The following is a 56,000-nucleotide window of genomic DNA, read 5'->3' as shown; positions in this document are numbered from 1 at the left end:
CTCGGTTCTGACCTAGCGCCGTGTGCTGGCGGGTGTTGGCCGGCGTCCGACTTCGACCGTGAGCTCGAGTTGCTCGCCGTTCCTTTTCACCGTGAAGCCGGACTTTCTGCCGGGAGGGAGGGCGGCGACCATGTCCAGCATCGCCCTCGGGTCGCGAACGCTGCGCCCGTCGACCGCGATCAGGATGTCTCCCGGGCGGACGCCGCCGCGATCCGCGGGGCTGCCGCGCAGCACGCCCGCGATCAGCGCGCCGTTGGCGTCCGGGTGGCCGAACGAGGCCGCCAGTTCGGCGGTCAGGTCCTGTATCTCCACGCCGACCCAGCCGCGCACCACCTCGCCGCTGGCGACGATCTGCTGCAGCACGTCGCGCACGATCGATACCGGGATCGCGAAACCAATGCCAAGCGAACCGCCAGAGCGAGAGTAGATCGCGGTGTTGATGCCTACCAGATCGCCGCGGCTGTCGACGAGGGCGCCACCCGAGTTGCCGGGGTTGATGGCGGCGTCGGTCTGGATGTAGTTCTCGAAGGTGTTGATGCCGAGCTGGCTGCGCCCAAGCGCAGACACGATGCCCATGGTCACGGTCTGGCCCACCCCGAAAGGGTTGCCGATGGCGAGCACGACGTCGCCCACCGTCAGGCTGTCGGTACCGGAGAAAGTGATCACCGGCAGCGGTTCATCCGTCTCGATGCGAAGGATGGCCAGGTCGGTTTCCGGGTCGCGGCCGATCAGGCGGGCGGAGAACTTGCGTCCGTCGTTCAGTGCAACCTCGATCGCATCGGCGGTTTCGATGACGTGGTTGTTGGTGAGGACATAGCCCTCAGGGCTGACGATGACGCCCGAGCCCAGGCCGGCTTCGCGCTGGCCTCGCTCCTGTTGTGGGCGGTCGCCAAAGAAATGACGGAACAGCGGATCGTCGAACAGCGGGTGGCGCTGGCCACGGCCGGCGCTGGTGGTGAAGATGTGCACCACCGCCGGCATCGAGCGTTGCGCGGCGTCGGCGTAGGAGCTTGTCGCCTGGGCGCGCGCTTCGCCGTTGTCCGGCGCTTCGAGAATCGCGACAACCGATGCCGGGGTGGCTGTGCGCAGCCACTCCGGCTTAAGCGTGTTGAGCACGAACAGCACGGCCACGCTGACGGTGACGGCCTGCGCGAAGATGAGCCACAAGCGGCGCATAATGTGGGCCTGATGGTGTCGGGTGGGGCGCAGAGGAAGCGCAAGCCCGTCCATGGAATGGAGAGGATCGAATGCAACTTGCCGAGCTTGGGGCGCAACTGGACGCGCTCCTGGATACCCCGCGGCTCAAGGATTATTGCCCAAACGGTCTGCAAGTGGAAGGTCGTGCCGAGGTTGCACGTGTGCTGTGTGGTGTCACCGCCAGCCAGGCCTTGATCGACCACGCCGTTGGCGGCGACTACGATGCGGTGTTCGTCCACCACGGCCTGTTCTGGCGTGGCGACGATGGACGGGTGACCGGCTACCGGCGTCGTCGCCTGCGTGCCCTGCTTGCCAACGACATCAGCCTGTTCGCTTACCATCTGCCGCTCGACATGCACCCGGAACTCGGCAACAACGCGCAGCTCGGGGCGCTGATGGGCTGGCAGGTCGAAGGTCGCTTCGCCGATCAGGACCTGGGCTGGATCGGTCGTCCCGCCCGGGCGGACATGACGGCAGGCGACCTTGCTGTCACGATCGGCGCGAGCCTGCGGCGCGATCCGATGCTGGTGGGCGACGCCGGGCGTGTGGTGCGAAGGGTGGCCTGGTGCACCGGTGCCGCGCAGGGGTATTTCGAGCAGGCGATCCTCGCCGGCGCGGATCTGTATGTGTCAGGCGAGATCTCGGAACAGACGGTGCACCTCGCGCGCGAGTCCGGAGTGCCTTACCTTGCTGCGGGTCACCACGCGACCGAACGCTACGGCGCTCGCGCCGTGGCAGAGCATCTCGCGCGGCAATTCGGATTGCAGGCCGACTTTGTCGATCTCGACAACCCGGTGTAGCCCCTAGCGCTGCAAGGTGGAGGCCGGCGGAGCGACCTGCTCCATCACGGACTTGTACGGTCCGAGCTGGTCGTCGAGGATTGCCGCCAGGGTAAGGATTTCGTCCACCACGGGGAACGGGAAGCCTGCGCGGGTGCCGTCCCGGTTGTCGCGCAACAGGTGCTGCAAGTAGCGTTGGCAAACGGTGGTGCCCCAACTGTGCTGCAGGTTCTCGGAAACGTGCGAGAGGTCTTCGAGGCTTGCCGAAATGTTGCGCAGGGTGTCGTAATTGTCCCAAGTGACGGTGTTGACGTTGAAGGTCTTGTTGAGCTCGCGTGCGACGGCATCGAATTCCTCGCGCAGGCCGCCCGCGCGATAGGCCTCCAGCAGCTTCAACCACGGCGTGACGGCTTCGCGCGGGTTGCTGCGGATGAACTCGGCGAGCGTGTCCGCAGCGCCGCGCACGCGGCCGAAACTCATCATGATCTCGGCGAGCTCGACCGCGGACTTGTGCTCCTCCATGGATTCGGTGTCGACCACTTCCGGCGGCGGCGCAAGGGAGAAGGCCTCGGCCCGGGCTTCTGCCGGCGTGGGGGGGCGGGTGACTGTGGACGTGGAAACCGTGGTTGGGCTTGCGAACAGGGTATCCTCCGCACGCGCGACGCCACGTCGCACGTTCTCGCGTGCGTCCTCATCCGTCGGCCGTTTCGCTACGGGGGGCGGTTCGTTGCGCCGGCCGCGCAGCCACAGCGCCAGCAGCAGGGCGACAGCCCCCAAGCCGGCGAACAGGTAAACGTCGTTCTGTATCGTATCGGTCGCAGTCGGCGCTTGCGCTGCGGGCGCTGCAGCGACGGGCGCGCTTGCTGCAGGGATGGACGGAATGGCAGGCGCTGCTGCCGGCGCGCTCGCGACTGCCGCTCGCAGCCGAGCCTCCAGTCGGGCCTGGATCTCTTCCAATTCCTTGATGCGCGCGAGTAGTTCCATCTCGGCAATGATGCTGCGGTCGATGGCGGCCGCGAGTTCGCGCTCGCGGGTCAGCAGATCGGCCGAGGGCTCTGCGGGCGTGCGTTCGCCCCGTGTGTTCGCACCGACCGGGGGCTCCGCCTTGTCGACGACGAGGCGATCGCTGGACGATTCTCCTCCTGCGGGACGGCCTTTGGATGCAGTGCGCGCGGGAGGCTCACCTTTGGCGGGGGCGGTTGCTGGTTTCTTCGGCGTCGTGGCCGGAGGCGCTCCCGCGCCTGGGCGCGATGCAGGACGGGGGCGCGCTTGCGGCCTGGGCTGCGGAGCTGCGGTATCGGCCGCCGAGGTGAAAGGGAGCAGGAGGGTGAACTCCTTGTGCAGGCGCGATTCGCAGATGTTTTCGACCGCGATGCGGACGATGGGGTCGTGTACGCGGGCGCTGCTACGGATCACAAGTCGGGCCTGTGTGCCACGCCCCTCAATAGTGATCTGCCCGCTGCCGATGGCAGGAATCCCGTCTTCTTCGGCCCGAACGCTGGCCACCCGGAAGCAACCGACTTCAGTGCCGGCGCCGATGAGTGCAATCTCTGCGCGGAAGGCCTCTCCCAGCGCCGAGGTTCCCTGGATTTCGCCCAGCGAAGCCGCGTGCACCGCCGGCGTCTGCGTCAGCAGGGCGGCTGCAATGGCAAGGGAAAGCGGTATGAGTTTGGTGTTCATCGTCCGCGCGTCCGGCGCTGGGTTGTTCGAGTGGGACTTTTTTTATCAGGCCTGCAAGGTCCGCTCCAGGAACTCTGTCGCATGATCGTGCATGAAATTGTACTCGCTTCGACGGTGTGCGCACCGCATCACGCCTTGTTTGCGACGCTTTCGGGCGCTTGGTTGGTCGTGCTGCTCCATGACGGCGGCGAGAGGGGTGGGCCCGGAATTGTGCTCCCGTCCAGCCTGTATCGCGCAATTGCAGTGCACCAGTGCGCCGTCCAAAGCGGGTTATAATTATGGAGTCTTGCACCGGGGCATTTGTGCGCCCGGCTTGCGGGTCGGGTCGGGGGGGTCCCGATTCAATACGACGGGCGGCGGCCGAGGGAGACGACGCCCGTGGCGGAGCGCGTGCTCCGAGTCGTGCCATCAACCTGTTCGTGACGGTCAGTGCCGTCACGGCTTCGATCGAAGGGCAACCATGAAGATTCATGAGTATCAGGCAAAAGAACTGTTGAGAAAATACGGCGTCGTTACGCCGCGCGGCTTCCACTGCGTGTCGGTCGACGGAGCGGTCAAGGCGGCCGAGGAACTCGGCGGCAAGATCTGGGTGGTCAAGGCCCAGATCCACGCGGGTGGCCGCGGCAAGGGCGGCGGCGTAAAGCTCGCCCGTTCGCTCGACGAAGTGCGCCAGCACGCCAATGACATCCTCGGCATGCAGCTCGTGACCCACCAGACCGGCCCCGAGGGCCAGAAGGTGCGCAACCTGCTGATCGAGGAAGGCGCCGACATCAAGCACGAATACTACGTCGCCGCGCTGACCGACCGTGCCACGCAGAAGGTTGCGATGATGGCCTCCTCGGAAGGCGGCATGGACATCGAGGAAGTCGCCCACAGTACCCCCGAGAAGATCCTCAAGGAGTTCGTCGATCCGCTCGTCGGTCTGACCGACGCTCAGGCCGAGAACCTGGCCCGCGGCATCGGGGTGCCCGACGCTTCCGTGGCCAAGGCGGTCGACACGCTCAAGCGCCTTTACACCTGCTACATGGAAACCGATGCCTCGCTCGCGGAAATCAACCCGCTGATCCTCGAGGGCAACGGCAACATCAAGGCGCTCGACGCGAAGTTCAACTTCGACTCCAACGCCCTCTACCGTCACCCGGAAATCGTCGATTTCCGTGACTTCGACGAAGAGGACGCTGACGAGCTCGAAGCATCCAAATTCGACCTTGCCTACATCAGCCTCGACGGCAACATCGGTTGCCTGGTGAATGGCGCCGGTCTGGCCATGGCTACCATGGATACGATCAAGCTGTTCGGCGCCGAGCCGGCCAACTTCCTCGACGTCGGCGGCGGCGCGACCACCGAGAAGGTCACCGAAGCCTTCAAGATCATGCTCAAGAACCCCAAGGTCAAGGGCATTCTGGTCAACATCTTCGGCGGCATCATGCGGTGCGACACCATCGCCACCGGCGTGGTCGCTGCAGCCAAGGAAGTTCACCTCTCCGTCCCGCTCGTGGTGCGCATGAAGGGCACCAACGAAGACCTCGGCAAGAAGATCCTCGCCGAGTCGGGTTTGCCGATCATCACCGCCGACACCATGGCGGATGCCGCGACCAAGATCGTCGCTGCGGTCAAGTAAGGAGAGCTTCGAATGTCCATCCTGATCAACAAAGACACCAAGGTCATCACCCAGGGCATCACCGGCAAGACCGGTCAGTTCCACACCGAGAAGTGCCAGGAATACGCCAACGGCAAGAACTGCTTCGTCGCCGGCGTGAACCCGAAGAAGGCGGGCGAGAAGATCTTCGACATCCCCATCTACGCCTCGGTCAAGGAAGCCGCTGCCGAGACCGGCGCCACCGTGTCGGTCATCTACGTGCCGCCCGCGGGTGCTGCCGATGCCATCTGGGAAGCCTGCGAGGCCGACCTCGACCTGGCGATCTGCATCACCGAAGGCATCCCGGTCCGTGACATGCTGATGGTGCGCAACAAGATGAAGCAGAAGGTTGCCGCTGGCGGCAAGGAAACCCTGCTGCTCGGCCCCAACTGCCCCGGCCTGATCACGCCCGACGAGATCAAGATCGGCATCATGCCCGGCCACATCCACCGCAAGGGCCGCATCGGCGTCGTGTCGCGCTCCGGCACGCTGACCTATGAAGCCGTGGCTCAGCTCACCGAGATCGGTCTCGGCCAGTCCTCGGCGGTCGGTATCGGCGGCGACCCGATCAACGGCCTCAAGCACATCGACGTGATGCGCATGTTCAACGACGATCCGGACACCGACGCGGTGATCATGATCGGCGAGATCGGCGGTCCGGACGAAGCCGAAGCCGCGATGTGGTGCAAGGCCAACATGAAGAAGCCGATCGTCGGCTTCATCGCCGGCGTTACCGCCCCGGCCGGCAAGCGCATGGGCCACGCTGGCGCGCTGATCTCCGGCGGTGCCGACACCGCCGACGCCAAGCTCGCCATCATGGAAGAGTGCGGCTTCAAGGTCACGCGTGACCCCTCCGAAATGGGCAAGCTGCTCAAGGCGATGCTCTGATCGTTCTTGCATGACGCAGACAAGAGGCGCCGGCGAGTCCGGCGCCTTTTTTGTTAACGCGTTGCGGTCGCGCTGTAGAATGCGCTCGTGCGTTGTTTCCGCTGCGACTTGCGGTGCGCGCAGGGACTGCAACAGGAACTCTTCGACGGGTAGGGTCATGCCGAAACTGGTTCTCAGCATGGACGGTCTGGTGCTCAAGGAGCTGCCGATCGTCAAGGAGCGCACCACCATCGGGCGCAAGCCGGACAACGACATCCAGATCGACAACCTGGCGATCAGCGGGCACCACGCGGTGATCACCTGCATCACCAACGATGCCTTTCTCGAAGACCAGAACAGTACCAACGGCACCTATCTGAACGGCCAGCAGGTCAAGAAGAATGTCCTGCGCAACAACGACGTGATCGAGCTGGGCAAGTACCGCATCAAGTACATCGTCGACGACGCCAAGCCCGGACTGGCGGCATCCGAGATGATCGACTCGGTTGCCCTCAAGCCGTTCCAGATGCCCGGTACCATGGTCGATGCCGAGGTTGCAACCGATGTCGGGCTGTCCGGTACCCAGGCTGCACCGGCGGCGGGCGCTGTCACTGGCGTGATCCAGGTCCTCAGCGGCGGCAATGCAGGGCGTGAACTGGAACTCACCAAGTCGCTGACGACGCTCGGGAAGCCCGGGCGTCAGGTTGCGGTCATCACGCGGCGACCGCACGGCTTCTTCATCACCCATGTCGAAGGCGCGAGCTTTCCGCTCGTCAACGGCAAGGCAATCGATGCCCAGGCGCGCCCGTTGCGCGACCACGACATCATCGAGCTGGCTGGCGTGAAGATGGAGTTCTTCCTGCGCGCCTGAGCGCGCGACGAGCCGTGATTTTGTGCCGCGGCAGCCGGAGCCCGAAGTGTTAACTTTGATCGCATCATGAGGATTCTGCGCTGACCTCAGGTCGGGCGCGCGATGGGTGGTCGGAGAGATGAGGCTCGAGGTTCTGGGGTGCAGTGGTGGAATCGGTGGCTCGCAGTCGCGCACCACCTCCTTCCTTGTTGACGACGACATCCTGATCGACTGCGGCACGGGTGTGGGTGACCTGCCGCTGGAGGTGCTTCGCCGCATCGATCACGTTTTCCTCACCCATGTCCACCTCGATCACATAGCAGCCCTGCCTCTGCTGGTGGATACGGTGGGCGAGCTGAGGGCCTCGCCGCTCGTGGTGCATGCGCTCGGCGAGTCCATCGCAGCCCTGCAGGCGCACATCTTCAACTGGCAGATCTGGCCGGATTTCACCGCGATTCCCGACCGTGAGCGGCCCTTCATGCGCTTCAGCCCCCTGCAGGTGGGGGACTCCGTCGAGCTCGATGGAAGGTGCATTACCGCGCTGCCTGCGCGGCACACCATCCCCTCGGTGGCGTATGGGCTTGACAGCGGGCATGGGCAACTGGTCTTCTCTGGCGACACTGCGTACTGTGAAGAACTGATCGATGCGATCAATGCCTGCCCGCAACTGCGCCACCTCATCCTCGAGACCGCCTTCGCCGAAGACCAGCAAGCGCTGGCGAGCGCGTCCCGGCATCTGTGCCCGAGCTCCGCACATGCCATGCTCGACCGCATCGGAGGAGCGCCCCGGGTGCACGTCAGTCACCTCAAGCCAGGCGCGAGCCTGCGCATCATGGAAGAACTGCACGAGGGAGGGCGGATCCTGCGTCGGCTCGGCCAGGGCGACGTGCTCGAATTCTGAGCGAGCGGGTGCGGGGGCGCCGCAGCGACGGGCAGGTAGCGCCTGCCTGATCCAGAACGAAGAGCAAGCGAGGAGAGAATGACCGAGAATGCGCCCCCCGTCAGCGCCGTGACGCGCCGCCTGGCCTTTTTCAAGGGATTGCAGACGCTCACGAACCGGATCCACGCGAGCCGGAATGTCGACGAGCTCCTCCTTGAGCTTGCGCCCGAGTTCTGTGCCCTGTTCGAGGCCGAGCGCTTCAGCATCTACACTGTGGACGAGAGCGGGCACTCCATCATCACCCGGGTGAAGACCGGGCTGAGCGGCGTGCAGAGCATTCGCCTGCCGATCGCCGAGAACAGCATCGCAGGCTTCGTCGCGCTCAGTGGGCAACTCGTTAACATCCGGGACGCCTACGACGACTCCGAACTGCAGCAGATCTCGCCTGGGCTCAAGCTCAGGCGCGAGGTCGATGCCAGTACCGGCTTCCACTCCCGCCAGATGCTCGTCGCCCCGATCCGCGATCCGGAGAGCGGCAAGCTACTTGGTGTGTTGCAGCTGATCAACACGCTGAGCGGGGCGCCTTTTTCCCAGATTGCGGAGGAGGGCGTGCAGGGGCTTGCGCAGACGCTGGCCGTCGCTTTTCTGCGCCATGCGAGCCAGCCCGCAAGGCTGCGCTCCCGCTTTGACGCCTTGGTCATGGACGGGCGGATCACGGCCGAGGAGTTCGCCGATGCCACGCGCGATGCACGCGAGAATGGCAACGGCACCGAATCCGTTCTGATCGACCAGTTCGGCCTGGGGACTGCAGAGCTGGGCGAAGCGGCGGCACGCTTCTTCGGCGTGCCGTACCAGCCCTTCGTGGCCAACCACGTCAAACCGCTGGACCTGCTGCGCAACATCAAGCGCGAGTATGTCGAGCAGAGCCTCTGGCTACCCTATGAGGAAACCACCGAAGGCGTGGTGATCCTGTGCATCGATCCCGAGCAGGTGAGGAGTTCGGGTGTCGCGCAGAACGTGTTTCTGAAGAAGCGCCTCAGCTACCGCGTCACGACCGAGCGTGATTTCGAGCAGACCATCGAACAGTTCTTCGGCGTCGACCTGGGCGATGCCTCGGTCAACGACCTGCTCTCCGGGCTCGACGAGCACGAGGAGGAAAGCGTTGCGCGTAAGGACGATGTCACCGCTGCAGCGGACAACGAACTGGTCAAGCTGGTCAACAAGGTCATCATCGACGCCTACAAGCAGGGTGCCTCCGACATCCACATCGAGCCGCGCCCCGGGCGGGAGAAGACCCTGATCCGGTTCCGCAAGGACGGCTCCCTCGTACCTTACATCGAGGTGCCGGCGAGCTACCGCAATCCGCTCGTGACCCGCATCAAGATCATGTGTGATCTCGACATCGCCGAGCGCCGCAAGCCGCAGGACGGCAAGATCCGCTTCCGCAAGTTCGCGCCCATCGATCTCGAGCTGCGCGTGGCCACCCTGCCCACCCAAGGGGGTATGGAGGATGTGGTCATGCGCCTGCTCGCGAGCAGCGAGCCGATCCAGATCGACAAGCTCGGGCTGCTGCCCTTCAATCTCGAACGGCTCAAGGGGGCGATCGCCAAGCCCTACGGCATCTTCTTCGTGTGCGGTCCCACCGGCTCGGGCAAGACCACCACGCTGCACTCCATCCTCAACTACATCAACACGCCCGACACCAAGATCTGGACGGTCGAGGACCCCGTGGAGATCACCCAGAAGGGTTTGCGCCAGGTTCAGGTCAACCGCAAGGCCGGCATCGACTTTGCCACCATGATGCGTGCCTTCCTGCGTGCCGATCCGGACGTGATCATGGTGGGCGAGATGCGTGACCACGAGACCGTTACCGTGGGTATCGAGGCCTCGCTCACCGGCCACCTTGTGTTCTCGACCCTGCACACGAACAGCGCGCCCGAGTCGGTGGTTCGCCTGCTCGACATGGGTATGGACCCGTTCAACTTCGCCGACGCCCTGCTCGGCGTACTCGCCCAGCGCCTCGCCAAGCGCCTGTGTCTGAAGTGCCGGGCGGCCTATCACCCGGACGAGGACGAGATGCATCGCATGCTGGAGGAGTACTGCGAGGACATGCACCTCGTAGACGAGTTCCGGGCCGACCCGGAAGGCGCGCGGGGAAGGGTGCTTGCGCGCTGGAAGGAGGCATTCGCCGACAAGGCGGGGCGCTTCACGCTCTATGCCCCGGTGGGGTGCGAGCATTGCAACCACGGCTACAAGGGGCGGGTGGGCCTGCATGAGCTCATGCAGGGTTCGGAAGCGATCAAGCGTCTGATCCAGGAGCGTGGCCGCGTAGACCAGGTACTTGGCCAGGCGCTGCACGAGGGCATGCGCACCCTGCGCCAGGACGGCATGGAGAAGGTGTTGGCGGGCATCACCGACATGAAACAGGTGCGCAAGGTCTGCGTGCGCTGAGCGCACAGTTGCTGCGTTTGTGGCTGCTGGCGGCCACAAGCGCGTGTCTGCTGCGGTTAGAATCCGGACTGACCCCCTGCCTCCGGAGACCGCCATGTACCGCATCGCCCCCAGCCTGCTGTCCGCCGACTTCGCCCGCCTCGGCGAGGAAGTGCGCAACGTGATCGCCTCCGGCGCCGACTGGATCCACTTCGACGTGATGGACAACCATTACGTCCCCAACCTCACCATCGGCCCGCTGGTGTGCGAGGCGATCCGTCCCCACACCACCGCGCCGATCGATGTGCACCTGATGGTGAAGCCGGTTGACCGCATCATTCCCGATTTCGCCAAGGCCGGTGCCAGCATCATCACCTTCCACCCCGAGGCCTCCGAGCACATCGACCGCTCGCTCGGCCTGATCCGCGACTCGGGCTGCCAGGCCGGGCTGGTGTTCAATCCCGCCACGCCGCTGGCCTGGATGGACCACGTCATGGACAAGATCGACGTGGTGCTGCTGATGAGCGTCAACCCCGGTTTTGGCGGCCAGAAGTTCATTCCCGAGACCCTGGTCAAGCTGCAAGCGGCGCGAGCGAGGCTCGATGCCTACGAGGCACGTACCGGGCGCCGCATCCTGCTCGAGATCGACGGCGGGGTGAAGACCGAGAACATCGCCGACATCGCGCGTGCGGGCGCCGACACCTTCGTCGCCGGCTCCGCGGTATTCGGCGCGGGCAAGGAGGGCGACCCCCACCGCTACGACTCGATCATCGGTGCCTTGCGCAGCGAGCTTGCCCGGGTGGCTGCATGAGCGCACGCTTTGCCCCGCAGGCCGTGCTGTTCGACCTCGATGGCACCCTGCTCGACACTATCGCCGATCTCACCGATGCCGCCAACCGGATGCTGGTTGAGCTCGGTCGCCCGGTCCGTAGTCAGGACGAAATCCACAGCTTCGTCGGCAAGGGTATTCCCAACCTCGTGCATCGCTGCATGACGGAGGGCAGTCATGCGCGCGAGGAGGAGATCGCGACTGCAGTGACGGTGTTCCGCCGCCATTACGCCCTCGTCAATGGTGCTCGCACCCGTATCTACCCGGGCGTCGTCGAGTTGCTGGGCGCCTTGCGCACACGAGGCCTGCCGCTGGCGGTGGTGACCAACAAGGCGGAGGCTTTCACGCTGCCGCTGCTCGCACGCATGGAGATCGCGCATTTCTTCGATACCGTGGTGAGCGGTGACACGCTTGCGGTGAAGAAGCCCGATCCGGCTGTACTGCATCTGGCCTGCGAGCGGATGCGGGTGGAGGCACCGCGCGCACTGATGATCGGCGACTCGGCCAATGACGCATTCGCCGCCCGCAGCGCGGGCATGCCGGTGCTGCTGGTGCGCTACGGATACAGCGAGGGCATGCCGGTGGACACCATAGAATGCGATGGGCTACTATCGAACGCACTCGAAGTGTTGGATCATATCGCCTGTGCATAGCGAACCAACGCTCTGCAGTCGTCGGCCGGACTCTCGCGCGGATCTTTCGCGCGGTTTTCCAACGCAGTTCTCTCGCGCAATCGTTCATATCCACTCAAGATCGACATCGTGATGCTCGCAACCCGGGATCGCTTCATCGCCGCCTCGCCCTCCGTCCAGCCGGTCTGGAACGGTGGCTGGCGTTGGCCTCTGGGCCACTGAACGCGACCTCCCACCGCGGGGTCTGCGGCGCATCCGCCGCATCCCTGCCCCGCCTGCTGCAAGCCCTTCCGATTCAAACGATCCACGTGGAGCCCCCATGCTCGAACACGAGTTCAACGCCCTCGCCGCCGAGGGCTACAACCGCATTCCGCTCACCCTCGAGACCTTCGCCGATCTCGATACCCCGCTCTCCATCTACCTGAAGCTCGCCAACGAGCCCTACACCTACCTGCTCGAGTCGGTGCAGGGAGGGGAGCGTTTCGGCCGTTACTCCTTCATCGGGCTCTCGTCGCCCACGCGCATCGAGGTCTATGGCCGCTCGGCGCTGCTGCTCACCGGCAACCGCCTGGTCGAGCGCCGCGACTACGGCGATCCGCTCAACTTCGTCGCCGAGTTCATGAACCGCATCAAGGTGCCGCCACGCGAGCATTTGCCGCGCTTCGCCGGCGGGCTCGTGGGCTGCTTCGGCTACGACACGGTGCGCTACATCGAGCCCAAGCTGGCGAAGACCGAGAAGACCGATACGCTGGGCACTCCCGACATCCTGCTGCTGCTGTCCGAGGAGGTCGCCATCGTCGACAACCTCAGCGGCAAGCTCACGCTCGTCGTGTACGCAGAGCCGGAGGTGCCCGGTGCGTACAAGCGCGCCCAGAAGCGTCTGCGCGAGTTGCTCGCCCGGTTGCGGGCGCCGGTGCAGATTCCCGAGGAGATCCGAGCCGAGTCCGCGCCCGCGGTGTCGAGCTTCGGCGAAGAAGGCTTCAAGGACGCGGTGCGCCGCGCCAAGCAGTACATCGTCGACGGCGACGTGATGCAGGTCGTGTTGTCGCAGCGCATGAGCAAGCCCTACGCCGCCAGTCCGATGGCGCTGTACCGCGCCATCCGCTCGCTCAATCCTTCGCCCTACATGTTCTATTTCAACTTCGAGGACTTCCACGTCGTCGGCGCCTCGCCCGAGATCCTGACCCGGCTTGAGGACGACGTCGTCACCGTGCGCCCGATCGCCGGCACGCGCAAGCGCGGCGCCACGGTGGCCGAGGATCTCGCGCTGGAAAAGGAGTTGCTCGCCGACCAGAAGGAAATTGCCGAGCACGTGCAGTTGCTCGACCTTGGCCGCAACGACGCCGGGCGCGTATCCGAGATCGGCTCGGTCAAGGTCACCGAGCGCTTCACCATCGAGCGCTACTCGCACGTGATGCACATCGTCTCCAATGTCGAGGGCAAGCTCAAGGAGGGGCTCGATGCGCTCGCCGTGCTGCGCGCTACCTTCCCCGCCGGGACCGTGTCGGGCGCGCCGAAGGTGCGGGCGATGGAGATCATCGATGAACTGGAGCCGGTCAAGCGCGGCATCTATGCGGGTTCGGTTGGCTATCTCGGCTTTCATGGCGACATGGACATCGCGATCGCGATCCGTACCGCGGTCGTCAAGGACGGGCAGATCCACGTCCAGGCCGGCGCGGGCATCGTCGCCGACTCCGACCCCGAAGCCGAATGGCAGGAAACGCAGAGCAAGGCGCGTGCAATGCTGCGCGCCGCCGAGATGGCCGAAGGCGGGCTGGACACCCGGGCCTGAGTGCTCTGGCGCGCCCCGCGCCTGTGTAACCTGAATGCTTACGAAGCCGGCCCACTCCGCCGGCCTTCGCGAAGGGAAGACCATGCTGCTGATGATCGACAACTACGACAGCTTCACCTACAACCTCGTGCAGTATTTCGGCGAACTGGGCGCCAGGGTGAAGGTGTTCCGCAACGACGAGATCACCCTTGAACAGATCGAGCGCCTCGCGCCGGATCACCTCGTCATTTCGCCCGGGCCATGCTCGCCGGCCGAGGCCGGCATCTCGGTTCCGGCCATCAAGGCCTTCGCCGGCAAGCTCCCCATCCTTGGCGTGTGCCTTGGCCACCAGAGCATCGGTGCCGCCTTCGGCGGGCGCATCGTGCACGCGCAGAAGCTGATGCACGGCAAGACCTCACCCGTGCATCACAAGGATGCCGGCGTGTTCCGCGGTCTGCCCAATCCGCTGACCTGCACGCGCTATCACTCCCTTGCGATTGAACGCTCGACGCTGCCCGACTGTCTGGAAGTGACCGCCTGGACCGACGACGATGAGATCATGGGTGTGCGCCACAGGACACTCGACATCGAGGGTGTGCAGTTCCACCCCGAATCCATCCTCACCGAGTGCGGACACGCGCTGCTGAAGAACTTCCTCGACCGCGGCGCACGCCTGCCGGCCGCCGCCTGAGACCTCGCTGCGAGACCATCATGACCACGATTACTGCCCAGCAAGCCCTGCAACGCACGATCGAGCACCGCGAGATTTTCTACGACGAGATGCTGTCGCTGATGCGACAGATCATGGCCGGCGAGATCTCGCCGCTGATGACCGCGGCCATCCTCACCGGGCTGCGGGTCAAGAAGGAAACCATCGGCGAGATCACCGCCGCAGCCACCGTGATGCGCGAGCTGTCGACCAAGGTCGTCGTGCAGCCGCCGCACGATCACTTCCTGGACGTGGTCGGGACGGGGGGGGATGGCGCACACACCTTCAACATCTCCACGGCCACCATCTTCGTTGCTGCCGCGGCCGGTGCGCGTGTGGCCAAACACGGCGGGCGCAGCGTTTCGTCCAAATCGGGCGCGGCCGACGTGCTCGAGGCGCTCGGCGTCAACCTGGACCTCACGCCGCAGCAGATCGCCGAGTGCATCGAGGCGACCGGCATCGGCTTCATGTATGCCCCGGCGCATCACGCGGCGATGAAGAACGTCGCTCCGGTGCGGCGCGAGATGGGCGTGCGCACGATCTTCAACATCCTGGGCCCGCTAACCAATCCGGCCAGTGCCCCCAATACCTTGATGGGTGTGTTCCACCCCGACCTCGTCGGCATCCAGGCGCGCGTCATGCAGCGCCTTGGCGCCAACCACGTATTGGTGGTGCATGGCCTGGACGGCATGGACGAGGTCAGCCTCGGCGGTACCACGCTGGTCGGCGAGCTCAAGGACAACAAGGTCACCGAGTACGAGATTCACCCCGAGGATTTCGGCCTCGCCATGGCGGGCAGCCGCAACCTGCGCGTCGAGGACGCCGCAGAGTCGCGCGCGGTGCTGCTGGGCGTGCTCGACAACCAGACCGGGCCTGCACGCGAGATCGTCGTCTTCAACGCCGGCGTGGCGCTGTACACCGCCAACCTGGTGGATACCATCGGCGCCGGCATCCTGCGTGCTCGCGAGACCATCGAGAGCGGCGCCGCGCGGGCCAGGCTCGACGCGTTCGTGCGCTTCACCCAGCAGTTCCGGAGCGGCAAATGAGCGACATCCTGCAGAAGATCTGTGCCGTCAAGGAGCAGGAGGTCGCCGCCGCGCGCGCCGAGCTGCCCCAGCCCGCGCTGCGTGCGCAGGCGGAGGCGGCGGCGTCGGCGCGCGATTTCGTCGCCGCCATCCGCGCGAAGCATGCGGCCGGCCGCCCTGCGGTCATCGCCGAGATCAAGAAGGCCAGTCCGTCCAAGGGTGTCATCCGCGCCGACTTCCACCCCGCCGAGATCGCCGCCGCGTACGAGCGCGCTGGCGCCGCCTGCCTGTCGGTGCTTACCGACCGCCAGTTCTTCCAGGGTGACCCCGCCTACTTGCAGCAAGCCCGCGCTGCGTGCAGGCTGCCCGTGCTGCGCAAGGACTTCATGATCGATCCCTACCAGGTGTTCGAGGCCCGGGCGATGGGTGCCGACGCCATCCTGCTCATCGCGGCCTGCCTCGATCTCGCGCAGATGCGCGACATGGAGCAGCTCGCGATCGCGCTCGGCATGGCGGTGCTGGTCGAGGTGCATGATGGCGCCGAGCTCGACCAGGCCCTGCAGCTGCAGACGCCGCTGATCGGTATCAACAACCGCAACCTGCGCAGCTTCGAGGTCTCGCTGCAGGCCACGCTCGACCTGCTGCCGCGCATCGCCAGCGGCCCAGGCGGGCGCGTCGTGGTCACCGAGTCGGGCATCCTGCAGCCGCAGGACGTCGCGTTGATGCGCAGCCACGACGTGCATACATTCCTCGTCGGCGAAGCCTTCATGCGCGCGCCCGACCCGGGTCTGGAGTTGCAGGCCTTGTTCGGCGGCTGACGGACGCCCATGGGCGACGACGCAGCGAATCCCGCACAGCCCGCGACCAGCCCGAGCCCGGTGCGGTCGCGTGGCCGTGGCGTGCTGAAGGCGCTGGGCTGGGCTGTGGCGCTGCCGGTCGCGCTCGTGATCGGTGCTGCGGCGTGGCTGCTGGGTACGCAGTCGGGCCTGGACGCAGCGATCGCGCTGGCGCAGCGCGTCACCGCTGGCGCGCTGCAGGTGCAGGGCGCGCGCGGCCGTGTGCTCGGCCGCCTGGACATCGAGCGGCTCGACTATCGCTCGCCGGCGCTTGAGCTCGGGCTGAGGGACTTTACGCTCGCCTGGCAGCCCTCGGCGCTGTTGTCGCGCCGGCTGCAGGTCGACGTGCTGAGCGTCGCGCGCGTTGATCTGGGCCAGGTCGTCGCCGAAGATGAGCCTGCGTCTCCGCCGCCGCCGCAGCCGCCGGGCTCGCTCGAGATCCCGCTCGCGGTCGAGATCGCGCGCCTCGCCATCGGCGCGTTCGCGATGCACGAGTTGCCCGCGCCCGGCGCGCCTGAGGGTGTGCTCGAGCAGGCCGCCGAAACCCTGGAACGCGCCGCCGACGCGGCCTCCGACCCCGCCCAGGCTGCGGAGGCGACCACCGAGGTGGCGGCCGAGCAGGGGCTGATCTTCACCGGGCTCGAGGCTGCGCTCGACAGCGATGGCAGGCTGCACCACCTGCGCGAGCTCGTCGTCGATGTGCCGCAGGGCAGGGCGAGGCTGGCGCTGGCATTGGCCGGCGCCTCGCCTTTCAAGCTGGAAGGCGAGGGTGGCTTCGAGGGCGTCATCGAGTCGCGACCGCTGTCGGTGTCGGTCACGCTCGGCAACTCCTTGCTCGAGCCGCAACTGCGCGCCGAAGCGAGCTCCGACGGCCTGCAGGTGCGACTCGAGGCTGCGGCCGAGAGCTTCGCGCCGAATCCCCTGCGCCGCCTGCACCTCGAAGCGGGCGAACTCGACCCGGCCGCCTTCGTCGACGGTGCCCCCACGGCTGCCTTGAGGCTCGTGGCCGAGCTCGCGGCGCCCGCCGACGGCGAAGGCCTGCTTACCGGCCCGCTTCGCCTCGACAACCGCCTCCCGGCGGCGGCCGACGCGGGGGGCATTCCGCTGCAGCACTTCGAAGGTGTGCTCGACTGGCGCGTCGGTCGGATCGCGCTCGACGCGCTCGCCATCCGCCTGCCCGGCGAGGGGCGTATCGACGGCAGCCTCGCCTGGGCGCCGCCGAGCGATGGGGATGATCCGAACGGTTTTGGCCGGGTGGTCGCGGCGCTGGCCCTGGCCGGCATCGACACGCAGGCGCTTGATACCCGGCTGCCGCGCCAGATCGTCGCCGGCCGCGTCGATGCCGAGGCCGATGCTGACCGCCAGAGCGCGCGGATCGGACTCGACGTGGGCGCCGCGCGCATCGACGCCGAGGCCGCGCTCGAGGCGCTCGCGGCAAGCGGGCCGTCAGCCGGGCAGACGAACGACGAGGCCGCGGAGACTGGCCAGACGCCGGGCCAGGCGGCGACGCTCCCGGCGCTGCGCGTCGCCCGGGTGGACGCCCGTATCCGTGGCTTTGATCCGCGCGCCGTTCTACCCGAGGCGCCCAGGGCGCGCCTCGATCTCGATCTCGTGGCCGAGGCCGAGCTGCCCGCCGAAGGCCTGCCGAAGGTCGCCGCGCTCGATTTCACGATCCCGGACAGCGTGCTCGAGGGCTTGCCGCTGAGCGGCGAGGGCCGGGTGCGGCTGCAGGGCGAGCGCTTGCCCGAACTGCGCGTGCGTCTCGACGCGGCGGGCAACACGCTGGCCGCCCAAGGGGCACTCGGGGGGGCGGCGGACACGCTCTCGCTGCGCCTCGATGCGCCGGCGCTGTCCCGGCTCGGCAAGGCGCTCGGCCTCGAGCTCGCCGGCAGGCTGGGAGCCGAAGGGCAGGTGGGCGGGACGGTCGAGGCGCCCAACGGCCAGCTGCAGTTCTTCGGCGAGAAGCTGGTGTTGCCCGGCGACGTGGCGCTGGACGGCGTCAACGGCAGCGTCCGCCTCGAGCGCGGCATCGACGGACCCTTCGCGCTCGCGCTGGGCCTGTCCGGGTTCGGCCCCGCGAGCCCCGGCGCGAACGGCAAGGCGCAGCCCGACTGGCTGGCGGGCGCGCAAGTCGCGGCCGAGGGCTCGCGTGCGCAGCACAGGTTCGAACTCAGCGCGCAGACCCCGGAGCAGGACGAGGTCGCCGACACCCTGCGCCTCGTGCTCCAGGGAGGCGTGCTCGAGGGCGATGCGCCGCGCTGGCGCGGAGAGCTGGCCGCGCTCGAGACCGCCGGGCGCTTTGCGGCCAGGCTGCTCGCCCCGGCACCGTTGTCCCTGGCTGCCGACCGCGTCAGCCTCGGTGCAGCGAATATCGACGCGGGGCAGAAGGGCCGCATCCGCCTTCAGGAAACCACCTGGTCGCCCACGCGCAGCGTGCTGCGTGGCGAGCTGGCCGGGCTGGCGCTCGACCTGCGCCCGCCGCGCGCGGACGGCCGCCCGCGCCGCAACGCCGACCCGCTCACGCTCGGCGCGAAGTGGGATCTGGCGGTCGGGAAGACGCTCGAAGGCGAGGCGCGCGTGTTCCGCGAGTCCGGCGATCTCAGCGTCGAAGGCGAGATCCGCACCCGGCTCGGGCTGGAGGGGCTCGAGGCCGTGTTGCGTGCGCAAGGCGACCGGCTGCGCGTGACGCTCGATGCACGGGGGCGCGAGTTCGGCAGCGTGCAGGCCGAGGCCGGTTTGCGTGCACGACGCGACGCCGACGGCATGTGGAGCGTGCCGCCCGCGACCGCGCTGAGCGGTGCTGCCCGGCTGGATATGCCCTCGATCACCTGGCTCGGCCGCCTGGCGCGTGAGAATGTCGAGACCGCCGGCCGCATCGCCGGTGAGTTCACCCTTGGGGGCACGCTCGAGGCGCCGAGCGCGAGCGGGCGCGTCGAGGGCCGCGAGCTCGCCTTCACCCTCATCGATCAGGGCCTGATCCTCGCCGGCGGCGAGCTCGATCTCGACTTCGACGACGAGCGCGTGCGCCTGGAGCGGCTCGAGTTCGTCTCCGACAACCGTGTGCGCCCGCCGGAGAACCGCATTCCCTTCGAGCGGCTCACCGCCACGCCGGGACGCTTCACCGCGCGCGGTGAGGTGGCGCTTGCCAGTGGCGCAGGCAACTTCCGCTTCGATGCCGACCGTCTGCCGCTGCTGCAGCGCGATGATCGCTGGATGCTGGTCTCGGGTGAGGGCAGCGCGCGCAGCACCTGGACCTCGCTGGTGCTCGACGCGGGCTTCCGTGCGGACGCCGGCTACATCGAGTTCGCCGAATCGCTGCCGCCCAGCCTGTCGGATGACGTGATCGTGCTCAAGGGCGAAGCCCCGGCCGAGGGCGGCGGTGCCTTCACGGTGGATGCCGACGTGCGCGTGGGGTTGGGCGATGCGCTCTACCTGTCGGCAATGGGACTGGAGACCCGGCTTGCGGGTGACCTGCGCATCCGCCTGCAACCGGGGCGGCCGCTGTCGGCGGTGGGCACGATCTCTACGGTAGGCGGCGGCTTTCGAGGTTACGGGCAGAACCTTACCATCGAGCGCGGCCTGATCAACTTTCAGGGACCGCTGGATGCGCCGGGTCTCAACATCGTTGCGCTGCGCAAGGGCCTGGAGGTGGAGGCGGGCGTGTCTGTCACCGGCAGCGCAAAGCGCCCGCAGATCCGCCTCGTGTCCGAGCCCAACGTGCCCGACCCCGCCAAGCTGTCGTGGATCGTGCTCGGGCGCGCACCGGACGCCGGCTCGGGCGCCGATCTCGGCCTGCTGCTGCCGGCGGCGGCCGGCTTACTCGGCGGTCCGGGCGGTGGCATGACCGAGGAACTGTCGCGCAGCCTCGGCTTCGATTCCTTTTCCTTCGGCCAGGGCGAGCTCAACAGCACCAGCCGTGCTGCCTCGAGCCGGGTGGTCGGGAGCGGGTCGACGGTGGCCAGCGGCCCCTCGGTGGCGGGGCAGGTGCTCAGCCTGGGCAAGCGCCTCGGCCCGGACCTGTTCCTGTCCTTCGAGCAGAGCCTGGGCGGTGCGGCGACCCTGGTGAAGCTCACCTACCAGCTTTCGCGCCGCATGTCGGTGATCGCGCGCGGTGGCACTGACACGGCCCTCGACCTGCAGTACGGCTTCTCGTTCCGCTGAAGGCCCGTCGGCTCGCTCCGCATGGAGCCGCGCGAGGTGCAGTCGGGCGGGAACATTCGTGCGTTGGCCGGCTCCCAAGGGGCAACACGATCAAGGAGAACCCGATGAGCCTGCAAACATCACACGCAGCAACGGAATCCGCCATCCTTGGCGGTGGCTGCTTCTGGTGCCTCGAAGCCGTCTTCGACCTCGTCGATGGCGTGGAGGAAGTGGTGCCCGGCTACTGTGGCGGCCACGTCGATGATCCCGGCTATCGCCAGGTGTGCACCGGCACCACCGGCCACGCCGAAGTGGTGAAGATCGACTTCGATCCGTCGGTGGTGAGCTACAGGCGCCTGCTCGAGATCTTCTTCACCATCCACGACCCCACCACGCCCGACCGCCAGGGCAATGACGTCGGTCCGCAGTACCGCTCGGTGATCTTCACCACCCGCGATGCGCAGCGCGACAGCGCGCTTGCCCTGATCGATGAGCTGACCCGCGAGCGCGCGTTTCCCGCGCCCATCGTCACGCAGGTGCTGCCCGCGCCGATGTTCTGGGCGGCGGAGCCCGAGCATCACGACTACTACGCCAACAACAGTCATCAGCCCTACTGCCAGTATGTCGTCGCGCCCAAGGTTGCCAAGTACCGCATGCGCTTCGCCGGCTGATCGCCGCCGCTGCGGCTGTGGTACAGCGGGTAGAATGCGCGCTTCCACCCAAGACAGGAGAACGGTATGACCCAGCAGACGGCCCCCAGCGGCCTCGTCATCGAAGAACTTGAAGTCGGCACCGGCGACACTGCCGTTGCGGGCCGCATGGTCTCGGTGCATTACACCGGCTGGCTCACGGATGGGCGCAAGTTCGACTCGAGCAAGGACCGCAACGACCCGTTCGCCTTTCCGCTCGGTGCCGGCCATGTGATCCGCGGCTGGGACGAGGGCGTGCAGGGCATGCAGGAAGGCGGCAAGCGCAAGCTCACCATCCCGCCCGAGCTCGGCTATGGCGCGCGCGGCGCCGGCGGCGTCATCCCGCCCAACGCCACCCTGGTGTTCGAGGTCGAACTGCTCAAGGTGCTCTGAGCCCGCCATGAAACTTGACCCGGCGCAGCGCCACATCCTGACCTTGCTGCAGAAGGATTCCACGCTGAGCACCCAGGCGCTGGCCGACAAGGTCGGCATGTCTCCCACCCCGTGCTGGCGGCGGGTGCGCGACATGGAGGAGGCGGGTGTGATCCGCGGCTACGTCGCGCTCGTCGACCGGCAGAAGGTGGGCTTGGGCACTTGCGTCTGGGTCAGGGTCAAGCTGAAGCAGCACAGTGCCGACGTGCTCGAACGCTTCGAGAAGGTGGTGAAGGCCTGCGAAGAGGTGGTCGAGTGCTACGAACTGCTCGGCGAGACCGACTGCCTGCTCAAGCTCTACCTGCCGAATCTGGAGGCGCTTTCGGTCTTCATGCACGACTTCCTGCTCAAGATCCCCGAGATCGACGTCACCCACTCGGCGGTGGCGCTGCGCGAGATCAAGAACGAAACGGCCCTGCCGCTGTGAGGCGGGCAGGGCCGTTTCCTTCGATCGCGCCGTGAGGCGCGAGGTCTTACAGGTTGTTCCAGAACACGTAGAGCACGCCCAGCGGCGCTACGTAGCGCGCCAGCACCGTCCACAACGCGAAACCTGTGTCACCGAGGCGCAGTTCGCGCTTCACGCTCGCCTGCTCGAGTTTCCACGCCGCGAACACGATCGCGCCCAGGCCCGCCAGCGGCAGCATGAACTTGCTGGTGACGTAGTCGAGCAGGTCGAAGATGTTGAGCCCGAACAGCTTGACGTCACCCCAGATGTTGAACGACAGCAGCGCGGCGATGCCCAGCGCCCAGATCGTCACGCCGGCCACTACGGTGGCGGTGACGCGATTCATTGGCGTGCGCTCTTCGAGCAGTTCGACCACCGGCTCCAGTAGCGAGATCGACGAGGTCAGCGCGGCGAAGGTCAGCAGCAGGAAGAACAGGCTGCCCAGCACCAGGCCACCGCCCATGTTGCCGAAGGCCAGCGGCAGTGTGACGAACACCAGGCCGGGGCCGGCCGCGGGGTCCAGGCCATTGGCGAACACGATCGGGAAGATCGCCAGGCCGGCGCAGAGCGCGAACACGGTGTCCATGATCACCACGGTGCGCGCGGTACGCAGCAGATTCACGTCCTCGCCTAGGTAGGAGCCGTAGGCCATCATGATCCCCATGCCCAGCGAAAGGGTGAAGAAGGCGTGTCCGAGCGCGGCGAGCAGCACCGAGCCGTCAAGCCTGCTCCAGTCGGGGTTGAACAGATAGGCGACGGCCTGGCCGAACGCGCCAGTCGTCATGCCGTAACCGACCATAACAACCAGGATCAGCGCCAGCGCCGGCATCAGGATCTTGCTGCCCCGCTCCAGGCCGGACGACACGCCCATCGCCACGATGATCACGGTGAGCAGCATGAACACGGTGTGCCAGCTCAGCAGCTCGGCGGGGCTGGCCAGGAAGCCTTCGAAGATCGCGCCAACGCTACCCTTGTCCAGGCCGGTGAAGCTACCGGTGGCGGCGTCGCGGATGTAGGCCAACGCCCAGCCGCCGATCACCGAGTAGAAGGACAGGATCAGGAAGGCCGCAAGCACGCCGACGATGCCGACCACCGCCCAGTTGCGCGTATGCCCGTGCTGCTGCGCGAGCTGCGCCATGGTGTTGATCGGGTTCTTCTGGCCGCGGCGGCCGATCATCCATTCCGACACCAGGATGGGCACGCCGATCAGTGCAATGCACAGCAGGTAAACGAGGACGAAGGCGGCGCCGCCGCTCTGCCCGACCATGTAGGGAAATTTCCAGATGTTGCCGAGGCCGACGGCGGAACCGGTGGCGGCGAGCACGAAGCCCATCCGCGACGACCATTGGGCGTGCGTGGTGGCGCTCATGTCAGCACTCCTTGCGTGCGGTCGGCGCAGGGCGCACCAAGGGGCGTGCGGGGTGGCGCACGTGGCCGGAAGTGGCGGATTGGATCACGGTAGTCTCCTCATTCATGTCGGCGCTCGTGGCGCGGAGGGCAAAAAAGGCCGCAGTGTAGACGCGCCCTTGCCGTTTGTGCGGTGCAGACGTGAGCTGGTTGCGAACCAGATGGCCCTTGTACTTTTTTTCATGCCCGCTGGCGGGGTGGCCGTAGTCGGACGCGGCGAATAGTAAGTGTGATGGGTGGAATAGTTTTTCTTATCTCGGTGCTGCGCAGCCGAAAACAGGAAAATTATTTCCTCCGCGCTCCGTAGCATGCGATGCGTTGTCCGCGGAAACCGGACGAACCACAGAACTCACTACCCAAGGAGACAACGCCTGCCTGTGATCGCTGCGCGCCACCCGCGTGCAGGTGTTCTCCGGCGGCGGTTCACACCACCATGTCGAACACCGTGCCCCCCGTCAGCCTCGACGATAAATACACCCTCAAGTCCGGCCGCGCCTGGATGACCGGCATCCAGGCCCTGGTGCGCCTGCCGATGATGCAGAAGATGCGTGACGAAGCCGCCGGACTCAACACGGCCGGCTTCGTCACCGGCTATCGCGGCTCGCCGCTCGGCAACGTCGACCAGGAGTTCTGGAAGGCGAAGAAATTCCTCGAGCCGATGCAGATCCGCTTTCAGGCCGGGCTGAACGAAGACCTCGCCGCGACCTCGGTGTGGGGCACGCAACAGGTCAACCTGGACCCGAATGCCAAGTACGACGGCGTATTCTCGATCTGGTACGGCAAGGGGCCGGGCGTGGATCGCACCGGCGACGTGTTTCGCCACGCCAACGCCGCAGGGACGTCGAAGCACGGCGGCGTGCTGGTGATCGCCGGCGACGACCACGCCGCAAAGTCCTCGACGCTGCCGCACCAGACCGAGCACGTGTTCAAGGCGCTGATGATGCCGGTGCTCGCGCCTGCCGGTATCCAGGAGTATCTGGAGTACGGCCTGCACGGCTTCGCGCTCTCGCGCTACTCGGGCTGCTGGGTGGCCTTCAAGGCGCTGACTGACACGGTGGAGACGTCCTCGTCGGTGGATATCGACCCCTTCAAGGTGCAGACGCTGATCCCGAGCGTGCAGGACTTCCCGCTGCCTGAGGATGGACTCAATCTCCGCTGGCCCGACCCACCGCTGGTGCAGGAAAAGCGCCTGCTGCACCACAAGCTCTACGCCGCGCTCGCATACTGCCGCCTGAACAATCTCAACCGCACCATCATCGACAGCCCAAATGCCAGGCTGGGCATCATCACCAGCGGCAAGAGTTACCTCGACGTGCGCCAGGCGCTGGACGACCTCGGCATCGACGAGACGAAGGCGGCCGCTATCGGCCTGCGCCTGTACAAGGTCGGCATGGTGTGGCCGCTGGAAGCGGAAGGCGTGCGCAAGTTCGCCGAAGGGCTGGATGAGATTCTGGTGATCGAGGAGAAGCGCCAGTTCCTCGAGTACCAGCTCAAGGAGGAACTCTACAACTGGAAGGACGAGGTGCGCCCGCGTGTCATTGGCAAGTTCGACGAGAAGGGGGAGTGGAGCCTGCCGCACGCGGAGTGGCTGCTGCCCGCCGCGGGTGAGCTCACGCCCGCGATGATCGCCCGCGCCATCGCCGGCCGCATCGCCCGCTTCTACACCTCCGACCGCATCAAGGCGCGGCTCGCCTTCATCGAAGCCAAGGAGGACGCGCTTGCCAAGCCGCGGCTGTCCATCCAGCGCGTGCCGCACTACTGCTCGGGCTGTCCGCACAACACCTCGACCAAGGTGCCCGAGGGCTCACGCGCGATTGCCGGCATCGGCTGTCACTACATGGCGACCTGGCTGTCGCCCGAGCACACCCAGACCTTCTGCCAGATGGGCGGCGAGGGCGTGCCCTGGATTGGCCAGGCGCCGTTTACCAGCACGCCGCATGTGTTCGCCAACCTCGGCGACGGCACCTACATGCACTCGGGCATCCTCGCCATCCGCGCGGCGGTGGCGGCGAAGGTGAACATCACCTACAAGATTCTCTACAACGACGCGGTGGCGATGACGGGCGGCCAGCCGCACGACGGCACGCTGTCGGTGCCGATCATCGCCCGCCAGCTGCTTGCCGAGGGCGTGGGCACCGTGGTGGTGGTCAATGACGGCACGCCGCGCGCCTATGGTCCGGCCGACCTGCCGCACGGCGTCGGCGTGCGCCACCGCGACGAACTCGATGCCGTGCAGCGTGAACTGCGCACGGTGCCGGCGGTGACCGCAATCATCTACGACCAGACCTGCGCCGCCGAGAAGCGCCGCCGCCGCAAGCGCGGCAAGTTCCCCGACCCGGCCAAGCGCGTGGTCATCAACGACCATGTGTGCGAAGGCTGCGGCGACTGCAGCGACAAGTCGAACTGCATGTCGGTGGGCGCGGTGGAGACCGAATTCGGCCGCAAGCGCTTCATCGACCAGAGCTCGTGCAACAAGGACTATTCCTGCGTGAAGGGCTTTTGCCCGAGCTTCGTCACCATAGAGGGCGGCAAGCTGAGAAAGGGCAAAGCCAGCGGCGCGCGCGCACTCGGCGGCCGTCTTGCGGGCGAACTCCCCGAGCCGCAGCTGCCGTCCACCTCCGCGCCCTGGGGCATCCTGATCACCGGCGTTGGCGGCACCGGCGTGGTGACGATCGGCGCGCTGCTGGGCATGGCCGCCCACCTCGAAGGCAAGGGCATCTCGGTGCTCGACATGGCGGGCCTGGCGCAGAAGGGTGGCGCAGTGTGGTCGCATGTGCGCATCGCCGACCGCCAGGAATTGCTCCATGCCGCGCGCGTCGCCGCCGGCGAGGCCAACGCGGTGATCGGCTGCGACCTGGTGGTGGCGGCCAGCGACGAGTCGCTCGCCAAGATGCAGCACGGCCTCACCCGCGTCGTCATCAACCGCGACCAGACCAACACCAGCGAGTTCGTGCGCGGTTTCGCCGCCCAGGCGCGCAGCGGCAACGTCAGCGCCAACCCGGACCCGCAGTTCCCGGCGGCCTCGATGGAAGCGCAGATCGTCGATGCGGTCGGTGCGGACAAGGCCGAGTTCCTCGACGCCACCCGCATCGCCACCGACCTGCTCGGCGACTCGATCGCCACCAACCTGTTCATGCTCGGCTATGCCTGGCAGCGCGGCCTGGTGCCGTTGTCGCGGCAGGCGATCGAGCGTGCGATCGAGATCAACGGCGCCGCGGTCGAGGCCAACAAGGCCGCCTTCCTGTGGGGCCGGCGCGCGGCGTTGGATCTGAAGGCGGTGATTGAGGCGGCCAAGCCGCAGTTCGGCACGCCGGAACACCACAAGCTCTCGACCAGCGTCGACGAGGTGATCGCCCGCCGCAAGGCCCAGCTCACGGACTACCAGAACGCCGCCTACGCCAAGCGCTACGCGAAGCTGGTCGAGCGCGTGCGTGCCGCGGAAGCGAAGCTCGCGCCCGGCATCACCCTGCTGACCGAGGCGGTCGCGCGGGGCTACCACAAGCTGCTTGCCTACAAGGATGAGTACGAGGTCGCGCGCCTGTACACCGACACCGACTTCCTCAAGCGTGTCGAGGAGCAGTTCGAGGGCGACTACACGCTCGTCTTCCACCTCGCCCCGCCCACCCTGGCGGACAAGGACCCGCAGACCGGCGAATTGAAGAAGAAGGCCTACGGCCCCTGGATGCTCAAAGCGATGGGAACGCTGGCGAAGTTCCGTCACCTGCGTGGCTCGATGCTCGACCCCTTCGCCCGCAGCCACGATCGTAGGCTCGACCGCGAGCTGATTGCCGACTACGAGCGCGTGGTTGAGGAGATCATCACGAACCTCGATCACAGTAACCACGAAGCGGCGATCGAGCTGGCTGCCATCCCCGACCAGATCCGTGGCTATGGCCACGTGCGCGAGCGCTACCTCGCCAGCGCCCGCAAGCGCCAGGCTGCCCTGCTCGAGGATTTCCGCCACCGCCGCCCGCCCAGCGCCCCGCTCGCAACCAAGGCGCGCAAGACCATCGCCATCATCCCCGGCTGAAGATCAATGGGGTCTGACCCCATTGATCCGACCCGTCGATTCAGAGCACCGCGTTTCACGCCCTGCCTGCCTGCCCCGGCCTGCCACGAGCAGCGCCGGGCGGGACGGCGCATACCCACGTTCCCACAAGGAAGGAGACACAGCATGGCCGTATTTTCCCTGAGCGACTTCGCCGACCACGAGCAGGTGGTCTTCGTCAGCGACGACAAGAGTGGACTGAAGGCGATCATCGCCGTCCACAATTCCAACCTCGGCCCCGCGCTCGGCGGTTGCCGTATGTGGCCGTATGCCAGCGAGGACGAGGCGATCCGCGACGTGCTGCGCCTGTCGCGCGGCATGACCTACAAGTCGGCGATGGCCAACCTCAAGCTCGGCGGCGGCAAGTCGGTGATCATCGGCAACCCGCGCACGCACAAGACGCCCGAGCTTCTGGCCGCCTTCGCACGCGCGCTCGAGCAGTTGAACGGCCGCTACATCGCCGCCGAGGACTCCGGCACCAGCGTCGCCGACATGAAGTACATGACGCAATTCACCCAGCACGTCGCCGGCATCCACGACAAGCCCTCGGACGAGGGCACGCGCAGCGGTGACCCGTCGCCCGCCACCGCCTACGGCACCTTCATCGGCATCCAGGCTGCGGTGAGGGAGCGCCTCGGCCGCGATTCGCTCGACGGCCTGCGCGTCGCCGTGCAGGGCGTGGGCAACGTCGGCTTCGATCTCGTCCGCCAGCTCAAGGAGGCCGGCGCCCAGCTGTGGGTTACCGACATCCATCGCGAGCCGCTCGTGCAGGCCGGCCGCGAGCTTGGCGCCACGGTGGTCGCGCCGGAGGAGATCTTCAGCCTCGACGTCGATGTCTTTGCCCCCTGCGCGCTCGGTGCCATCCTCAACGACAGCACCATCCCGCAGCTGAAGGCGAAGATCGTCGCCGGCGCCGCCAACAACCAGCTCGCCGAAGCCCGCCACGGCCTCGAGCTGATGAAGCGCGGCATCCTGTATGCGCCCGACTATGTCATCAATGCCGGCGGCATCATCGACGTCTATCACGAGCGCATCGGCTTCGACCGCAGCGCGCTGCTCAAGCATATCGAGGGCATCCATGACAATCTGATGGAGGTCTTCGAGCGCGCGCGCAAGGAAGAGCGGCCAACCGGCGAGGTGGCGGACGCCATCGCCGAGGAGCGCTTCAAGCGCTGAGCGGGGCAGGGGCGCCGTGCATCGGGCGCCCCTGTGTCGACCGACTCTCGGTCCGCCGGACCTGCCGTGGACTCGGCGCTTGGCCCGGCGGCCGGCAGGATCAGTCGGAAGCGCTAATGCGAATGGCTTGCGCGTTCGTTCGCATCCTTCCTTGCCTTTCTGGTTCTGCTGCTTATAGTGAATCTAAAGTCCCGGTCGCCTTGGCCGGGTCGTCAAGGTGGCGAGCGGCGGGCAGTCACACCCCAACACGGTCCCCGCGCCAGATCTCACACACGTACTCAGGGAGCCCGCAGACCTTCATTTGCGCTTTTCCGGCGGCATCACACCCATAACGATAAGAGGGGGTCGGCAGTGAGACACCATTCATCCGGGTTGAGGCAAGCAAGGACGTATCTGAACCATCCCACGGCCGCAGCCACGCTGCTCGCGGCCAGTTTCCCGGCGGGCGCGCAGGAAGCCCGCTTCAACATGACGCGCGGCGCCACAGAGATCAGCCAGCAGGTCTTCGACCTGCACATGACGATCTTCTACATCTGCGTCGCCATCGCGCTGGTCGTATTCAGCCTGATGTTCTGGTCCATCGTGCATCACCGCAAGTCCAAGGGGGCGGTGCCGGCACAGTTCCACGGCAGCATGAAGATCGAGATCCTGTGGACCGCAATCCCGGTGCTGATCCTGGTGGCGATGGCGGTGCCGGCCACGCGCACGCTGGTCGCAATGGAGGACGTCTCGGCTGCCGAACTCACCGTGCTGGTCACCGGCTCGCAGTGGAAGTGGCACTACAAGTACCTCGACTACCCGATCGAGTACTACTCGGTTCTCGCCACCCCGCGCGCGCAGATCGCCAATGAGGCTGACAAGGCCCCCGACTACCTGATGGCGGTGGACAAGCCGCTGGTGCTGCCCACCGGCAAGAAGGTGCGCTTCCTGCTCACCGCCGACGACGTGATCCATTCGTGGTGGGTGCCCGACTTCGCAATCAAGAAGGACGCCGTGCCCGGCTTCATCAACGAGACCTGGACGCGGGTCGACAAGCCGGGCCTGTATTACGGCAAGTGTGCCGAGCTGTGCGGCCGCGACCACGGCTTCATGCCGGTGGCGGTCGATGTGAAGACCCCCGAGGACTTCGAGGCCTGGGCGGCGCAGCAGGTCGCGGCCGCCGAGCAGGCGAAGGCCGAGGCCGCGACCGCCGGCCCGATGGCGATGGACGAGCTGATGGCGCTCGGCCAGGAGGTCTACGACCGCGCCTGCGTGGCCTGTCACCAGCCCAACGGCGAGGGCCTGGCCGGCGTGTTTCCAGGCCTGAAGGGCAGCGCGATCGCTACCGGCGACCCCGCCGCGCACATCCACATCGTGCTGTTCGGCAAGGCTGGCACCGCGATGCAGGCCTTCGGCAAGCAGCTGAGCGCGAAGGAACTCGCCGCCGTGATCACCTACGAGCGCAACGCCTGGGGCAACGCCAAGGGCGACATGGTGCAGCCAGCCGATGTTGCGGCCGCGATCGAGAAGGGGGAGTAAGCGATGAGCACCCAGATCACAGGCACCCTGGACGCGCACGGCGCTGCAGGTCACGCGCATGACCACGACCACAAGCCGCGCGGTCTCGCGCGCTGGCTGTTCAGCACCAACCACAAGGACATCGGCACGCTCTACCTGCTGTTCTCGCTGACCATGCTGTTCATCGGCGGCAGCCTGGCGATGGTGATCCGCGCCGAGCTGTTCCAGCCCGGGCTTCAGTTCGTCGATCCGCACTTCTTCAACCAGATGACCACGGTGCACGGCCTGGTGATGGTGTTCGGCGCGGTGATGCCGGCCTTCGTCGGCCTGGCCAACTGGATGATTCCGCTGATGATCGGCGCGCCCGACATGGCGCTGCCGCGGGTGAATAACTGGAGCTTCTGGATCCTGCCGTGCGCGTTCACGATCCTGCTTTCCACGCTGTTCATGGAGGGCGGCGCGCCGGCGGCGGGGTGGACCTTCTACGCGCCGCTGTCGACCACCTACAGCGGCGACTCCACCGCCTTCTTCGTGCTCGCGGTGCACCTGATGGGCGTGTCCTCGATCACGGGTGCGATCAACGTCATCGTCACCATCTGGAACATGCGCGCGCCTGGCATGGGCTGGATGAAGCTGCCGCTCTTCGTGTGGACCTGGCTGATCACCGCCTTCCTGCTCATCGCGGTGATGCCGGTGCTGGCCGGCGTGGTCACCATGGTGCTCACCGACAAGTACTTCGGAACCAGCTTCTTCGATGCCGCGGGCGGCGGCGACCCGGTGATGTTCCAGCATATCTTCTGGTTCTTCGGCCACCCGGAGGTGTACATCATGATCCTCCCGGCCTTCGGCATCGTATCCAGCATCATTCCCACCTTCGCCCGCAAGCCGCTGTTCGGCTACGAGTCGATGGTGGTGGCCACCGCAAGCATCGCCTTCTTGTCCTTCATCGTCTGGGGCCACCACATGTTCACCACCGGCATGCCGGTGGTGGCCGAGCTGTTCTTCATGTACGCCACCATGCTGATCGCCGTGCCCACCGGGGTGAAGGTGTTCAACTGGGTGGCGACGATGTGGCGCGGCTCGATGAGCTTCGAGGTGCCGATGATGTTCTCGCTCGCCTTCATCGTGCTGTTCACGATCGGCGGCTTCTCCGGCCTGATGCTGGCCATCATCCCGGCCGACTTCCAGTACCAGGACACCTACTTCGTCGTCGCCCACTTCCACTACGTGCTGGTGACCGGCGCGGTGTTCGGCATCATCGCCGCGGTGTACTACTGGATTCCGAAGTGGACCGGCGTGATGTACAACGAGCGCCTCGCCCAGGTGCATTTCTGGTGCTCGCTGGTTTCGGTGAACATGCTGTTCTTCCCGATGCACTTCGTCGGCCTGGCCGGCATGCCGCGCCGCATCCCCGACTACGCGCTGCAGTTCGCCGACCTCAACGCCTTCATGAGCATCGGTGGCTTCCTTTTCGGCCTGTCGCAGTTGCTGTTCGTGTGGGGCGTGGTGCGCTGCATGCGCGGCATCGGCGACAAGGCGACCGACCAGGTGTGGGAAGGCGCGCAGGGGCTGGAGTGGGAAGTGCCGTCGCCCGCGCCGTACCACACCTTCGACACCCCGCCGGTCGTGAAGTAAGCGCACGGCGGCGCAGGGAGGACGTGCAATGTCTGCCCACCGTAGCCTGATCAACAAGCTGCTGTTTGCCTGCGTGGCGATGTTCGCCTTCGGCTTTGCACTCGTGCCGCTGTACGACGTGTTCTGCGACATCACCGGCATCAACGGCAAGACCGACAAGGTTGCCGCCGCGGCCCCGGACCGCATCGACCGCGGGCGCGAGATCACGGTCGAGTTCCTCGCCACCCATGATCCGGCCGTGGCGGTGGACTTCGCGCCGCAGACCGCGCGCATCCAGCTCAATCCGGGCGACCTGCAGGTGGTCGAGTTCATGGTCGAGAACCGCAGCGACCAGCCGATCGTCACCACCGCCGTGCCTTCCGTGTCGCCCGGCGAGGCGGCCCGCCACTTCATGAAGATCGAATGCTTCTGCTTTCAGGAGCAGCCGCTGGCGCCGGGCGAGCGCAAGTCCATGCCGGTGCAGTTCTACGTCGATCCGGCGCTACCTGCGCGCTTCAAGACAATGACTTTGTCTTACCGCCTGTATCGCAGCGTGGGCCAGGCCGCGAGTCGCTGAAGTCATGCGGCCCGGGCGCAGGCTGCGCTCGGGCCCGCAGCAAGGGAGGGGCAACATGACCACGACCACGCATGAGAAGTACTACGTGCCGCACGACAGCGCCTGGCCGATCGTCGGCGCGCTCGCGCTGCTGCTGATCGGCTATGGCGCGGCGCTGTGGCTCAGCCAGCTCGACCAGCCCGACGCGCGCAGCGGCCCCTGGGTGCTCGCCGCGGGCGTGGCCCTGCTGGTGGTGACGCTGTTCGGCTGGTTCGGCAAGGTCATCGACGAATCCCAGCGCGGGCTGTATTCCGCCCAGCTCGACCGCTCGTTCCGCCAGTGCATGAGCTGGTTCATCTTCTCCGAGGTCATGTTCTTCCTCGCCTTCTTCGGTGCGCTGTTCTATGCGCGCATGGTGTCGGTGCCCTGGCTCGATGGCGCCAGCAACAACGCCATGACCGCAGAGATCCTGTGGCCGGATTTCGAGGCCGCGTGGCCGCTGTTGAAGAGCCCCGGCGGCACCGAGACCCAGGCCATGCCGTGGTCGGGCCTGCCGCTGTGGAACACGCTGATCCTGCTCGCCTCGTCGGTGACGCTGCAGGTGGCCCACGTGGCGATCGAGCAGGGCAATCGGCTGCGCCTGAAGCTCTTCCTGGCGATCACCGTGCTGCTCGGGGTGAGCTTCCTGTTCCTGCAGGGCTACGAGTACATGCACGCCTACGACGACCTGGGCCTGCGCCTGGACTCGGGCGTGTATGGCAACACCTTCTACCTGCTCACCGGCTTCCATGGCCTGCACGTCACCATCGGCGCGCTGATCCTGCTGGTGATGCTGCTGCGGATCGTGATCAAGGACCACTTCACCGCCGAGCACCACTTCGGCTTCCAGGCTGCGGCCTGGTACTGGCACTTCGTGGATGTGGTGTGGTTGAACCTGTTCATCTTCGTCTATGTGCTGTGAGGCTGGAGCGATGCGGGCAGGCGATCGAGATGGGCGGGTTCAGTACGGGCGGGCTCAGTACGGTCGGGCGTTGGGCGTGATCACCCCGGTGGCGAGCAGCGCCAGCAGCAGCGCCATCACCGCGACCGAGAACGCGAGGCGGCGGCCGAGGTGTTTCGACATCCGGGTGCTGCTGTCGCCGCCCTTCAGCATCACGAACAGCGCCCGGAACAGGCTGATGACGACCAGCGCGAGCAGCGCCACGATCACGAGCTTGAGGGCGAGCGAGCTGGTCATGAAAATTCTCCGGCGGGTGGCGAGGTATGGCGATGAAGGTTAGCGCGTTCGGCCACTGCTGGGTGCTGCGCTGGCCGTGGGTGCTCGCGGTGCTGGCGGTCGCCGCGGTGCCCGTGGGGCTATCAGTGTGGCAGTGGCAGCGTGGCGAGGACAAGCTGGCGACGCTGGCCCGCATCGCGCAGTGGGAGCGCGAGGGCGCGGTGGGCCTGGCGCGGCTGGCGGAACTGCATGCGCCTGTGGGACGCGAGGCGGCCGGTGTGGCCACCGCGCGCACCACCCCAGCGCAGAGCGGCGATTCGACCCGCACGCTGGTCGAAGACCGGGCGGCGCAGGGCGTGCCGGTCACGCTCGATGGCATGCAGCTCGACTTTGAAGCGCGCTGGATCGCGCCCATGGTATGGCTGGTGGATAACCGCATCGTCGAACGCCAGCCCGGTTACGACGTGGTGATCGCGGTCGAAGACGTCGCCGATGCGCGCGCCGCGGGCAGCAGCGGCGCGGCGCCGCGTGCGGCGCTGGTCAATCTGGGCTGGATCGCGGCCGAGGGCGGGCGTGATGCGCTGCCGCTGCCGGCGATCCCGTCGCAGCTGCGCGTGCAGGGCATCTTCCGCACCGACGTCACCGGCCTCTTGCTCGGTGCCAACGTCGAGGACCACGGGCGCTGGCCGATGCGCATCCAGCAGGCTGGCCCGGCGCAACTCGCGGGCTGGCTGGCGGTGCCGCTGGCGCCCGGGCTGATCTACCAGCAGCAGGGCTCGCCCTTCCACGTCCATTACCGGCCGGTGGTGCTGCCACCCGAGCGCCACCGCGGCTACGCGCTGCAGTGGGGTCTGATCGCGCTGGCGGTGATCGGCGTCGCGCTCGCCGCCAGCGCGCGCCGGTTGCCCGCCGCCTCTCGGGAGATCGCTCATGAGCAGTCGTAAGTTTCTCAGCCTGTTCCTGCTCTGCGCCTTGGTGCCGCTGGCGGCGGCATGGGCAAGTTTGCGCTTTGGTTGGTTTGCCGCCGCGCCGACCGTCAATCATGGCGAGTGGCTGACGCAGGAGCTGCGGCTGCTGCCCGCGCCTGCGCAAGGGGGCGGGCAGTGGCATCTGGTCTATGTGCCCGCGGGTGAGAGCGAGCGGGCGTGTTCCGACGGGCGCGAGGCGCCCAGCCAGCTAGCTGTCGACGGTGCCCCGACGACCCCGGCGGTCGCGCCGGCCACGCGCTGCGAGCAGGCGCTGCTGATCCTGCAGCAACTCCACGCCGGCCTCGGCCGCAAGCAGGCGCGGGTGCAGGCGCTGGTGCTGGCGACCTCTGACCCTGCGGCGCGGGCGCGGTATCCGCATGTCGAATGGCAAGCCGCGCAGGTCAACGATGCCGCGCTCCAGGGGCGCATCGTGCTGGTCGATCCGCGCGGCCTGGCGCTGCTGCGCTATGCGGTCGAGCTGGGGGTGGAGCAGGCGCAGCGGGTGGTGGGCGACATTCGCAGCGACCTGCTGCGGCTTATGAACTACGACCGCAGCGGGGTATGACAACGTGGATATGAGACGCGCGCGCTGGCTGGTGAATGCGACCCTGCTGTTGGCGCTGGCGGTGATCGCGCTCGGTGCCTATACCCGGCTCACCGATGCCGGGCTCGGCTGCCCGGACTGGCCGGGCTGCTACGGCCGGCTGACGCCACCGGTGCACGACACCCACATCGCCGCCGCGCAGGCGCGCTTTCCCGATGCCCAGGTCGACCCCTTCAAGGCGCGCAACGAGATGGTGCATCGTTACCTCGCCGGCCTGCTCGGCCTGTGCGTGCTGGCGGTCTTCGTGGTCTCGCGCCGCCTGCCGCGCGGGCGCGGCTTGGCCGCGGCCTTGCTGGCGCTGGTGGTGTTCCAGGCCGCGCTCGGCATGTGGACGGTGACCATGAACCTGATGCCCGTGGTGGTGGTGGCGCATCTGTTCGGCGGCTTCGGGGTGCTGGCGCTGCTTGCCTTGCTGCGCTTCGAGCTTAGGCGTGATCGACCGGGTCCCCCGGAATGCCTGCCGCCGGCCGGGCCTCGTCTCGCCCGCCTGCTCCCGCTGGCCTGGCTGGCCTTGGCCGTGCTGCTGGCGCAGATCGCGCTTGGCGGCTGGACCTCGGCCAACTACGCGGCCGCGGTGTGTTACCAGTTGCCCTTCTGCGAGAGCGGCTGGAGCGCCCAGTTCTCGCTGCGTGCGGCCTTCAGCCTGCCGCTGGGGCACGAGACCTATGAATTCGGCGTGCTGCCCTACGAGGCGCGCATGAGCATCCACGTCTTGCACCGCATGGGCGCGCTGGTCGCCACCGGCGTGGTCGGCAGCCTGGTGCTGCTGTGCTGGCGCCACGCGGCAGACGCGCGATTGCGCCAGTTGGCGGCCGGTGTCGGGGGGCTGCTCGCGCTGCAGGTGACGCTCGGTCTGATCAACGTCATTGGCCAGGTACCACTCCTGAACGCAGTCGCGCACAACCTCACCGCCGCCTGCCTGCTTGCCACCCTGGTCCTGCTGATCCGGCAGTTGCACGTGCAGGCGGGGCGGAACGCAGCTTCCTGCAGGCAGTCGCCGGTCGGGCGCTCGTGTGCGATGGTGGTTGAAAGCCCGGTGAAGGCCCGGTAGCTGATGTCAAGGGGCGCCAAGTAAAGCGCGCGGCGCCATGCCGCGAACCGGGCCCAGCAGTGAGATGAAGGGGAGACGAACATGGACGGCTACAAGCGTATTCCGACGGTGGCGGTCAGCCTGGGCGAGGCGCTCGCGCTCGGTCGCGCCTTCTGGCAGCTCACCAAGCCGCGGGTGGTGGCGCTGCTGGTGCTGACCGCCTGGGTGGGCATGATGCTCTCCAGCGAGGGCCTGCCCGATCCCGCGCTGATGGCGGTGGCGAGCCTGGGCATCGCGATGGTGTCGGGTGCGGCGGCCGCCTTCAATCACGTGCTCGACCAAAAGATCGATGCCCGCATGGCCCGTACGCGCATGCGACCGCTTCCCTCCGGTCGGCTCAGCAACGCGCAGGCGGTGAGCTTCGCCTTCGCACTGGCCGCGGCGGGATTTACGCTGCTGCTGGTCACGGTCAACGCGCTCACCGCATGGCTGACGTTGGCCGGCCTGTTCGGCTACGCGGTGATCTACACCGTGTTCCTCAAGCGCGCCACGCCGCAGAACATCGTCATCGGCGGGGTGGCGGGGGCGCTGCCGCCGGTGCTGGGGTGGACGGCGATCGCCGGCAGCGTCGGTGCCGAGGCCCTGTTGCTGATGATGATCATCTTCACATGGACCCCGCCGCACTTCTGGGCGCTTGCCATCCACCGGGTCGAGGATTACCGCCGCGCCGGTCTGCCGATGCTGCCGGTCACCCACGGCATCGAGTTCACCCGCACCCTGGTGCTGCTGTACACCGTGCTCCTGCTGGCGGTGTGCCTGCTGCCGTATCTGGTGGGGATGAGCGGGTTGCTCTACCTCGCCGGCAGCCTGGCGCTGAACCTGCAGTTCCTGCGCCACGCCTGGCGGCTCAAGTTCGCCCCGCGTGCCGACACCGCGATCCGCACCTTCCGCTTCTCGATCACCCACCTGATGCTGCTGTTCCTCGTGCTGCTGGTGGATCACTATCTGTGATCGAGGGGAAGCCCTCTTTGGCGAGCAACTTCGGGATCGCCGCCCAATAGTGCTCCAGCCCGCAGTCGCCGACGCCGCTGATGCCGGACAGCTTCGCCTGTGTCTGCGGGCGGGGCTTCGGTCAGGCGGGGTACGGTGCGGCGCCCGCCGGCAGGCTGCGGGCGGCGGATAGGGGCAATGGGGTTCGGTTCGATCGCGCCCAGGGCGCCTTGCGAGGGCGTCTGCTCGTTTCCGACATTCTGTCGGCTCTTCGGAGTGCAGCCGGGGGCTTCTGCGTGTGGAGCAGCGTTCGGTGCTGTCGGAAGAATTTACACATCAAATCTGGGATGGAGCGTGCGTTTTCGTAACTGCATGAAATATAACTGTAAATTATTTTGGCATCATTCCTGCTTGTATTGTCCGTGCCGTCGTTTTTCGGATACTTTGCGGAGAAGCCAACATGAAGCTACGTAAATGCTTTGCCGGGGTGGTCATTGCCCTCGGCGTGGGAGTGGGGCCGGCGCAGGCAGCTTTGATCGACCTGGGTTTTGCGCTGGATCGTTCCGGCAGCGTCGGAGGGACGAACTGGAGCACAGTCGTCAATGGGCTGGCCAACGCGCTGTCCTTGATCCCGACTTCGGGGACCAACCAGTACCGCATCGCAGTTTCCTCCTTTGCGAGCACGGCGACGCTGGATCTGGCGCCGACGATCGTCACCTCCGGGAATCTGGTGTCCCTGCAAGACATCATTCGCGGCCTCGCCTACACGGGCGGAGGCACCAACATCTCGACCGCGACCACGGCGCTTACGACAGCCTACACGGGCTTGGGGTTCGGAGACTTGAGTCTTCTGAACATCAGTACCGATGGTTCGAGCTCCGGGCCTGCAGCGTTGGATCTGCGAAACTCACTCGTCGCCGCCGGTTGGGATAGCATCAGCGCCGAGGCGATCGGCTCGTTCAATCTGACCTACCTTCAAGCCCTCGTGTCGCCGAATCCTGGTGTCACGACCAGCGACCCGAGCGCCCTGCCGAATCCGCTGCAGCAGGGTTTCGTGCTGACGGTGAACAGTTTTGAGGGTTACGAAGGGGCGCTGGCCGCCAAGGTCCGCCGTGTGGTGGATGATACGGGTGGCGGCACGGTGCCTGAGCCCACCAGCCTCGCCTTGCTTGGTCTTGGCATGTTCGGCCTGGCCGCCATGCGCCGTCGTCGCGACGAAGGTATGCTGCAGACTGCCGCCTGAGGCACTTCGGAAACTTCGATGTGAATCAAGAGGGTGCCCCCTTGGCCGCCCTCCAGATCCGGCCCTCTCCGCTGCGCGGGGCGGGCCGGTGTTCTTTGGAAGGCGGCGCGCGTCGACTCAGCGGGCCTCGCCCACGATCTCCAGGATCGCCGCGCCGTAGTGTTCCAGCTTGCGATCGCCCACACCGCTGATGCCGGCGAGCTCGGCCAGCGACTGCGGGCGGCGGTCGGTGGCGGATTGGGTCATCGGTGTGTTCCTCGAAGCTGCAGGCGCCGTGTGTGGCAAGAGAAAACCGCGAGTTATAAACCCTGGCCTCCTGGGGGCGGAACGGAGGCTATGGAGTTTGATAGCACCGATTTCCGTCGGTTTTTTTTACAGTTCTCCCGTGCGTTTTTGTTTCGTTCTGCTAACGCTTTGATTTTTATTGATCTATCGATCTGGCTTGGATCTTGCTGCACAAGGTAAGGCCGCTGGTGTGGCTGTGCGGAGTTGTAACCAGGACCAGGATTCAGGAGGAAAAAATGAAAATCAGGAAACTCGTTGCCGCTACCGCGGTGGCTGCGCTCTCGGTTGGTTTTGGTGCCGCAGCCAATGCGGCACTGATCAAGACCGACATCATCATGATCGTGGATGAGTCGGGGTCGATGGGGAATGTGCAGGCGAACTTGCGGAACAACATTGGTCAGTTCGCGTCGATTCTCTCTGCTGGGGGTATCGATGCTCGCTATGGCCTGGTCGGCTACGGCAGCTCGACTGTTGCTCCGCGCATGTTGACGGATCTGACGGACTCCGCTTCGTTCGCGATCGCAGCGCAGGGCTTGCTGATTAACGGTGGGACAGAGCCCGGCTACACCGCGACCGCCTTTGCGCTCAACGAACTGGACAACCAGGCCTCGCTGTTCAGCTATCGTGGCGATTCGGTCAAGAATCTCATCATTTTCACTGACGAACCACATAACGGCACTTCGCTGTCTTACGGCACGGTGGGTGGAGTCACGGTGAGCTATTCGATCATCGATGACTTGCTCACGGACAACAATGCGCTGTTCAATGCCGTTCTCAGGGGCACGAGTACGATCAATTCGTACGGGCCACTTGCGGCCGCCCATGGCGGTAACGTCTACGATCTCAATGGCCTGAACACGACCGACCAGCAAGTCGTTTCCGACTTCGTGGATGCTTTTGCGGCATCCAAGCTGCAGGAGATTCTCGATTTCTGCACCTTGAACCCGAACGATCCGGCTTGCCAGGGCGGCACGGTGCCTGAGCCCACCAGCCTCGCCTTGCTTGGTCTGGGCATGTTCGGCCTGGCCGCCATGCGCCGTCGTCGCGACGAAGGTATGCTGCAGACTGCCGCCTGAGGCACTTCGGAAACTTCGATGTGAATCAAGAGGGTGCCCCCTTGGACGCCCTCCAGATCCGGCCCTCTCCGATGCGCGGGGCGGGCCGGTGTTCTTTGGAAGGCGGCGCGCGTCGACTCAGCGGGCCTCGCCCACGATCTCCAGGATCGCCGCGCCGTAGTGTTCCAGCTTGCGATCGCCCACACCGCTGATGCCGGCGAGCTCGGCCAGCGACTGCGGGCGGTGGAGGGCGATCTCGCGCAGCGTGGCGTCGGGGAAGACGACGTAGGCGGGCACGTTGCGCTCCTTGGCCGTGGCGAAGCGCCAGGCGCGCAGGCGGTCGAAGAGGGTGGTGGGGATGCCCGCGGGGAGGTCGGCCGGGGGGCTGCTGCGGCGCTTGCCGCGGCTGCGGCTGCGTTCGCGCTCGAGGCGCAGGTGGAATTCGGCCTCGCCGCGCAGCAGCGGGCGCGCGGCGTCGGTAAGGCGCAGGGCGTTGTAGCGTTCGTGGTCCACCGCGACGAACTCGCGCGCGACGAGCTGGCGGAACACCATGCGCCAGCGCTTCTCGTCGAACTCGCTGCCGATGCCGAAAGTGGTGATGTCCTGATGGCCACGCTCGACGACCTTGTCGGTGCGTTCGCCGCGCAGCACGTCGATCAGGTGGCCGGCGCCATAGCGCTGTCCGGTGCGATACACGCAGCTCAACGCCTTGCGTGCGGCTTCGGTGGCGTCCCAGGTCTGCGGCGGGTGGAGGCAGTTGTCGCAGTTGCCGCAGGAGCTGGATTCCTCGCCGAAATAGGCGAGCAGGTGCTGGCGGCGGCAGGTGGTGGCTTCGACCAGGCCGACCAGCACGTCGAGCCGGTTGCGGGCCAGGCGCTTGAACTCCTCGCTCGCCTCGGATTCGTCGATCATGCGCCGCTGCTGCACCACGTCCTGCGCCCCCCACGCCATCCACGCCTGCGCCGGCAGGCCGTCTCGGCCGGCGCGGCCGGTTTCCTGGTAGTAGCCCTCGATCGAGCGCGGCAGGTCGAGGTGCGCGACGAAGCGCACGTCGGGCTTGTCGATGCCCATGCCGAAGGCGATGGTCGCCACCATGATCAGGCCGTCTTCGCGCAAAAAGCGCGTCTGGTGCTCGGCGCGCATCTCCTGTGCCATACCTGCGTGGTAGGGCAGGGCGTTGAGGCCCTGCTCCTGCAGCCAGGCAGCGGTCTCTTCCACCTTGCGCCGCGACAGGCAATACACGATGCCCGCCTGGCCGGGGCATTCCTCGCGGATGAAGTGCAGCAACTGGCGGCGCGCGTCGTCCTTGTCAACGATGGTGTAGCGGATGTTGGGGCGGTCGAAGCTGGAGACGAAGCGGCGCGCGCGGGTCAGGTTCAGCCGCTCGGCGATTTCTTCGCGGGTCTGGCGGTCGGCGGTGGCGGTGAGTGCGATGCGCGGGATGGCGGGGTAGCGTTCGGGCAGGATCGAGAGTTGCAGGTACTCGGGGCGGAAGTCGTGCCCCCACTGTGATACGCAGTGCGCCTCGTCGATCGCGAACAGTGCCAGCCGGCCGGTGTCGCGCAGGTGGTCGAGCTGGTCGAGGAAGCGTGGCGTCATCAGCCGTTCGGGGGCGACGTAGAGCAGGTCGAGCGTGCCGTCCCAGAGCGCGCGCTCCACACTGCGCGCGGCGTCCATGTCCAGGCTCGAGTTGAGGAAGGCGGCGTTGACGCCGGCTTCGACCAGCGCACTTACCTGGTCCTGCATCAGCGCGATCAGCGGTGAAACGACGATCGCGGTGCCTTCTCGCAGCAGCGCGGGAATCTGGTAGCACAGCGACTTGCCGCCGCCGGTGGGCATCAGCACCAGCGCGTCGCCGCCGCGGGCCACGTGCTCGACGATCTGCTGCTGCTCGCCGCGGAAGGCGGGATAGCCGAAGACGTGCTCGAGAATGCGGTGTGCCGACTCGGTGAGGGCCGCGTCACCGGCGACCGCGCAAGGCTCGCCCGCCACGGCGTGCGGAGGCGCCGGTTCGGCGGCGGAAGGGCGGTGGGTGTCGGTGTTGGGGAAGGGCTGGGCGTCGGGGTCGGCAAACATGCGCGCATTTTACCGCCGCAGCTCAAGGCTCGGGCTGGCGATCGAGGGGGGCGCGAATGAGCTGGACGGGATTGGTGGGACGGGCGGTTGCCCTGGCCGCCGATCAGGGGTGTCTCGTGCGCCAGTCCTGCAGGGCGGCCAGGGTGTCATCGAGGCCGCCTACCACCTGGATGCCCGGGAGTCGCTTCTGCTTGTCACGGACCGCCGCGCCACCAGCCCAGATGTCGAGTTCGGGCGGCAGCATCTCGCGCAGCGCGAGCAGGCCGTCGATCGCCTGGCGGGCGGGATAGGCGATGCTGAAGGACAGGCCGACGATGTCGAAGCCGCCACTCATGGCAGCGCTGCGGATGTCGGCGAGCGGGGTGCGGGTGCCGAGCGACAGGCAGCTGGCTCCTTCCGGCACGAGCATGGCTTCGGCCATCAGCAGGCCGAGCACGTGCTCCTCCTCGGGGAAGGTGGTCAGCAGCACCCGCGGTCGTCCGCCGTTGGCGGCATGGGTCCCAATTGCGCCGCGAAGCACGTTCTGCACCTGCTCGGTGAACAGATGCTCTTCGGCCACGTCGACCTCGCCGCGCATCCACGCCTCGCCCACCGCCGCGGCGAGCGGGGCGATGGTGTCGGCGACAAAGCGCTGCAGGCCCTGCTTCAACAGCGTCTGGCGCAGCGCGGCGGCGAGCTCGGCGCTGCGGTGAAGGCGCACCAGCTCGAGCAAGCCGTCGTCGCAACGGCCAGTGGCGCTCACGTTCGGGCACAGGCAGCCGTCGAGCATCTCGCTCAGCTCCTGGACGCTCGCGCCGACGATACCCGCCGGGCGCCGTCCGTGGTCGATCAGGCGTCGGATCAGGCGCAGCTTCTCGACCTGCTCGGTCGGATAGAGACGTTCTCCATTCGCATCGCGTGACGGGGCAGGAAAGCCGTACCGTCGTTCCCACACGCGCAGCGTGTCCTTGGCCAGGCCGGTGTCACGCTCGACGGCGGCGATACTGAAAGCGGCTTCGGGTTGGGTGGGGGCGTTCATCGAGGACGTGTTCAATTCGTTACAGGGAGCGATTGACCTGATCTTAGGCATCCGCCCCCAGTTTGTCCAGGACAAACTGGGTCAGGAAACGGGGCTGTCTCGCTGGGCGAAGGAGGGTGCCGGACTCATGCGCCTTCGTGCGCGGATTCCTGTTCCGCTGCGTCCTTGGCCTGCTGCGGGCTGAGATCGCCGTCCAGCACCGCCAGCATGCGTGCGGCCTTGGCCACCTGTTCGACGGCGCGCCGCTCCATGCTCGCCAGACGCAGCCAGTCCTGCATCGTGCCGATGTCGATGCGGGCATGCGCGCCGGCAAGCAGCAGTGCCTCCTTGAACGCCTGGTAGCGCGCTTCGGTTTCCTCCAGGCGCACCTCGACGGCCACCGCGCTGAAGTCGCCGCGTGCCGCGTCTGCGCCCGCGGCCAGGGTGGCGGTCGCCTGGCGGAAGGCGGCGGCAGCGTGCTCGAGTTCGGCATCGGGCGGCGCGCCCAGCGTGGTGGCCAGTGCGCAGGCCTGGCGCACGGCGAGCACTGCGCTCTCCTGGTACTGCAGTGCGCGCAGGCTGTGTGCGAGCCCCTCGACCAGTGCGGGCGGCAGGCGGCCTGCACTGAGCTTGCTCACGTAGCTCGAGATGGCTGGCGCAAGGGCATCGAGCGCACTCGCCTGGCGTTCGATCCAGGGCTCGTCCGGGGGCACGCGGGAGGCGGCGGTGAGCGCCGTCACGGCGAAGGACTGCGTGCGGCTGAGCTCGAGCCGCAGTGCGCGCAGGGCGAGGTCCGGCACCGCCAGCGAAGGGGCGTCGAGATGCCGGGGGCGGGCGATCTCTTCCTCGCGACTGCGGAAATGACCGGCAAGGAAGCGCTGCAGCGGGCGTGCCAGCGGCACCATCAGCAATACGCCCAGCAGGTTGAACGCGGAATGGAACATTGCCAACATCACCGCCGGCGTCGCCGGCTGCTCGAACCATTCCCGCAGCAGGCCGAGCAGGCTGATCAGCACCGGCAGCAGCGCGATCGCCACCGCGCCGGTAACGAGGTTGAAGATCACGTGGGTCGCGGCCAGGCGTCGTGCATTCGAGGTCGCGCCGAGCGCGGACAGGATGGCGGTGGAGGTTGTGCCGATGTTGGTGCCGATCACCATTGCGCAGGCGGCCTCGATCGACATCAGTCCGCCCTGTGCGGCGGTGATGATGATTGCGATCACGGCGCCCGAAGCCTGCATCAGCACCGTCAGCAAGGTACCGATGCCGACCAGCGTCAGCCAGCCGAGGACGCCCGGGCTGATGTGGTCCTGCAGGTTCATCTCCGCACCGAAGCCCGAGAACGTGTCCTTGAGCACGTCGATGCCCAGGAAGAGCACGCCGAAGCCCGCCAGGGCCTGGCCCAGCGCGCGCTGGCGCACGGTGCGCCCAGCCAGCATCGTCACTGCGCCGATGCCGACGAAGGGGAGGGCGAAGGCGTCGATCTTGAAGCTGAAGCCCAGCGCCGCCACCAGCCAGGCATTGAGGGTGGTACCCACGTTGGAGCCGAAGATCACCCACATCGCGTTCTGCAGCGACAGCAGACCGGTGTTGACGAAGCCGATGCTGGCCACCGTGACCGCGGTTGAGGACTGCACCAGCGCGGTCATCGTCATCCCCGCGCCCAGACCGCGAACAGGCGTGGCGGTGCCACGTTCGAGCAGGCCCTCGAGTGCACGGCCGGCCGCCAGCTTCAGGCCTTCGGTGAGCATGTGCATGCCAAGCAGGAACAGGCCGATGCCGCCGAGCAGGCCGGCAGAGATGGTGTAGGCGTCGATGTGGCTGGTGTCCAGGTTGGCCTCCGCTGGGCAATGATCGTTGTCACGGAAGCGTAATACCGCGGCGTCCGACCGGGGTGTGAATTATGCGCAACAGGGCGCAAACGCTTGTTTCATGTCTGGACAAAAAATCCAGTTTGTCCTGGACAAACGATTGACATGGAGAATGACTCGGTCTAAGGTGAGATCGTCATCAATTCTTGTCCAGGACATAGCTATGAGCGCAAATGTGTTGCGCCGGTGTGCAGGCTCCCTCGCCGCCGCCCTGCTCCTCGTGTCGGCCGCTTCGGCGTCCGCTCCGGTGGTCGAGCACGCGCCGCAGGCGGGCGCTGCGGTGGTGCAGGGCCCGACCGGTGCGGGGGCGTCCATGCCTGCCACGCTCGAACTGATGTTGCTGCTCCATCGTCCCGATCTGCCGCTCCGCCCCCATCCCGCCACGCAAGAGGTCAAACCATGAACGCCCCGGAAAAGTTCTTCCTGCCCGACGTCCAGTCCAGCGCCGACCATCGCGCGCTCGTCATCCAGCATGTGGGCGTGCGCGGCCTGCGCTACCCGATGTCGATTCGCGATGTAGACGCCAGCGTGCAGCACACCGTCGCCACGCTGGAGATGACCGTGGGGCTGCCGGCCGACGTGAAGGGTACGCACATGTCGCGTTTCGTCGAGTTGCTCGAGGCGGAGCGCGAAGCGCTCGACCTCGACGGCATGCGCACGCTGTTCGCCGGCATGCTGGAGCGGCTCGAGGCTTCCAGTGGCCGCATCGAGGCGCGCTTCCCCTGGTTCATGAAGAAGACCGCGCCGGTTTCGGGCGTGGACAGCCTGCTCGACATGGACGCCCGGATGGTGGTCGAGAAACCCGAAGGCGGCGAGGTGCGCACCACGCTCGAGGCGGTGGTGCCGGTCACCAGCCTGTGCCCGTGTTCGAAGAAGATCTCGGACTACGGTGCGCACAACCAGCGCTCGCACATCACGATCTCGGCCACGCTGCGTGGCGACCTTGGCCTGCGCGAACTGGTGCGCATGGCCGAGGAAGAAGCCTCGTGCGAGGTCTTTGGCTTGCTCAAGCGCCCGGACGAGAAGTGGGTCACCGAGCGTGCCTACGACAATCCCAAGTTCGTCGAGGATCTGGTGCGCGACATCGCGCTGCGCCTGCGTGGCGATGCCCGCGTGGCCTCGTGGCGGGTGCAGTCCGAGAACTTCGAGTCGATCCACAACCATTCCGCCTACGCCCTGATCGAGGGCGAGAACGCGCCGGAGTAAACGCCATGAAGATGGGCGAGATTGACCGCCTGCAAGCGGCGCAGCGGGGGGCACACGCCGGGGGGCGGCGGGTGGCGGTGATCGGCGGCGGCATCGCCGGGCTGTCCACGGCCTGGCTGCTCGCGTCGCACGAGCACGTCACCCTGTTCGAGGCGGGCAGCTACGTTGGCGGCCACACCAACACCATCGACGTGACGATCGACGGCCTCACCCATCCGGTCGACACCGGCTTCCTGGTGTTCAACCGCCGCACCTACCCCAACCTGTGTGCGCTGTTTGCGATGCTCGGCGTGGAGGCGGTCGAAACCGAGATGAGCTTCGGCGTCAGCCTCGCCGAGCCCGAGATCGAATGGGCCGGCACCGACCTCGCCAGCGTATTCGCCCAACGCGCCAACCTGGTGCGTCCGGCCTTTCTCTCCATGCTGCGCGACATCCTGCGCTTCAACCGCGAGACCACCCGCATGGCGACGGAGGGCACGATGCCGGCGCTGTCGCTGGGCGAATACCTCGATGCCGAGGCCTACTCGCAGGCCTTCCGCGACTGGTATCTGTTGCCCATGGCCGCAGCGATCTGGTCCTGCCCGACGCGCACCATGCTGGCGTACCCGCTCGCGACCTTCGTGCAGTTCTGCCATAACCATGGGCTGCTGCAGATCCTGGACCGCCCGACCTGGCGCACGGTGAAGGGCGGAGGGCGGACCTACGTGCGGCGCATGCTTGCCAATCTGCCCGACGTGCGCGTGAACGCGCCGGTGCGCAAGGTGGTGCGCGGCGCCGAAGGGGTGTGGGTGCACACTGCGGACGGCCCCGAACGTTTCGACGAGGTGGTGTTCGCGTGCCACAGCGACCAGGCGCTGGCCATTCTCGATGGTGAGGCGAGCGCGGACGAACGCCGCATCCTCGGCGCCGTGCGCTATCAGGCGAACGTCGCGTATCTGCATACCGACACCGCGCTGCTGCCGCGGCGCCCCAAGGTGTGGTCGGCGTGGAACTACCTCGCCGGCGCCGGCGCGCCCGATGCGCGCCCGGTCTCGGTGAGCTACCTGATCAACCGCCTGCAGCCGCTGCCTTTCGACACGCCGGTGGTGGTGTCGCTGAACCCCTTCACCGAGCCCGCGGCGGACAAGACCTTCCGCCGCATCGAATACGCGCATCCTGTCTTCGACCACGCCGCGATCGACGCTCAGGCTGCGCTGTCCGCGATCCAGGGGCGCGACCGCTGCTGGTTCGCCGGGGCCTGGACCGGCTACGGCTTCCACGAGGATGGCCTCAAGTCGGCCATCGCGGTGGTGGAGGCGATGGGCGTGGATGTGCCGTGGCGGCGTGGCCGCGTGCCGGCGCAGGGTTTGACGGGCGTGGCGTGCGAGGTGACTGCGTGATGGGGGGCACCCGTCCGCGGGACGCACTGCGGCCCGCGGTTTCCGCCCCCGACTGCGGCAATGTGGCGCTCGAGACGGCCTCTGCGCTGCGTCCCGTGGTCTGCTTCGGTGCGGTCATGCACGAACGCCACGTGCAGGCGCACAACCGCTTCGTCTACCCGACGGCCTTTCTGCGTCTTCCGCTTGGCCGCCTCGACGCCTTGCGTGTGCCGCTGTTGGGCATCGAGCGTGCCCGCCCGATCAGCTTCCGCCGTCGCGACCATGGCGCACGCGATGGCTCGCCCCTGCTGCCATGGATTCGCGCCTTGCTGAGCGAGCGCGGGCTGGACCGGGTGTGCGACGGCGAGATCGTGCTGCAGACCATGCCGCGGATCTTCGGCTTCGTCTTCAACCCGGTGAGCTTCTGGTTCTGCCACGACGGCGAGGGTGCGCTGCGCGCCGTGCTGGCCGAGGTGAACAACACCTTCGGCGAGCGTCACAACTACCTGGTGCATCACCCCGACTTGCACCCGATCGCCTCCGGCGACGAACTGCGCGCCAGCAAACGCTTTCATGTCTCGCCCTTCTTCCCGGTGCGCGGTGAATACCGCTTCCGTTTCGAACGGCTCGGCACGGTGCATGCGGTGTCGATCGAGCTCTGGGACGGCGGGCAGCGTCAGCTGTCCACCCGCCTGTCGGGCCGCGCCGAGGCCATCACCGGGCGCAGCATGGCGAAGTGGCTTGCGCGCCAGCCGTTCATGACCCTGGGCGTCGTCGCCCGCATCCACTGGCAGGCGTTGCGCCTGGCCCTGCGCCGGGTGAGCTTCTTCCGCAAGCCCGCGCCGCCGATCGAGGAGATCTCCTGATGAACGCACTCGACCACGCCCTGCAGCCGCTTGCCGGCCTGCGCCTTGCGCGCCTGCCGCGTGCGACCCGGCTGTGCCTGGAGATGCTCGACCGCCTCGACGGTGGCGCGCTCGCGGTGGAACTGCCCGACGGCGTGCGCGTGCGCGCAGGCCGTGGCCCGCTCGTGGCGCACCTGCGTGTGCGCGACCACGCGGTGTTCGACGAGGCGCTCGCGCGCGGCGACATCGGCTTCGGCGAGGCCTGGATGGACGGCCTGTGGGACACCGAGGACCTCACCGGCCTCTTGCGCCTGCTGTCGGCCAACCGCACCCGCCTGCAGGGCGCGATCTACGGCCGCATGTTCCGCCTGCTGAGCCACCGCCTGCAGCACCTGCTGCGCGCCAACACGCGCAGCGGCTCGCGGCGCAACATCGAGGCCCACTACGACCTCGGCAACGACTTCTACGCGCTCTGGCTCGACCCGACCATGACTTACTCGGCGGCGGTGTTCGCCTCGCCGGACGAGTCGCTGGCCGACGCGCAGCTGCGCAAGTACCGCCGCATCCTCGGCGAGCTCGGCGCCCGGCCCGGGCAGACGATTCTGGAAGTGGGCTGCGGCTGGGGCGGCTTCGCCGAGGTCGCCGCCACCGAGTTCGGCTGCAAGGTGCTCGGCATTACGCTGTCGCCCTCGCAGCTCGCGTTCGCACGCGCGCGCGCGGAGCGTGGCGGCTTTGCCGACAAGGTGGATTTCGAGCTCTGCGACTATCGCGACGTGCGCGGCAAGTATGACCACATCGTCTCCATCGAGATGATCGAGGCGGTGGGCGAGCGCTTCTGGCCCACCTACTTCGCCCAGCTCTCCGCGCTGTTGAAGCCGGGCGGGCGCTGCGTGGTGCAGGCGATCACCATCGACGATGCGCTGTTCACGCGCTACCGCCGCGGCACCGACTTCATCCAGCGCCACGTCTTCCCCGGCGGCATGCTACCCAGCCCGGGCGCGGTGGCGCAGCAGGCGCAGCGCGTGGGGCTGGACGTGGTGGGCGATTTCGCCTTCGGCCGCGACTACGCGCGCACGCTGGCGCACTGGCACCGCGCCTTCGAGGCGCAATCCACCGCGGTGCGCGCCCAGGGCTTTCCCGAGCGTTTCCTGCGCATGTGGCGCTTCTATCTGTCTTACTGCGAAGCGGGCTTCGAGACCGGCGACATCGACGTGCATCACTACGTGTTCGCGCACGCCGGACAAGGGCCGGGAGCGCGGTGATGCTGCGCGCACCGGCTGTGCTCGTTGCGCTGATGCTGGCACTGGGTGCAGCGGTTCCGGCCGCCGCGGTCGGCCTGCCTGCGGCGGTGCAGGCGGTCGCTGCGCCGCTGGAGCGCATCGGCGAGGGCGAGATGCGCTGGCTCGGCTTCAAGCTCTATGACGCCGCGCTGTGGGCGGGTGCGCGCGGCGAGGCGGCGGTCGAGGGCGAGCATGTGCTGTCGATCCGCTACGCGCGTGCGATCAGCGGCGAGCGGCTGGTGAGCGTCAGTGTTGACGAAATGCGCCGCCTCGGTTTCACCGACGAAGTCCGGCTCGCGCGCTGGCGCGAGGCGCTTGCCGACGCGCTGCCCTCGGTGGCCGCTGGCGACACCCTTGCAGCGCTGCACCGGCCGGGAGAGGGGGCTCGGTTCTGGCATCAGGGCCGGCCCAGCGGCGAGATCGACGACCCCGAACTGGCGCACGCCTTCTTCGCCATCTGGCTCGATCCGCGCACGCGTGAGCCGCAACTGCGCGCGCAGTTGCTCGGGCTGGCGAAAGCCGCGCGATGAACCCCCCGGCCGGGCGTGCCGCCGGAGGCGCGGTGCCGCGACAGTCCCTCGTTGCTTACGGCGCGCTCGGCCTGCCGCTTGCCTTCGCCGCGCTGCCGATCTACGTCCATGTACCCCGCCTGTATGCGGAGGGGGTAGGCCTGTCGCTCGCGCTGGTGGGCGCGGTATTGCTCGCCGCGCGTATCGTCGATGCGGTCACCGACCCCCTCATCGGCTGGGCCAACGACCGGCTGCCGCGGCGCCGGCTGTGGGTGGCGCTCGCCTTGCCGGCACTTGCGCTGGGCATGCTCGGCCTGCTGATTCCGCCCGAAGGGGCAGGCGCGCTGTGGCTGTTCGCGTTGCTGGTCGGGGTGTCGCTAGCCTACTCGGTGGCGACCATCGCCTATAACGCATGGGGGGCCGAGGTCGCCGATACGCCGGATGCGCGCACCCGCTTCGTCGCCAGCCGCGAAGCCTTTGCGCTCGTGGGCGTGGTGCTGGCGGCGGCGCTGCCCGGGGTGCTCGCGGCGGGCGCCGGTGAGGCGGCCGGGCTCGCGCGCCTGGCCTGGGTGTTCCTGCCGCTGCTCGCCGGTTTCGGGTTGTGGACCTTGCTGCGTGCGCCCGTCCCGTCGCCTCGTCCGGGCCGCGCGGCCCCGGTCTGGCGCGGGCTGATCGCGGTGCTGCGCGCGCCGGCCTTCGCCTGCCTGCTCGCGGTGTTCGCGGCCAATGGCATCGCTGCGGCGATTCCCTCGGCCACGGTGCTGTTCTTCGTCGCTGACGTGCTGCAGGCCGAATCGCTTGCGGGCGGCTTTCTCGCGCTGTACTTCTTCGCAGCGGCGGCGAGCCTGCCGCTGTGGGTGAGGGTGTCGCGCCGCGTCGGCAAGCTGCGCGCCTGGCTCGCCGGCATGGTGCTGGCGGTGGCTGTGTTCGCGTGGGCAGGTCTACTGGGCAGCGGGGATGTGTTCGCCTACGCGCTGATCTGTGTGCTGTCGGGTGTGGCGCTGGGCGCTGACCTGAGCCTTCCGCCGTCCCTCCTCGCCGACCTGATTGCGCGCAGCCATGGGCGAGCAGCCCTGCCCGTGGTCGCGCCAGTCGGTACCGGCGCAGAGGGCGAGGGGGCAGGAGCGGCCTGCGGGGCTGTAGAGGAAGGGAAGGACGGGCGGGGCGGGGCGCACGCGACATGCGGCGTACAGGGCCAGGCGGACACGCGGTGCGAGTCGCTGCCGGCGGGCGCCTGCTTCGGCTGGTGGAACTTCGTCACCAAGGCCAACCTGGCGCTCGCGGCCGGCCTGGCGCTCCCGCTGCTCGCGCTGCTCGGCTACGCGCCGGGTGCGCGCGACGCTGCGGCGGTGTCGGCGCTGGCCCGGGTGTATGGCTTTGCGCCGCTAGCGCTCAAGCTCGGGGCCATCGTGCTGCTGTGGCGGTGGCGGCATGCGATCGAGCCGGGGTATTCGCAGGCAGGCCCGTTCCCACGGTTGCGGCGAGCGACTGCAGATGAGCTTGAATGAGGAGAAGGCGAATGAAACGTTTCTGGTTGATCTTGGTGGCCGTGTTCGGCCTGTGGGGGTGCAGCAGCGTGAATGTGGATCACTATCGTGCGGAGCAGCCGGTGCTCGAGCTGCGCGACTACTTCGACGGCACGCTCGACGCCTGGGGCATGTTCCAGGACCGCTCGGGCAAGGTGGTCAAGCGCTTCCATGTCGTCATCGAGGCGAGTTGGCAGGGTGCGGTCGGCACGCTCGATGAGCGCTTCACCTATTCCGACGGCAGCACGCAGCGCCGCGTGTGGACCCTCACCCGCCTCGGCGAAGGGCGCTACACCGGCCGCGCGGACGAAGTGGTCGGCGTTGCCAGCGGCGAGGCCGCGGGCAACGCGCTGCGCTGGCGCTACGTGCTTGCGCTGCCGGTGGACGACAAGGTCTATAACGTCGACTTCGACGACTGGATGTTCCTGATGGACGACAAGGTCATGCTCAACCGCTCGGTGATGAGCAAGTTCGGCTTCCGGCTGGGCGAGGTCACGCTGAGCTTCGTCAAGCGGGCGCCGCAATGAACCTTGGCGCGGGCGTGCTGCAGCGCCTGTTCGGCCCGCTCAACACGCCGATTCGCGACTGGGCCGGCAGACGGGTGTGGATCGTCGGCGCCTCGTCGGGCATCGGCGAGGCGCTCGCGCTCGCGCTCGCGCGCCGTGGCGCCCGCCTGGCACTGTCGGCGCGCGGCGCGGACAAGCTGCGTGCGGTGTGCGCGGCCTGCGACGCTGCGCGTGCGCTGGCCAACACCATCTCTCCTGCCCACGCCGGGAGCGCCACCGCGCCCTCCAGTACCGCTCCCACAATGCTGCGGCCGGAGCTTGCGGCGGATCGCAGTCTCGCTCTGGCGCTGGACCTCACCGACGCTGACACCTTCGCCCGCGTCCGCGACGACATCCTTGCCCACTGGGGCGGCATCGACCTTGTCGTGTTCAACGCCGGCACCTACCGCCCGCTGCGCGCCTGGGAGCTGACCGCCGACGCCGTACGCGAAACCCTCGACGTCAACCTCTTCGGGACCATGAGCGGCGTCGCCGCCGTACTGCCGACCCTGCTCGCGCAGGGCAATGGGGCGCTCGCGCTGGTGGGAAGCGTCGCGGGCTACGGCGGACTGCCGAAGGCGGCGGTGTATGGCCCGTCCAAAGCTGCGCTGATCAACTTCGCCGAGGTGCTGCACCTCGACCTCGCCCCGCGCGGCATCGACGTTTTCTTGATCGACCCCGGCTTCGTCGCCACGCCGCTCACCGCGCAGAACGACTTCGCCATGCCGGCGCTGCAGACGCCGGCGCAGGCGGCCGATGCGATCGTAGAAGGCTTCGCACGCGGCGACTTCGAGATCCACTTCCCGAAGCGCTTCACCCGCGTGCTGAAGCTGTTGCAGTGGCTGCCGCGACGGATGTACTTCCCGCTCGTGCGCCGCGCGACCGGGCTTTGAGGAGGCATCGATGAACGATGAGGCTGCCGTGCCTGACCGGGGTGCGAATCCGAGTTCTGCGCGCCGCCTGGCCGACTTCTATGAAACCTTGACGCCCGCCAGCCTCGCCACGCTCGACCAGTACTACGCGCCCGATGCCCGCTTCAAGGACCCCTTCAACGAGGTCGCCGGCGTCCCCGCCATCCGCCGCATCTTCGAGCACATGTTCGCCACCACCGAGTCGCCGCGCTTCGTGGTCACCGATCGTATCGAGCAGGGCGCCCAGGCCATGCTCGGGTGGGCGTTTCACTTCCGCCTGCGCGGGCGCGCGCTCACGGTGCGGGGCGTTACGCACCTGCGCTTCGACGCCGAAGGCCGGGTGACGCTGCACCGCGACTACTGGGATGCCGCCGAGGAGCTGTACGAGAAGCTGCCGCTGCTCGGGGGGGCGATGCGGGTGATCAAGCGCAGGCTGAGTGCGACCGGATGAGTGACGCCATGCATGCACGAGGGAGCGTGGTGCTTGTTCGGATGCATGCTTCGCATCCGTCTCCTGCGGCGATCGGTCACGGACCTGCTGACCCGACGCCGGCAAGGGGACTATCATTGAGCGCTGATAGAACACCGCACACAGGTTCGCGCATGCTTTCAATCCCTCGCACCGTCGCCCGTCTCGTCGCCGTCCCGCTGCTCGCCATCGGCCTGCTCGCCGGCTGCACGCCGTCCGAGCCCGTCTTCAAGAGCACCGACATCACCGGCGCCGAGTACGGCAAGCGCTTCGCGCTCACCGATCACAACGGCCAGGCGCGCACGCTCGCCGACTTCAAGGGCAAGGTCGTCACGATCTTCTTCGGCTACACGCAATGCCCCGACGTGTGCCCCACCGCGCTGTCGGGCATGAGCGCGGTCATGGAGACGCTGGGCCCCGATGCCGACCGCGTGCAGGTGATCTTCGTCACCGTCGACCCCGAGCGCGACACGCCCGAGCTGCTCGCCGAGTATGTGCCGCTGTTCGACAAGCGCTTCCTCGGCATGTACGGCCCCGCCGACAAGATCGCCGAGATCGCCAAGGATTTCCGTGTGTTCTACCGCAAGAGCGGTGACGTCGATGGCCACTACACCATCGATCACTCGGCCGGCACCTACGCCTTCGGCCCGGACGGCCGGCTGCGCCTGTACATGAAGCACGCCGAAGACCCGCAGGTGATGGCGGCGGATATCAAGGCGCTGCTGGCGGGGAAGTGAGGCCTGTCAGCGGGTAAACGAATAATGGCAGCGATTGCTGCCATTATTGTCCGGGCTCCGTGAGGGCGCTTCACACCACTGCCGCCAGCAGCCCCCGCATCTTCTGCATCGCCTTGGCTTCGATCTGGCGGATGCGCTCGGCCGATACGCCGTATTCGGCGGCCAACTCGTGCAGCGTGGCGCTGTCGCCCTCGGCGAGCCAGCGGCGCTGGACGATCGCTCGGCTGCGGTCGTCGAGGCTGGCTAGCGCGTCGCGCAGGCCGGTGTCCTGCAGGTGGGCCAGTTCGGCCTGCTCTACCAGCTCTGACGGCTCGGCGTGCGGGTCGGGCAGGTAGGCGATCGGGGCGAAGCGCTCGTCCTCGTCGTCGCTGCCGGCGTCGAGCGGGATGTCGCGGCCGGTGAGGCGCGTCTCCATCTCCACCACTTCCTCGGGCTTGACGCCGAGTTGGGTGGCGATCGACTGCACCTCGGCGGGCTGGAGCGTGGTGCTGTCCTTCTTCATGCCGCGCAGGTTGAAGAACAGCTTGCGCTGCGCCTTGGTGGTGGCGATCTTCACCAGGCGCCAGTTCTTCAGGATGTATTCGTGAATCTCGGCCTTGATCCAGTGGATCGCGAACGACACCAGCCGCACACCGCGGCTCGGGTCGAAGCGCTTGACCGCTTTCATCAGCCCGATGTTGCCTTCCTGGATCAGGTCGGCGTGGGGCAGGCCGTAGCCGAGATAGCCGCGCGCGATCGACACGACCACACGCAGATGCGACATCACCAGTTGCCGCGCCGCATTCACGTCACCTTCGTCGCGCAGGCGCGCCGCCAGATCCGCCTCCTGCTGTTCGCTCAGCATCGGCATGCGATTCACGCTCTGGATGTACTGATCCAGGCTGCCGGCGGCGGGAACGGGGAAGGTCAGGGCTTGAGACATGGGCTTGAGTCCTCCTTGTGCTCGAAGTTTAGCACTCGGAGCATGAGAGTGCTAAGGGGCGGCGGGAGTTCCGGGTTGGCCTTTTTCAGTCTTTTTCGGTGGACACCCAGTCCTCGACGCGCAAACCCGAAATGCGCCTGAACTCGCGCGTATTGTGGGTGACCAGGATGGCGTCTTCGGCCAGTGCATGGCAGGCGATCCACAGGTCGTTCCCCCCGATCGGTGTGCCTGCCTCCTTCAGGCGGGTGGCCTGTTCCGCGTAATGCCGGCAGATGGCGGGGTTGGCGGGATAGCGCACCGGTACCTGGCGTGCCAGGGCGTTCAGCCGCCGCAGCACCTCCGTCTTGCGAGTGCTGCGCTCGGCGCCCTTCAGCAACTCGGCCCAAGTCACGAAAGACATGCACAGGGCGTCGCGCTCGGGGAGTGCGTCGATGCGCTGCGCGATGCCGGGCGGCTGGTTCTTGATCAGGTAGATCAGGATACTGGTGTCGAGCAGGTAGATCACAGCGTCTCGCGCTCCTGCACCGGCAGCGGCGCTTCCTGTTCGGCCTCGAGCGCGGCGAGGAAGTCGTCGTCCACTTCGCCCAGCGCTTTCAGGGCCTGCATCAGGGCGGCGCCACGCTGCACGCGCAAAGGGTGGATCACCAGGTCGCCCGCGTCGTTGCGCGTGATGCTGACGCGGTCGGTGTCGAGGCGGAACTCCGCCGGGATACGCACAGCCTGGCTGTTGCCGTTGTTGAAGACGCGGCTGGGCAGTGTTTCCATCATGCCACCCTTTGTAATTACGATTATGTGTGTATTTTAGTGCTTGTCTAACAGCACGGCAAACCTTCGCTGCTTCCTTCGCTGCTTCCTTCGTGGCAATTCAGTGGCGCGCAGGAAATTCCCGTGCGGTGTGACCGACGTTTAGCACGATCACCGAGTCATCCGTCACTTCCACGAAGGCAATGTAGGGCAGTCGGCAAACGGCGAGTTCGCGTGCGTCCGGGACCCGCGCACGTGCCCGGATGCGGTCCGGGGAGACGCGCAAGGCTTCGACTTCGGCAATGATGCGCGACTGGACGGACGCTGCAGTCAATGGGCCTGCTTCAGCGTAGTAATAGGCGAGAATCTCGTCGAGGTCGTCCAGCGCCTCGTCGGCCCAGAGGATATTCATGCACGACGATTCCGCGCGGCCAAACGCTTGCGCAGCAGGGCCATGGCTTCGTCGTGCGCATGTAGATTGGTCTGGC

51 protein-coding genes are annotated in these 56,000 nt (G+C 67.1%); 39 read left to right on the top strand and 12 right to left on the bottom strand.

Translation table 11 applies throughout. The features are described 5' to 3' along the window. Nucleotides 1-12: 12 nt before the first annotated feature. Nucleotides 13-1,176: a Do family serine endopeptidase gene (locus ACNKW1_RS13740; protein ID WP_418365162.1), complete on the bottom strand. Its 1,164-nt coding sequence runs from the start codon at nt 1,174-1,176 to the stop codon at nt 13-15. Between the two features lie 71 nt (nt 1,177-1,247). Here ACNKW1_RS13740 and ACNKW1_RS13735 point away from each other — a divergent pair, with 71 nt between their 5' ends. Continuing rightward, nucleotides 1,248-1,997: a Nif3-like dinuclear metal center hexameric protein gene (locus ACNKW1_RS13735; protein ID WP_418365161.1), complete on the top strand. Its 750-nt coding sequence runs from the start codon at nt 1,248-1,250 to the stop codon at nt 1,995-1,997. Between the two features lie 3 nt (nt 1,998-2,000). On the opposite strand, the gene ACNKW1_RS13730 is transcribed toward ACNKW1_RS13735, so the two are convergent. Beyond that, the gene (locus ACNKW1_RS13730; protein WP_418365160.1) at nt 2,001-3,656 is read right to left on the bottom strand and encodes a FimV family protein; all 1,656 of its coding nucleotides are present in this window, start codon (nt 3,654-3,656) and stop codon (nt 2,001-2,003) included. Nucleotides 3,657-4,116: 460 nt separating this feature from the next. Between ACNKW1_RS13730 and sucC the strand changes: the two genes are divergently transcribed. The 15 genes from sucC to ACNKW1_RS13655 all read left to right on the top strand — a co-directional run bounded on the left by sucC (nt 4,117) and on the right by ACNKW1_RS13655 (nt 21,812). Further along, nucleotides 4,117-5,277, top strand: a complete 1,161-nt coding sequence (gene sucC, locus ACNKW1_RS13725) for an ADP-forming succinate--CoA ligase subunit beta (RefSeq protein WP_418365159.1) — start codon at nt 4,117-4,119, stop codon at nt 5,275-5,277. Nucleotides 5,278-5,289: 12 nt separating this feature from the next. Then, complete coding sequence (gene sucD, locus ACNKW1_RS13720) at nt 5,290-6,183, top strand: succinate--CoA ligase subunit alpha (protein WP_418365158.1); 894 nt, start codon at nt 5,290-5,292, stop codon at nt 6,181-6,183. Between the two features lie 157 nt (nt 6,184-6,340). Then, entirely contained in the window at nt 6,341-7,033 is a 693-nt protein-coding gene (locus ACNKW1_RS13715; protein ID WP_418365157.1) for an FHA domain-containing protein, read from the top strand. A 118-nt stretch (nt 7,034-7,151) separates the two neighbouring features. After that, the gene (locus ACNKW1_RS13710) at nt 7,152-7,913 is read left to right on the top strand and encodes a 3',5'-cyclic-nucleotide phosphodiesterase (protein WP_418365156.1); all 762 of its coding nucleotides are present in this window, start codon (nt 7,152-7,154) and stop codon (nt 7,911-7,913) included. Between the two features lie 78 nt (nt 7,914-7,991). After that, complete coding sequence (locus ACNKW1_RS13705; RefSeq protein WP_418365155.1) at nt 7,992-10,343, top strand: ATPase, T2SS/T4P/T4SS family; 2,352 nt, start codon at nt 7,992-7,994, stop codon at nt 10,341-10,343. 94 nt (nt 10,344-10,437) lie between these two features. Further along, a complete protein-coding gene (gene rpe, locus ACNKW1_RS13700; RefSeq protein ID WP_418365154.1) occupies nt 10,438-11,133 on the top strand; it encodes a ribulose-phosphate 3-epimerase in 696 nt (231 codons plus the stop codon). Then, entirely contained in the window at nt 11,130-11,804 is a 675-nt protein-coding gene (locus ACNKW1_RS13695; protein WP_418365153.1) for a phosphoglycolate phosphatase, read from the top strand. The genes rpe and ACNKW1_RS13695 overlap by 4 nt, the downstream gene beginning before the upstream one ends. Before the next feature lie 298 nt (nt 11,805-12,102). Next, nucleotides 12,103-13,575: an anthranilate synthase component I gene (gene trpE / locus ACNKW1_RS13690; protein WP_418365152.1), complete on the top strand. Its 1,473-nt coding sequence runs from the start codon at nt 12,103-12,105 to the stop codon at nt 13,573-13,575. A gap of 82 nt (nt 13,576-13,657) precedes the next feature. After that, entirely contained in the window at nt 13,658-14,245 is a 588-nt protein-coding gene (locus ACNKW1_RS13685) for an aminodeoxychorismate/anthranilate synthase component II (protein ID WP_418365236.1), read from the top strand. Between the two features lie 20 nt (nt 14,246-14,265). Next, the gene (trpD, locus tag ACNKW1_RS13680) at nt 14,266-15,309 is read left to right on the top strand and encodes an anthranilate phosphoribosyltransferase (protein ID WP_418365151.1); all 1,044 of its coding nucleotides are present in this window, start codon (nt 14,266-14,268) and stop codon (nt 15,307-15,309) included. Next, nucleotides 15,306-16,106 (top strand): indole-3-glycerol phosphate synthase TrpC, encoded by an 801-nt coding sequence (gene trpC / locus ACNKW1_RS13675; RefSeq protein ID WP_418365150.1) that lies wholly within the window; start codon nt 15,306-15,308, stop codon nt 16,104-16,106. Before trpD ends, trpC begins: the two co-directional genes overlap by 4 nt. 9 nt (nt 16,107-16,115) lie before the next feature. Further along, the gene (locus tag ACNKW1_RS13670; RefSeq protein ID WP_418365149.1) at nt 16,116-20,285 is read left to right on the top strand and encodes a translocation/assembly module TamB domain-containing protein; all 4,170 of its coding nucleotides are present in this window, start codon (nt 16,116-16,118) and stop codon (nt 20,283-20,285) included. Nucleotides 20,286-20,389: 104 nt separating this feature from the next. Beyond that, a complete protein-coding gene (gene msrA, locus ACNKW1_RS13665; RefSeq protein WP_418365148.1) occupies nt 20,390-20,935 on the top strand; it encodes a peptide-methionine (S)-S-oxide reductase MsrA in 546 nt (181 codons plus the stop codon). A 66-nt stretch (nt 20,936-21,001) separates the two neighbouring features. Next, nucleotides 21,002-21,346: an FKBP-type peptidyl-prolyl cis-trans isomerase gene (locus ACNKW1_RS13660; protein ID WP_418365147.1), complete on the top strand. Its 345-nt coding sequence runs from the start codon at nt 21,002-21,004 to the stop codon at nt 21,344-21,346. Nucleotides 21,347-21,353: 7 nt separating this feature from the next. Next, nucleotides 21,354-21,812, top strand: a complete 459-nt coding sequence (locus ACNKW1_RS13655; protein WP_418365146.1) for an Lrp/AsnC family transcriptional regulator — start codon at nt 21,354-21,356, stop codon at nt 21,810-21,812. Between the two features lie 46 nt (nt 21,813-21,858). On the opposite strand, the gene ACNKW1_RS13650 is transcribed toward ACNKW1_RS13655, so the two are convergent. Next, on the bottom strand, nt 21,859-23,199 hold the full coding sequence (locus ACNKW1_RS13650; RefSeq protein WP_418365145.1) for a sodium-dependent transporter: 1,341 nt from the start codon (nt 23,197-23,199) through the stop codon (nt 21,859-21,861). Nucleotides 23,200-23,670: 471 nt separating this feature from the next. On the opposite strand from ACNKW1_RS13650, the gene ACNKW1_RS13645 reads away from it, so the two are divergent. From ACNKW1_RS13645 to ACNKW1_RS13620, 6 genes are all read left to right on the top strand, one after another. Continuing rightward, nucleotides 23,671-27,267 carry an indolepyruvate ferredoxin oxidoreductase family protein gene (locus ACNKW1_RS13645; protein WP_418365144.1) on the top strand — a complete coding sequence of 1,199 codons (3,597 nt, stop codon included), beginning with the start codon at nt 23,671-23,673 and terminating at the stop codon, nt 27,265-27,267. Nucleotides 27,268-27,411: 144 nt separating this feature from the next. After that, a complete protein-coding gene (locus ACNKW1_RS13640; RefSeq protein WP_418365143.1) occupies nt 27,412-28,461 on the top strand; it encodes a Glu/Leu/Phe/Val dehydrogenase dimerization domain-containing protein in 1,050 nt (349 codons plus the stop codon). A gap of 372 nt (nt 28,462-28,833) precedes the next feature. Continuing rightward, a complete protein-coding gene (gene coxB, locus ACNKW1_RS13635; RefSeq protein WP_418365142.1) occupies nt 28,834-29,979 on the top strand; it encodes a cytochrome c oxidase subunit II in 1,146 nt (381 codons plus the stop codon). A gap of 3 nt (nt 29,980-29,982) precedes the next feature. Next, on the top strand, nt 29,983-31,593 hold the full coding sequence (gene ctaD, locus ACNKW1_RS13630) for a cytochrome c oxidase subunit I (protein ID WP_418365141.1): 1,611 nt from the start codon (nt 29,983-29,985) through the stop codon (nt 31,591-31,593). Nucleotides 31,594-31,621: 28 nt separating this feature from the next. Beyond that, entirely contained in the window at nt 31,622-32,149 is a 528-nt protein-coding gene (locus ACNKW1_RS13625) for a cytochrome c oxidase assembly protein (protein WP_418365140.1), read from the top strand. A gap of 55 nt (nt 32,150-32,204) precedes the next feature. Further along, the gene (locus ACNKW1_RS13620; RefSeq protein WP_418365139.1) at nt 32,205-33,089 is read left to right on the top strand and encodes a cytochrome c oxidase subunit 3; all 885 of its coding nucleotides are present in this window, start codon (nt 32,205-32,207) and stop codon (nt 33,087-33,089) included. A 54-nt stretch (nt 33,090-33,143) separates the two neighbouring features. Here the strand turns inward: ACNKW1_RS13620 and ACNKW1_RS13615 are convergent, their stop codons facing one another. After that, entirely contained in the window at nt 33,144-33,365 is a 222-nt protein-coding gene (locus tag ACNKW1_RS13615; RefSeq protein ID WP_418365138.1) for a DUF2909 domain-containing protein, read from the bottom strand. 32 nt (nt 33,366-33,397) lie between these two features. Between ACNKW1_RS13615 and ACNKW1_RS13610 the strand changes: the two genes are divergently transcribed. From ACNKW1_RS13610 to ACNKW1_RS13590, 5 genes are all read left to right on the top strand, one after another. After that, on the top strand, nt 33,398-34,288 hold the full coding sequence (locus tag ACNKW1_RS13610) for an SURF1 family protein (protein WP_418365137.1): 891 nt from the start codon (nt 33,398-33,400) through the stop codon (nt 34,286-34,288). Next, a complete protein-coding gene (locus ACNKW1_RS13605) occupies nt 34,275-34,877 on the top strand; it encodes a hypothetical protein (RefSeq protein WP_418365136.1) in 603 nt (200 codons plus the stop codon). Before ACNKW1_RS13610 ends, ACNKW1_RS13605 begins: the two co-directional genes overlap by 14 nt. A 10-nt stretch (nt 34,878-34,887) precedes the next feature. Further along, a complete protein-coding gene (locus tag ACNKW1_RS13600) occupies nt 34,888-35,967 on the top strand; it encodes a COX15/CtaA family protein (protein ID WP_418365235.1) in 1,080 nt (359 codons plus the stop codon). A gap of 81 nt (nt 35,968-36,048) precedes the next feature. Continuing rightward, nucleotides 36,049-36,957, top strand: a complete 909-nt coding sequence (gene cyoE, locus ACNKW1_RS13595) for a heme o synthase (RefSeq protein WP_418365135.1) — start codon at nt 36,049-36,051, stop codon at nt 36,955-36,957. A 439-nt stretch (nt 36,958-37,396) separates the two neighbouring features. Further along, a complete protein-coding gene (locus ACNKW1_RS13590) occupies nt 37,397-38,179 on the top strand; it encodes a VWA domain-containing protein (RefSeq protein WP_418365134.1) in 783 nt (260 codons plus the stop codon). A 117-nt stretch (nt 38,180-38,296) separates the two neighbouring features. Here ACNKW1_RS13590 and ACNKW1_RS13585 read toward each other — a convergent pair whose 3' ends face one another. After that, nucleotides 38,297-38,425, bottom strand: coding sequence for an HRDC domain-containing protein (locus tag ACNKW1_RS13585; protein WP_418365133.1), 129 nt, complete (start codon nt 38,423-38,425; stop codon nt 38,297-38,299). A gap of 275 nt (nt 38,426-38,700) precedes the next feature. Between ACNKW1_RS13585 and ACNKW1_RS13580 the strand changes: the two genes are divergently transcribed. After that, nucleotides 38,701-39,540, top strand: a complete 840-nt coding sequence (locus ACNKW1_RS13580; RefSeq protein WP_418365132.1) for a VWA domain-containing protein — start codon at nt 38,701-38,703, stop codon at nt 39,538-39,540. 117 nt (nt 39,541-39,657) lie between these two features. On the opposite strand, the gene recQ is transcribed toward ACNKW1_RS13580, so the two are convergent. From recQ to ACNKW1_RS13565, 3 genes are all read right to left on the bottom strand, one after another. Further along, on the bottom strand, nt 39,658-41,595 hold the full coding sequence (gene recQ / locus ACNKW1_RS13575; RefSeq protein ID WP_418365131.1) for a DNA helicase RecQ: 1,938 nt from the start codon (nt 41,593-41,595) through the stop codon (nt 39,658-39,660). Nucleotides 41,596-41,698: 103 nt separating this feature from the next. Beyond that, nucleotides 41,699-42,613 carry a MerR family transcriptional regulator gene (locus ACNKW1_RS13570; RefSeq protein WP_418365130.1) on the bottom strand — a complete coding sequence of 305 codons (915 nt, stop codon included), beginning with the start codon at nt 42,611-42,613 and terminating at the stop codon, nt 41,699-41,701. A 125-nt stretch (nt 42,614-42,738) separates the two neighbouring features. Beyond that, the gene (locus tag ACNKW1_RS13565; protein WP_418365234.1) at nt 42,739-44,421 is read right to left on the bottom strand and encodes a Na/Pi cotransporter family protein; all 1,683 of its coding nucleotides are present in this window, start codon (nt 44,419-44,421) and stop codon (nt 42,739-42,741) included. A 202-nt stretch (nt 44,422-44,623) separates the two neighbouring features. Here ACNKW1_RS13565 and ACNKW1_RS13560 point away from each other — a divergent pair, with 202 nt between their 5' ends. The 11 genes from ACNKW1_RS13560 (at nt 44,624) to ACNKW1_RS13510 (ending at nt 53,846) form a co-directional block, all read left to right on the top strand. Next, nucleotides 44,624-44,863, top strand: a complete 240-nt coding sequence (locus ACNKW1_RS13560; protein ID WP_418365129.1) for a hypothetical protein — start codon at nt 44,624-44,626, stop codon at nt 44,861-44,863. Continuing rightward, entirely contained in the window at nt 44,860-45,666 is an 807-nt protein-coding gene (folE2, locus tag ACNKW1_RS13555; protein ID WP_418365128.1) for a GTP cyclohydrolase FolE2, read from the top strand. Before ACNKW1_RS13560 ends, folE2 begins: the two co-directional genes overlap by 4 nt. A gap of 5 nt (nt 45,667-45,671) precedes the next feature. Next, complete coding sequence (locus ACNKW1_RS13550) at nt 45,672-47,045, top strand: NAD(P)/FAD-dependent oxidoreductase (protein ID WP_418365127.1); 1,374 nt, start codon at nt 45,672-45,674, stop codon at nt 47,043-47,045. A gap of 86 nt (nt 47,046-47,131) precedes the next feature. Continuing rightward, nucleotides 47,132-47,890 (top strand): DUF1365 domain-containing protein, encoded by a 759-nt coding sequence (locus ACNKW1_RS13545; RefSeq protein WP_418365233.1) that lies wholly within the window; start codon nt 47,132-47,134, stop codon nt 47,888-47,890. Continuing rightward, nucleotides 47,890-49,131, top strand: coding sequence for a class I SAM-dependent methyltransferase (locus ACNKW1_RS13540; protein WP_418365126.1), 1,242 nt, complete (start codon nt 47,890-47,892; stop codon nt 49,129-49,131). Before ACNKW1_RS13545 ends, ACNKW1_RS13540 begins: the two co-directional genes overlap by 1 nt. Continuing rightward, nucleotides 49,131-49,679: a chalcone isomerase family protein gene (locus ACNKW1_RS13535; protein ID WP_418365125.1), complete on the top strand. Its 549-nt coding sequence runs from the start codon at nt 49,131-49,133 to the stop codon at nt 49,677-49,679. Before ACNKW1_RS13540 ends, ACNKW1_RS13535 begins: the two co-directional genes overlap by 1 nt. Beyond that, on the top strand, nt 49,676-51,166 hold the full coding sequence (locus ACNKW1_RS13530; protein WP_418365124.1) for an MFS transporter: 1,491 nt from the start codon (nt 49,676-49,678) through the stop codon (nt 51,164-51,166). The genes ACNKW1_RS13535 and ACNKW1_RS13530 overlap by 4 nt, the downstream gene beginning before the upstream one ends. A gap of 11 nt (nt 51,167-51,177) precedes the next feature. Beyond that, entirely contained in the window at nt 51,178-51,711 is a 534-nt protein-coding gene (locus tag ACNKW1_RS13525) for a DUF3833 domain-containing protein (RefSeq protein ID WP_418365123.1), read from the top strand. Beyond that, on the top strand, nt 51,708-52,622 hold the full coding sequence (locus ACNKW1_RS13520) for an SDR family NAD(P)-dependent oxidoreductase (RefSeq protein ID WP_418365122.1): 915 nt from the start codon (nt 51,708-51,710) through the stop codon (nt 52,620-52,622). Before ACNKW1_RS13525 ends, ACNKW1_RS13520 begins: the two co-directional genes overlap by 4 nt. A 10-nt stretch (nt 52,623-52,632) precedes the next feature. Further along, on the top strand, nt 52,633-53,091 hold the full coding sequence (locus ACNKW1_RS13515; RefSeq protein ID WP_418365121.1) for a nuclear transport factor 2 family protein: 459 nt from the start codon (nt 52,633-52,635) through the stop codon (nt 53,089-53,091). A gap of 152 nt (nt 53,092-53,243) precedes the next feature. Further along, complete coding sequence (locus ACNKW1_RS13510; protein WP_418365120.1) at nt 53,244-53,846, top strand: SCO family protein; 603 nt, start codon at nt 53,244-53,246, stop codon at nt 53,844-53,846. 70 nt (nt 53,847-53,916) lie between these two features. On the opposite strand, the gene rpoH is transcribed toward ACNKW1_RS13510, so the two are convergent. The 4 genes from rpoH to ACNKW1_RS13490 all read right to left on the bottom strand — a co-directional run bounded on the left by rpoH (nt 53,917) and on the right by ACNKW1_RS13490 (nt 55,924). Next, complete coding sequence (gene rpoH, locus ACNKW1_RS13505) at nt 53,917-54,768, bottom strand: RNA polymerase sigma factor RpoH (protein WP_418365119.1); 852 nt, start codon at nt 54,766-54,768, stop codon at nt 53,917-53,919. An 85-nt stretch (nt 54,769-54,853) separates the two neighbouring features. After that, entirely contained in the window at nt 54,854-55,273 is a 420-nt protein-coding gene (locus tag ACNKW1_RS13500) for a type II toxin-antitoxin system VapC family toxin (protein WP_418365118.1), read from the bottom strand. After that, nucleotides 55,270-55,536: an antitoxin gene (locus tag ACNKW1_RS13495; protein ID WP_418365117.1), complete on the bottom strand. Its 267-nt coding sequence runs from the start codon at nt 55,534-55,536 to the stop codon at nt 55,270-55,272. Before ACNKW1_RS13495 ends, ACNKW1_RS13500 begins: the two co-directional genes overlap by 4 nt. Before the next feature lie 97 nt (nt 55,537-55,633). After that, a complete protein-coding gene (locus ACNKW1_RS13490; protein WP_418365116.1) occupies nt 55,634-55,924 on the bottom strand; it encodes a type II toxin-antitoxin system RelE/ParE family toxin in 291 nt (96 codons plus the stop codon). Between the last annotated feature and the right edge of the window lie 76 nt (nt 55,925-56,000).

Origin of the sequence: Thauera sp. WH-2, assembly GCF_048321015.1 — a bacterium.
Classification (GTDB): domain Bacteria; phylum Pseudomonadota; class Gammaproteobacteria; order Burkholderiales; family Rhodocyclaceae; genus Thauera.
Note: the sequence above shows the minus strand (reverse complement) of the source record. Positions and strands in the feature narration are given on the sequence as shown.

Excerpts from the sequence above, each read along its gene's own strand:
- ACNKW1_RS13740 (WP_418365162.1), bottom strand. The coding sequence starts at position 1,176 with ATGCGCCGCTTGTGGCTCATCTTCGCGCAGGCCGTCACCGTCAGCGTG.
- ACNKW1_RS13735 (WP_418365161.1), top strand. The coding sequence starts at position 1,248 with ATGCAACTTGCCGAGCTTGGGGCGCAACTGGACGCGCTCCTGGATACC.
- ACNKW1_RS13730 (WP_418365160.1), bottom strand. The coding sequence starts at position 3,656 with ATGAACACCAAACTCATACCGCTTTCCCTTGCCATTGCAGCCGCCCTG.
- sucC (WP_418365159.1), top strand. The coding sequence starts at position 4,117 with ATGAAGATTCATGAGTATCAGGCAAAAGAACTGTTGAGAAAATACGGC.
- sucD (WP_418365158.1), top strand. The coding sequence starts at position 5,290 with ATGTCCATCCTGATCAACAAAGACACCAAGGTCATCACCCAGGGCATC.
- ACNKW1_RS13715 (WP_418365157.1), top strand. The coding sequence starts at position 6,341 with ATGCCGAAACTGGTTCTCAGCATGGACGGTCTGGTGCTCAAGGAGCTG.
- ACNKW1_RS13710 (WP_418365156.1), top strand. The coding sequence starts at position 7,152 with ATGAGGCTCGAGGTTCTGGGGTGCAGTGGTGGAATCGGTGGCTCGCAG.
- ACNKW1_RS13705 (WP_418365155.1), top strand. The coding sequence starts at position 7,992 with ATGACCGAGAATGCGCCCCCCGTCAGCGCCGTGACGCGCCGCCTGGCC.
- rpe (WP_418365154.1), top strand. The coding sequence starts at position 10,438 with ATGTACCGCATCGCCCCCAGCCTGCTGTCCGCCGACTTCGCCCGCCTC.
- ACNKW1_RS13695 (WP_418365153.1), top strand. The coding sequence starts at position 11,130 with ATGAGCGCACGCTTTGCCCCGCAGGCCGTGCTGTTCGACCTCGATGGC.
- trpE (WP_418365152.1), top strand. The coding sequence starts at position 12,103 with ATGCTCGAACACGAGTTCAACGCCCTCGCCGCCGAGGGCTACAACCGC.
- ACNKW1_RS13685 (WP_418365236.1), top strand. The coding sequence starts at position 13,658 with ATGCTGCTGATGATCGACAACTACGACAGCTTCACCTACAACCTCGTG.
- trpD (WP_418365151.1), top strand. The coding sequence starts at position 14,266 with ATGACCACGATTACTGCCCAGCAAGCCCTGCAACGCACGATCGAGCAC.
- trpC (WP_418365150.1), top strand. The coding sequence starts at position 15,306 with ATGAGCGACATCCTGCAGAAGATCTGTGCCGTCAAGGAGCAGGAGGTC.
- ACNKW1_RS13670 (WP_418365149.1), top strand. The coding sequence starts at position 16,116 with ATGGGCGACGACGCAGCGAATCCCGCACAGCCCGCGACCAGCCCGAGC.
- msrA (WP_418365148.1), top strand. The coding sequence starts at position 20,390 with ATGAGCCTGCAAACATCACACGCAGCAACGGAATCCGCCATCCTTGGC.
- ACNKW1_RS13660 (WP_418365147.1), top strand. The coding sequence starts at position 21,002 with ATGACCCAGCAGACGGCCCCCAGCGGCCTCGTCATCGAAGAACTTGAA.
- ACNKW1_RS13655 (WP_418365146.1), top strand. The coding sequence starts at position 21,354 with ATGAAACTTGACCCGGCGCAGCGCCACATCCTGACCTTGCTGCAGAAG.
- ACNKW1_RS13650 (WP_418365145.1), bottom strand. The coding sequence starts at position 23,199 with ATGAGCGCCACCACGCACGCCCAATGGTCGTCGCGGATGGGCTTCGTG.
- ACNKW1_RS13645 (WP_418365144.1), top strand. The coding sequence starts at position 23,671 with ATGTCGAACACCGTGCCCCCCGTCAGCCTCGACGATAAATACACCCTC.
- ACNKW1_RS13640 (WP_418365143.1), top strand. The coding sequence starts at position 27,412 with ATGGCCGTATTTTCCCTGAGCGACTTCGCCGACCACGAGCAGGTGGTC.
- ctaD (WP_418365141.1), top strand. The coding sequence starts at position 29,983 with ATGAGCACCCAGATCACAGGCACCCTGGACGCGCACGGCGCTGCAGGT.
- ACNKW1_RS13625 (WP_418365140.1), top strand. The coding sequence starts at position 31,622 with ATGTCTGCCCACCGTAGCCTGATCAACAAGCTGCTGTTTGCCTGCGTG.
- ACNKW1_RS13620 (WP_418365139.1), top strand. The coding sequence starts at position 32,205 with ATGACCACGACCACGCATGAGAAGTACTACGTGCCGCACGACAGCGCC.
- ACNKW1_RS13615 (WP_418365138.1), bottom strand. The coding sequence starts at position 33,365 with ATGACCAGCTCGCTCGCCCTCAAGCTCGTGATCGTGGCGCTGCTCGCG.
- ACNKW1_RS13610 (WP_418365137.1), top strand. The coding sequence starts at position 33,398 with ATGAAGGTTAGCGCGTTCGGCCACTGCTGGGTGCTGCGCTGGCCGTGG.
- ACNKW1_RS13605 (WP_418365136.1), top strand. The coding sequence starts at position 34,275 with ATGAGCAGTCGTAAGTTTCTCAGCCTGTTCCTGCTCTGCGCCTTGGTG.
- ACNKW1_RS13600 (WP_418365235.1), top strand. The coding sequence starts at position 34,888 with ATGAGACGCGCGCGCTGGCTGGTGAATGCGACCCTGCTGTTGGCGCTG.
- cyoE (WP_418365135.1), top strand. The coding sequence starts at position 36,049 with ATGGACGGCTACAAGCGTATTCCGACGGTGGCGGTCAGCCTGGGCGAG.
- ACNKW1_RS13590 (WP_418365134.1), top strand. The coding sequence starts at position 37,397 with ATGAAGCTACGTAAATGCTTTGCCGGGGTGGTCATTGCCCTCGGCGTG.
- ACNKW1_RS13585 (WP_418365133.1), bottom strand. The coding sequence starts at position 38,425 with ATGACCCAATCCGCCACCGACCGCCGCCCGCAGTCGCTGGCCGAGCTC.
- ACNKW1_RS13580 (WP_418365132.1), top strand. The coding sequence starts at position 38,701 with ATGAAAATCAGGAAACTCGTTGCCGCTACCGCGGTGGCTGCGCTCTCG.
- recQ (WP_418365131.1), bottom strand. The coding sequence starts at position 41,595 with ATGTTTGCCGACCCCGACGCCCAGCCCTTCCCCAACACCGACACCCAC.
- ACNKW1_RS13570 (WP_418365130.1), bottom strand. The coding sequence starts at position 42,613 with ATGAACGCCCCCACCCAACCCGAAGCCGCTTTCAGTATCGCCGCCGTC.
- ACNKW1_RS13560 (WP_418365129.1), top strand. The coding sequence starts at position 44,624 with ATGAGCGCAAATGTGTTGCGCCGGTGTGCAGGCTCCCTCGCCGCCGCC.
- folE2 (WP_418365128.1), top strand. The coding sequence starts at position 44,860 with ATGAACGCCCCGGAAAAGTTCTTCCTGCCCGACGTCCAGTCCAGCGCC.
- ACNKW1_RS13550 (WP_418365127.1), top strand. The coding sequence starts at position 45,672 with ATGAAGATGGGCGAGATTGACCGCCTGCAAGCGGCGCAGCGGGGGGCA.
- ACNKW1_RS13540 (WP_418365126.1), top strand. The coding sequence starts at position 47,890 with ATGAACGCACTCGACCACGCCCTGCAGCCGCTTGCCGGCCTGCGCCTT.
- ACNKW1_RS13535 (WP_418365125.1), top strand. The coding sequence starts at position 49,131 with ATGCTGCGCGCACCGGCTGTGCTCGTTGCGCTGATGCTGGCACTGGGT.
- ACNKW1_RS13530 (WP_418365124.1), top strand. The coding sequence starts at position 49,676 with ATGAACCCCCCGGCCGGGCGTGCCGCCGGAGGCGCGGTGCCGCGACAG.
- ACNKW1_RS13525 (WP_418365123.1), top strand. The coding sequence starts at position 51,178 with ATGAAACGTTTCTGGTTGATCTTGGTGGCCGTGTTCGGCCTGTGGGGG.
- ACNKW1_RS13520 (WP_418365122.1), top strand. The coding sequence starts at position 51,708 with ATGAACCTTGGCGCGGGCGTGCTGCAGCGCCTGTTCGGCCCGCTCAAC.
- ACNKW1_RS13515 (WP_418365121.1), top strand. The coding sequence starts at position 52,633 with ATGAACGATGAGGCTGCCGTGCCTGACCGGGGTGCGAATCCGAGTTCT.
- ACNKW1_RS13510 (WP_418365120.1), top strand. The coding sequence starts at position 53,244 with ATGCTTTCAATCCCTCGCACCGTCGCCCGTCTCGTCGCCGTCCCGCTG.
- rpoH (WP_418365119.1), bottom strand. The coding sequence starts at position 54,768 with ATGTCTCAAGCCCTGACCTTCCCCGTTCCCGCCGCCGGCAGCCTGGAT.
- ACNKW1_RS13495 (WP_418365117.1), bottom strand. The coding sequence starts at position 55,536 with ATGATGGAAACACTGCCCAGCCGCGTCTTCAACAACGGCAACAGCCAG.
- ACNKW1_RS13490 (WP_418365116.1), bottom strand. The coding sequence starts at position 55,924 with ATGAATATCCTCTGGGCCGACGAGGCGCTGGACGACCTCGACGAGATT.